Source organism: Sphingobium sp. 3R8, assembly GCF_020166615.1.
Taxonomy (GTDB): domain Bacteria; phylum Pseudomonadota; class Alphaproteobacteria; order Sphingomonadales; family Sphingomonadaceae; genus Sphingobium; species Sphingobium bisphenolicum.
The window spans coordinates 1-56,721 of the sequence record NZ_JAIQXR010000008.1; the positions used below are offsets into that span (position 1 = coordinate 1).

Annotated in this window: 51 protein-coding genes (1 of these 51 only partly in view); 34 read left to right on the top strand and 17 right to left on the bottom strand. The window is 65.5% G+C overall.

All coding sequences use genetic code 11. The annotated features are described in order from the left end of the window. Positions 1-365: 365 nt before the first annotated feature. The 8 genes from K9B33_RS09385 to K9B33_RS09420 form a co-directional block, all read right to left on the bottom strand. The gene (locus K9B33_RS09385; RefSeq protein WP_224548317.1) at positions 366-2,318 is read right to left on the bottom strand and encodes a sulfatase-like hydrolase/transferase; all 1,953 of its coding nucleotides are present in this window, start codon (positions 2,316-2,318) and stop codon (positions 366-368) included. Positions 2,319-2,366: 48 nt separating this feature from the next. After that, the gene (locus K9B33_RS09390; RefSeq protein WP_224548318.1) at positions 2,367-3,623 is read right to left on the bottom strand and encodes an MFS transporter; all 1,257 of its coding nucleotides are present in this window, start codon (positions 3,621-3,623) and stop codon (positions 2,367-2,369) included. A gap of 35 nt (positions 3,624-3,658) precedes the next feature. Further along, positions 3,659-5,302, bottom strand: coding sequence for a sulfatase (locus tag K9B33_RS09395; protein WP_224548319.1), 1,644 nt, complete (start codon positions 5,300-5,302; stop codon positions 3,659-3,661). Then, entirely contained in the window at positions 5,299-6,231 is a 933-nt protein-coding gene (locus K9B33_RS09400; RefSeq protein ID WP_224548522.1) for a formylglycine-generating enzyme family protein, read from the bottom strand. The genes K9B33_RS09395 and K9B33_RS09400 overlap by 4 nt, the downstream gene beginning before the upstream one ends. 8 nt (positions 6,232-6,239) lie before the next feature. After that, entirely contained in the window at positions 6,240-8,168 is a 1,929-nt protein-coding gene (locus tag K9B33_RS09405; protein ID WP_224548320.1) for a glycoside hydrolase family 3 protein, read from the bottom strand. Next, positions 8,162-9,796, bottom strand: a complete 1,635-nt coding sequence (locus tag K9B33_RS09410; RefSeq protein ID WP_224548321.1) for a glycoside hydrolase family 3 protein — start codon at positions 9,794-9,796, stop codon at positions 8,162-8,164. The genes K9B33_RS09405 and K9B33_RS09410 overlap by 7 nt, the downstream gene beginning before the upstream one ends. A 71-nt stretch (positions 9,797-9,867) precedes the next feature. Then, complete coding sequence (locus tag K9B33_RS09415) at positions 9,868-11,583, bottom strand: arylsulfatase (protein ID WP_224548322.1); 1,716 nt, start codon at positions 11,581-11,583, stop codon at positions 9,868-9,870. A gap of 63 nt (positions 11,584-11,646) precedes the next feature. After that, on the bottom strand, positions 11,647-14,022 hold the full coding sequence (locus K9B33_RS09420; RefSeq protein WP_224548323.1) for a TonB-dependent receptor: 2,376 nt from the start codon (positions 14,020-14,022) through the stop codon (positions 11,647-11,649). A 259-nt stretch (positions 14,023-14,281) separates the two neighbouring features. On the opposite strand from K9B33_RS09420, the gene K9B33_RS09425 reads away from it, so the two are divergent. Further along, complete coding sequence (locus K9B33_RS09425) at positions 14,282-15,328, top strand: LacI family DNA-binding transcriptional regulator (RefSeq protein ID WP_224548325.1); 1,047 nt, start codon at positions 14,282-14,284, stop codon at positions 15,326-15,328. On the opposite strand, the gene K9B33_RS09430 is transcribed toward K9B33_RS09425, so the two are convergent. Continuing rightward, complete coding sequence (locus K9B33_RS09430) at positions 15,315-16,283, bottom strand: magnesium and cobalt transport protein CorA (RefSeq protein ID WP_224548327.1); 969 nt, start codon at positions 16,281-16,283, stop codon at positions 15,315-15,317. The genes K9B33_RS09425 and K9B33_RS09430 overlap by 14 nt on opposite strands. Before the next feature lie 213 nt (positions 16,284-16,496). On the opposite strand from K9B33_RS09430, the gene K9B33_RS09435 reads away from it, so the two are divergent. The 9 genes from K9B33_RS09435 (at position 16,497) to epsC (ending at position 25,177) form a co-directional block, all read left to right on the top strand. Continuing rightward, a complete protein-coding gene (locus K9B33_RS09435; RefSeq protein ID WP_224548328.1) occupies positions 16,497-17,027 on the top strand; it encodes a hypothetical protein in 531 nt (176 codons plus the stop codon). A gap of 135 nt (positions 17,028-17,162) precedes the next feature. Then, positions 17,163-17,615, top strand: a complete 453-nt coding sequence (locus tag K9B33_RS09440; RefSeq protein ID WP_224548330.1) for a hypothetical protein — start codon at positions 17,163-17,165, stop codon at positions 17,613-17,615. Beyond that, the gene (locus K9B33_RS09445) at positions 17,612-18,322 is read left to right on the top strand and encodes a response regulator (protein WP_224548331.1); all 711 of its coding nucleotides are present in this window, start codon (positions 17,612-17,614) and stop codon (positions 18,320-18,322) included. Before K9B33_RS09440 ends, K9B33_RS09445 begins: the two co-directional genes overlap by 4 nt. A 179-nt stretch (positions 18,323-18,501) precedes the next feature. After that, positions 18,502-19,200, top strand: a complete 699-nt coding sequence (locus K9B33_RS09450; RefSeq protein WP_224548332.1) for a carbonic anhydrase — start codon at positions 18,502-18,504, stop codon at positions 19,198-19,200. Positions 19,201-19,203: 3 nt separating this feature from the next. Beyond that, the gene (locus K9B33_RS09455) at positions 19,204-20,700 is read left to right on the top strand and encodes a SulP family inorganic anion transporter (protein ID WP_224548333.1); all 1,497 of its coding nucleotides are present in this window, start codon (positions 19,204-19,206) and stop codon (positions 20,698-20,700) included. A gap of 294 nt (positions 20,701-20,994) precedes the next feature. Next, positions 20,995-21,852 (top strand): TorF family putative porin, encoded by an 858-nt coding sequence (locus tag K9B33_RS09460; RefSeq protein ID WP_224548334.1) that lies wholly within the window; start codon positions 20,995-20,997, stop codon positions 21,850-21,852. Positions 21,853-22,041: 189 nt separating this feature from the next. Further along, positions 22,042-22,752 (top strand): response regulator, encoded by a 711-nt coding sequence (locus tag K9B33_RS09465; protein ID WP_224548335.1) that lies wholly within the window; start codon positions 22,042-22,044, stop codon positions 22,750-22,752. Then, positions 22,749-24,080, top strand: coding sequence for an ATP-binding protein (locus tag K9B33_RS09470; protein WP_224548336.1), 1,332 nt, complete (start codon positions 22,749-22,751; stop codon positions 24,078-24,080). Before K9B33_RS09465 ends, K9B33_RS09470 begins: the two co-directional genes overlap by 4 nt. A 92-nt stretch (positions 24,081-24,172) precedes the next feature. After that, a complete protein-coding gene (gene epsC, locus K9B33_RS09475) occupies positions 24,173-25,177 on the top strand; it encodes a serine O-acetyltransferase EpsC (protein ID WP_390902461.1) in 1,005 nt (334 codons plus the stop codon). A 15-nt stretch (positions 25,178-25,192) separates the two neighbouring features. Here the strand turns inward: epsC and K9B33_RS09480 are convergent, their stop codons facing one another. Continuing rightward, the gene (locus tag K9B33_RS09480; protein ID WP_224548338.1) at positions 25,193-26,869 is read right to left on the bottom strand and encodes an alkaline phosphatase family protein; all 1,677 of its coding nucleotides are present in this window, start codon (positions 26,867-26,869) and stop codon (positions 25,193-25,195) included. 77 nt (positions 26,870-26,946) lie between these two features. Between K9B33_RS09480 and K9B33_RS09485 the strand changes: the two genes are divergently transcribed. From K9B33_RS09485 to K9B33_RS09535, 11 genes are all read left to right on the top strand, one after another. Beyond that, positions 26,947-28,989: a protein-disulfide reductase DsbD family protein gene (locus K9B33_RS09485; protein WP_224548339.1), complete on the top strand. Its 2,043-nt coding sequence runs from the start codon at positions 26,947-26,949 to the stop codon at positions 28,987-28,989. Next, the gene (locus tag K9B33_RS09490; RefSeq protein ID WP_224548341.1) at positions 28,989-29,726 is read left to right on the top strand and encodes a TlyA family RNA methyltransferase; all 738 of its coding nucleotides are present in this window, start codon (positions 28,989-28,991) and stop codon (positions 29,724-29,726) included. Before K9B33_RS09485 ends, K9B33_RS09490 begins: the two co-directional genes overlap by 1 nt. A gap of 88 nt (positions 29,727-29,814) precedes the next feature. After that, the gene (locus K9B33_RS09495; protein WP_224548343.1) at positions 29,815-30,864 is read left to right on the top strand and encodes an efflux RND transporter periplasmic adaptor subunit; all 1,050 of its coding nucleotides are present in this window, start codon (positions 29,815-29,817) and stop codon (positions 30,862-30,864) included. Beyond that, complete coding sequence (locus K9B33_RS09500) at positions 30,864-33,968, top strand: efflux RND transporter permease subunit (protein WP_224548344.1); 3,105 nt, start codon at positions 30,864-30,866, stop codon at positions 33,966-33,968. Before K9B33_RS09495 ends, K9B33_RS09500 begins: the two co-directional genes overlap by 1 nt. 25 nt (positions 33,969-33,993) lie before the next feature. Next, positions 33,994-34,542: a TspO/MBR family protein gene (locus K9B33_RS09505; RefSeq protein ID WP_224548346.1), complete on the top strand. Its 549-nt coding sequence runs from the start codon at positions 33,994-33,996 to the stop codon at positions 34,540-34,542. Between the two features lie 42 nt (positions 34,543-34,584). Next, positions 34,585-34,884, top strand: a complete 300-nt coding sequence (locus K9B33_RS09510) for an accessory factor UbiK family protein (protein WP_224548348.1) — start codon at positions 34,585-34,587, stop codon at positions 34,882-34,884. Positions 34,885-34,937: 53 nt separating this feature from the next. After that, on the top strand, positions 34,938-35,444 hold the full coding sequence (locus K9B33_RS09515; protein WP_066604191.1) for a YbjN domain-containing protein: 507 nt from the start codon (positions 34,938-34,940) through the stop codon (positions 35,442-35,444). A gap of 4 nt (positions 35,445-35,448) precedes the next feature. Beyond that, positions 35,449-36,276: a pyrroline-5-carboxylate reductase gene (proC, locus tag K9B33_RS09520; protein ID WP_224548350.1), complete on the top strand. Its 828-nt coding sequence runs from the start codon at positions 35,449-35,451 to the stop codon at positions 36,274-36,276. Between the two features lie 63 nt (positions 36,277-36,339). Continuing rightward, positions 36,340-36,837, top strand: a complete 498-nt coding sequence (locus K9B33_RS09525; protein WP_224548351.1) for an asparaginase domain-containing protein — start codon at positions 36,340-36,342, stop codon at positions 36,835-36,837. Positions 36,838-36,904: 67 nt separating this feature from the next. Continuing rightward, positions 36,905-37,807, top strand: a complete 903-nt coding sequence (locus tag K9B33_RS09530) for an SGNH/GDSL hydrolase family protein (RefSeq protein ID WP_224548352.1) — start codon at positions 36,905-36,907, stop codon at positions 37,805-37,807. Positions 37,808-37,873: 66 nt separating this feature from the next. Continuing rightward, the gene (locus tag K9B33_RS09535; protein WP_224548353.1) at positions 37,874-38,116 is read left to right on the top strand and encodes a hypothetical protein; all 243 of its coding nucleotides are present in this window, start codon (positions 37,874-37,876) and stop codon (positions 38,114-38,116) included. 159 nt (positions 38,117-38,275) lie between these two features. Here the strand turns inward: K9B33_RS09535 and K9B33_RS09540 are convergent, their stop codons facing one another. From K9B33_RS09540 to K9B33_RS09555, 4 genes are all read right to left on the bottom strand, one after another. Next, the gene (locus K9B33_RS09540) at positions 38,276-38,803 is read right to left on the bottom strand and encodes a CarD family transcriptional regulator (protein WP_007709832.1); all 528 of its coding nucleotides are present in this window, start codon (positions 38,801-38,803) and stop codon (positions 38,276-38,278) included. A gap of 244 nt (positions 38,804-39,047) precedes the next feature. After that, complete coding sequence (gene fdxA / locus K9B33_RS09545; protein WP_224548354.1) at positions 39,048-39,386, bottom strand: ferredoxin FdxA; 339 nt, start codon at positions 39,384-39,386, stop codon at positions 39,048-39,050. A gap of 193 nt (positions 39,387-39,579) precedes the next feature. Beyond that, entirely contained in the window at positions 39,580-39,876 is a 297-nt protein-coding gene (locus tag K9B33_RS09550) for an RNA-binding S4 domain-containing protein (RefSeq protein ID WP_224548355.1), read from the bottom strand. After that, entirely contained in the window at positions 39,869-42,703 is a 2,835-nt protein-coding gene (locus K9B33_RS09555) for a helicase-related protein (RefSeq protein ID WP_224548356.1), read from the bottom strand. The genes K9B33_RS09550 and K9B33_RS09555 overlap by 8 nt, the downstream gene beginning before the upstream one ends. Before the next feature lie 272 nt (positions 42,704-42,975). Here K9B33_RS09555 and K9B33_RS09560 point away from each other — a divergent pair, with 272 nt between their 5' ends. Both K9B33_RS09560 and K9B33_RS09565 read left to right on the top strand, forming a co-directional pair. Further along, positions 42,976-44,460, top strand: coding sequence for a M23 family metallopeptidase (locus tag K9B33_RS09560; protein WP_224548357.1), 1,485 nt, complete (start codon positions 42,976-42,978; stop codon positions 44,458-44,460). 100 nt (positions 44,461-44,560) lie between these two features. Continuing rightward, positions 44,561-45,340, top strand: a complete 780-nt coding sequence (locus K9B33_RS09565) for a nucleotidyltransferase family protein (protein ID WP_224548358.1) — start codon at positions 44,561-44,563, stop codon at positions 45,338-45,340. 86 nt (positions 45,341-45,426) lie between these two features. Here the strand turns inward: K9B33_RS09565 and rnhA are convergent, their stop codons facing one another. The 3 genes from rnhA to ispH all read right to left on the bottom strand — a co-directional run bounded on the left by rnhA (position 45,427) and on the right by ispH (position 47,918). Beyond that, the gene (gene rnhA, locus K9B33_RS09570; RefSeq protein ID WP_224548359.1) at positions 45,427-45,873 is read right to left on the bottom strand and encodes a ribonuclease HI; all 447 of its coding nucleotides are present in this window, start codon (positions 45,871-45,873) and stop codon (positions 45,427-45,429) included. Between the two features lie 104 nt (positions 45,874-45,977). Next, on the bottom strand, positions 45,978-46,955 hold the full coding sequence (thrB, locus tag K9B33_RS09575) for a homoserine kinase (RefSeq protein WP_224548361.1): 978 nt from the start codon (positions 46,953-46,955) through the stop codon (positions 45,978-45,980). Between the two features lie 3 nt (positions 46,956-46,958). Continuing rightward, positions 46,959-47,918, bottom strand: coding sequence for a 4-hydroxy-3-methylbut-2-enyl diphosphate reductase (gene ispH, locus K9B33_RS09580; RefSeq protein WP_224548363.1), 960 nt, complete (start codon positions 47,916-47,918; stop codon positions 46,959-46,961). 211 nt (positions 47,919-48,129) lie between these two features. Here ispH and K9B33_RS09585 point away from each other — a divergent pair, with 211 nt between their 5' ends. The 11 genes from K9B33_RS09585 to tatC form a co-directional block, all read left to right on the top strand. Then, on the top strand, positions 48,130-48,738 hold the full coding sequence (locus tag K9B33_RS09585; RefSeq protein ID WP_224548524.1) for a hypothetical protein: 609 nt from the start codon (positions 48,130-48,132) through the stop codon (positions 48,736-48,738). A 134-nt stretch (positions 48,739-48,872) separates the two neighbouring features. Beyond that, positions 48,873-50,600, top strand: coding sequence for an arginine--tRNA ligase (argS, locus tag K9B33_RS09590; protein WP_224548365.1), 1,728 nt, complete (start codon positions 48,873-48,875; stop codon positions 50,598-50,600). A gap of 10 nt (positions 50,601-50,610) precedes the next feature. After that, positions 50,611-51,333, top strand: coding sequence for an SPOR domain-containing protein (locus tag K9B33_RS09595; protein ID WP_224548367.1), 723 nt, complete (start codon positions 50,611-50,613; stop codon positions 51,331-51,333). Positions 51,334-51,403: 70 nt separating this feature from the next. Continuing rightward, positions 51,404-51,964: a TetR family transcriptional regulator gene (locus K9B33_RS09600; RefSeq protein ID WP_224548369.1), complete on the top strand. Its 561-nt coding sequence runs from the start codon at positions 51,404-51,406 to the stop codon at positions 51,962-51,964. A gap of 78 nt (positions 51,965-52,042) precedes the next feature. Further along, positions 52,043-53,104 (top strand): Rieske 2Fe-2S domain-containing protein, encoded by a 1,062-nt coding sequence (locus K9B33_RS09605; RefSeq protein ID WP_224548371.1) that lies wholly within the window; start codon positions 52,043-52,045, stop codon positions 53,102-53,104. Between the two features lie 88 nt (positions 53,105-53,192). After that, positions 53,193-54,206 (top strand): beta-N-acetylhexosaminidase, encoded by a 1,014-nt coding sequence (gene nagZ / locus K9B33_RS09610; RefSeq protein ID WP_224548373.1) that lies wholly within the window; start codon positions 53,193-53,195, stop codon positions 54,204-54,206. Between the two features lie 2 nt (positions 54,207-54,208). Further along, positions 54,209-54,985, top strand: coding sequence for a segregation and condensation protein A (locus K9B33_RS09615; RefSeq protein ID WP_224548374.1), 777 nt, complete (start codon positions 54,209-54,211; stop codon positions 54,983-54,985). Then, positions 54,982-55,575: an SMC-Scp complex subunit ScpB gene (gene scpB / locus K9B33_RS09620; RefSeq protein ID WP_224548376.1), complete on the top strand. Its 594-nt coding sequence runs from the start codon at positions 54,982-54,984 to the stop codon at positions 55,573-55,575. Before K9B33_RS09615 ends, scpB begins: the two co-directional genes overlap by 4 nt. A 27-nt stretch (positions 55,576-55,602) precedes the next feature. Next, entirely contained in the window at positions 55,603-55,854 is a 252-nt protein-coding gene (locus K9B33_RS09625) for a twin-arginine translocase TatA/TatE family subunit (RefSeq protein WP_224548377.1), read from the top strand. Positions 55,855-55,881: 27 nt separating this feature from the next. Continuing rightward, positions 55,882-56,328: a Sec-independent protein translocase protein TatB gene (tatB, locus tag K9B33_RS09630; RefSeq protein ID WP_224548379.1), complete on the top strand. Its 447-nt coding sequence runs from the start codon at positions 55,882-55,884 to the stop codon at positions 56,326-56,328. Beyond that, a protein-coding gene (tatC, locus tag K9B33_RS09635) for a twin-arginine translocase subunit TatC (RefSeq protein ID WP_224548380.1) crosses the window boundary here: on the top strand, positions 56,325-56,721 show its 5' portion. 383 nt of this gene lie beyond the right edge of the window; 397 of the gene's 780 nt are visible here — the first part of the coding sequence; its start codon is at positions 56,325-56,327; the stop codon falls past the right edge of the window. The genes tatB and tatC overlap by 4 nt, the downstream gene beginning before the upstream one ends.

Genomic DNA, 56,721 nt, shown 5'->3' on the forward strand with positions numbered 1-56,721 from the left:
GCGATCCAATTGGATTGGATAAATTTAGCGGGGGGCAAGGGGGCGTGGCGATCGAGCGTCCTATTTGCAGGTTCGCCATCGCTCTTTGAACGCCGCAGAAAACCGTGAGTAGGAGAGGGCGGGTTCGCCTATGTAAGTCTATGAAAACGCAGAACTTAGGAAGCCCCGTCGGGCGCACCATTCTCCTCGGTCAGCGTCCCCTCCAGGGTGGAAAAAACGCCAGATGCGCTGCGCGGGTGACGGCCAACATCGCTAAGGGCCGAATGGCGATCGGCCCTTATACTACAATATAATGTAGACTCATGGGTGGGTTCCCCGGCCTTCGCCGGGGAACAAGCTATAGCTTCCCATCAATGCATCTTGGATTAGGACTCCCATGCCGCGCTGGGGGGTGGTCCCATGAACATGTTGGGGCTTTTGGTGGCGTTTTGGCATGCTTGCGGTGACAAGCCTTCTTGCGTCGGATCGTAGGAACCCTCCAATGTGGCGACCAGATACATCGCCATCCGCTTGGGATATTCGGGGTCGATGAAGCGGCGTAATTGCGCGTTGGCTGCTTTGCGGATGACCGGGAGCGCCGGGATGGCGGCGCGACCGATGTTCGACAGGGCGTCATAGGCCTGAATCCGGATCGGAAGCATATTGTCCTCGTCGGCCAGTCGGGCGAGCAAGGCCACCGCTTCGACCGGCTCTCCCAGTCCGACCAATGCTTCGGCCGCGACGATGCGCACGGGATCGGCGGGGTCGGACGCGACCACCCGCGCCAGCGCGTCTTTGGCGGGACGCGCGTCTTCGCCCAGGATCAGCAGGCCCCGCGCCGCCCATGTCCTGACCGCTACGACCGGGCTGTCGAGCAATGTCGCAAAGCGCTTCAGATTGCGGGGATCGCGCCGCGCCGCCGCCGCCGCGACCAGCATCAGCCTCTTTAACGGATAGATGCTGCGGTCACGGCTTTCGAAATAGCCTTCGCCCTTGGCGCCTTCCGGCAGGAAGCCATTGTCGTTGATGGCCAGCATATGCCGATCGAGCGCGGTGCGCAGGCGCCTGGCGGCGGTCAGGCCGGCAGGGTGATCGATGAGATTATTCACTTCATCCGGGTCGGCCTGCAAGTCGTACAGTTCTTCAAACGCCTTCGGCTGGAAGAAGCGATCCTGCTCGTCCGTCAGCTTGCCGGCGAGGTGCAAGGCGTTCCACTCGCGATAGCCTGCCTGTACGTCCCATTCGAAGCCGACATGCTGGCCCAGCGCGCGATGCGGCATATAGTTGCGAATATAGCGCCAGCGACCGTCGGTGACGGTGCGGACGAGGTCATAGCGCTCGTCCATCCGGTCGCGGAAGCCGAAAGCGTAGGGTTTCGGCGCGCCGATCCTGTGGCCGGCAAGCGCCGTTCCCGTCATTTGTGCGGGCTGCGCGATACCGGCGATGGACAGCAATGTCGCGGGCAGATCGATCAGGGTGACGGGGGCATCGATCACGCTGCCCGGCCGGGCAGGGGCGAGGTGCTGCCATTTGGGCGGTATATAGACGATGAGGGGGACGCGCAGGCCTTCCTCATAGCAATAGCGCTTGGAGCGCGGCAGGACGCCGCCATTATCGCCATAATAGAAGACGATGGTATCTTCATCCAGGCCGTCATTTTTCAGTTGCGAGAGCCAGTTGCCGATCTCTCCGTCCATATTTTCCATGATGTTGTAATATTCGGCATAATCCCGGCGCGTGGTTTCCGTGTCGGGCAGAAATGCCGGTATGCGCACATTCTCGGGCTTTACGCGCCCGGCATCGCGTTGGCAGACATGCTGTTCATGGCTGGTGCCGGTGTTGAAGACGCATAGGAAGGGCTTGTCCTTGGGCGCGTTGCGCCAATGTCCATCGATCCCCTGCACGTCCCAGATGGCCTTCGGGTCGACGTCGCAATTATAGTCGGTCTTGGGGTTGTTGATGCAATAATAGCCCGCCTGCCGCATGAGTTCGGGATAGGTTTTGAACTGGCTGGGCAGTTTGGCGTCGGCGCGCATATGCTGCGCGGGTGAACAGCTTTCCGGGTTGATGCCGGTCAGGATCGCAAAGCGGGACGGCGCGCAAACCGGCGCGTCGGAATAGCTGTTGCGGTACAGAATGCCCTTCTTTGCGAGGCTGTCGATATGCGGGGTATGCGCCACCTTATCGCCATAGGCGCCGATATAGGGATTGTTATCTTCGCTGACGAGCCAGAGGATATTGGGCAGGCGCGCGCTGCCCGGTACGGCGGCGAGCGGCGCAGCGGCGGCGCCGAGGCCGATGGCGCCCAGCTTGATGGCGTCGCGGCGGCTATGGGTCATCCTCTTATCCTTTATAGTGAGACGTCATTCTCATTTTGCTTCTGGCGATCACCTCGATCGCCGCACCGGGCAGATGGCGAACGCGCCCAGCAGAGCGAAGATCATGCCGGTCAGATAGATGGCGGCATAATCCTTTCCGCTGGTGCTGCCGATCACCAGGATGATTGGCGCAATGGCCGGGGCGAGCGACTGGGGCAGGCTGTTGGCGATCTGGAACACGCCCATATCCTTGGCGCTGTCCTCCGGCCGGGGCAGGATGGCGGCGAGCAGGGCGAGGTCGACCGCGAAGTAAAGGCCCTTGCCGATGCCGGCCATGGCGATGCCGACCAGGAATTGCGACACGGACGGAGCGAGGGCGATCGTCAGGAAACCGGCGCCCTCCAGCGCCGCGGCGAGGAAGACGAGCGGTTTGCGGCGGCCCGTCCAGTCGGTGATGAAGCCGCCGATCAGGGATATGCCGATCGTGGCAGTCGCGATGATCGCCATCGACTTCACCATTACCTGCGTCGCGTCGGACTTGGGCAGCGAAAGCTGGTCGGTCAGGAAGAAGAGCTGGTAGGTCAAGAGGAACGACCAGGCCATCATGATGAGGAAGCGGCTGCCGAACGCCCAGCTAAAGTCCCAGTCGCGGAACGGCGCGCCGATCGCGCGCAGCATCGCGATGGGGCCGAGGCGGCGGTCATCGCTACTGGCGGCCGGGCGATCGGGCAGGATCAGGCAGAGAATGGTGATGCTGACGATCGTGATCGCGAAGGGGGCGAGGAACATCAGCAGCGATGACCCCTGCGTATATTGGGTGATCCAGCTGCCTGCGAAAGTGCCCATGGTCGATGTCATGCCCAGCATGCCGGCAACACGCCCCTGCCAGCGGACGGGGATGATGTCGGGCAGGATCGGCAGGCAGCCTGCCTGCATCGCGTTGAAGCCGGCCTGACAGATGATCCAGCCCAGGCCCAGCAACAGCAGATTGGGCGCGAGGCCGAGCAGCAGCAGGCCCGCGCCTGCGACGACAAGGCCGCCCAGCAGCCATGGCCGGCGGCGGCCGAGGCGGCTGCGCGTCCGATCCGACAGAGCGCCGCAGATCGGTGTGGCCACCAGCGCGACGAAGCCGCCGATCGCCAGGATGATGCCCAGCCAGCGGCCCTTTTCCGCCTCGCTCGCAATCTCGCCGACGCGCAGCGCCAGCGTCATCACCACCGGCGTCAGCAACGCGACCCAGATGCCGAACTGCGCCAGCACATAGATGGCGACGAAGCCCAGCGACACGGCGGGGCGGGTGGTTTCCGGCGAAGGGGATGCGGTCATCGACGCGAACTTTCAGAAGGGCCATTGGCCCATAATCAGGGGTGGTAGGTCTTGCCTTCGGCGTCCGCCTTCGCCTTGGCCGGGCTGTCGGCGAACAGGTCGTTCATCTTGGTCGGCAGGTTGGGCTGCACATACCAGTCGGCGGGGAAATCGGCGGCGTGCGGGCCATCGATATTGCGGTTCACGAGACCCGAACTGGTCTTGCGGGTGTAGGGGACGACATGCGCGCCCCTATTGTTGGCCAACTGGTCGAACAACGCCTTGCGCAAAGTGATCTTGGTATCCAGCCATTTGGGGTCCTCGATCAGATTGTGCATCTCGTCAGGATCGCTCTTGAGGTCGTACAGTTCCTCCAGCTCCCAGACGCCATGATATTGGATATATTTCACCCGGTCGCGCTCGATCGCGAAGGTGGTGGGCGTCTGCGGGAAGCTCCATTCCCAATAATATTCATAGACGAAATCGCCGGGGTTCCAGGTCTTTTCGTCAATCTTGCCCTCGGCCACGGGCAGGAAGCTCTTGCCCTCCATCTGCGCGGGTTTCGCCACATGGGCGATGTCGAGGAAGGTGGGTGCGAGGTCGAGATTGCGCACGACGGCGGGGTTGGTCACCCCCTTTGGCACCATGCCGGGCGCCCAGACGATCATCGGCACGCGGACGGAGGGTTCATAGGCGTTGCGCTTGTCGATCAGCCCATGTTCCCCGATCAGGAAGCCGTTGTCGGAATAGAAGACCACCATCGTATTCTTGTCGAGATGGTTCTTCTTGAGGTAAGCCAGGATGCGACCCAGGCTCTCATCCACGGGGGACAGGGTGCGATAATAATCGCGGACCTGCTCCGTCATGGGGTTGTTGGTATGATAGGGGAAATCCGCGCCGTGCCAGCTGTTGCGCTGGTTCCGGACCCAGAGCGGCTTGCCTGCATTATTTTCCAACGTGTCGGCCATGCTGGCGGGCAGGGTGATCTTGAGGTCGCTATATTGCGCCTTGTACCGGTCGGGCGGCAGCGGGTCGCTATGGACCGCCTTGTGGCTCAAATAGAGGAAGAAGGGCTTGGACTTGTCCCGTCCTTTTTCCAGCCAGTTCATCGCATAATCGGTCAGTTCGTCGGTGATATAGCCGGTGCGCTTTACATGGCTGCCATCGACGTTGAGCATCTGTCGATCACCAGCCGCGACCTTTTCGGGGCTGAGCTGTTCGGTCGGGAAATAGGTGCCTTGGCCCTTGAAGCTGACCCATTTGTCGAAGCCGGGGCGGGGGGCGTCGGTGTCGAAGCCCATATGCCATTTGCCGAAGAAGCCGGTCTGATAGCCGGCCTGTTGCAGATATTGGGGGAAGAAGGTCAGCCCTTCCTCCGAACTGTTATTATTGTCCACCACGCCATGGTTGCGCGCGGTCTGGCCGGTCAGGATGGTGGCGCGGCTGGGCGAGCAGAGCGAGGAGGTGACGACGGCATTGGGGAAATAGACGCCGTCCTTCGCCAGCCGGTCGATATTGGGGGTCTGGAGGCCCGGCGTGAGGAAGCCCATCGCGTCGTAACGCAGATCGTCCACCAGCACGAAGATCATGTTGGTGGGCTTGGGCTGCGGCGCGTTCACCGGCTTGGCGAAGGCGCCCGGACCCATCAGGGTGCAGGCGGCGATCGCGGCGGCGCGCAGCGCGCGACGGGCAGTGGTCATGAACGGATTCCCTTCTTGTCCCGGATGATGCAGCGAAAGCCGATATGGCTGGTCGCGCTGTCCACCGCCTGCGCATGGCGGGCAGCGGGGCGGTAGCGCTGGCAATAATTGGGCGCACAGAGATGCGATCCGCCCTTCAATACCTTACGCGGAATGGCGATGCCGGGCGTGGCGGGGTCGAGGCTCTCGCGCTTCGTGCCGCCGCGCGGGTTGGCGGGGACGCAGCAGCTGCCCTTGGCCTTGCGCTCGATCCGGGGCTGGGCGAACCAGTCGGTCGTCCATTCCCAGACATTGCCGATCATGTCGTACAGGCCATGGCCGTTGGCGGGATAGGTGCGCACCGGAGATGTCCGTTCGTAACCGTCCTCCAGCGTGTTGCCATAGGGGAAGGCGCCCTGCCAGTAATTGGCCATCATCTTGCCATCGGGCGCCAGTGCGTCGCCCCAGGCAAATTCCGCACCGTCCAGGCCGCCGCGGGCGGCATATTCCCATTCCGCCTCAGTCGGCAGCGCCTTGCCCGCCCATTTCGCATAGGCTTCCGCATCTTCATAGGCGACATGGACGACGGGGTGATCCTCCAGCCCCTCGATCCGGCTGTCCGGGCCATGGGGATGGCGCCAGTCGGTGCCGAAGCTGAACTGCCACCACTGGCTGTAATCGTCGAGCGACACGGGGCCGCCGGTGCGCTGGAACAGCAAGGAGCCCGCCTGCGCCATGGCCGGGTCCATGCCGGGATAGTCTTTCGGGTCGGGTGCGATCTCGGCCAGCGTGACATGGCCGGTCGCGTCCACGAAGCGCGCGAAGTCGCGATTGGTGACGGGGGTTTCGTCGATCCGGAAGCCGTCCACCTGCACCCGGCGCACGGGCGCTTCCTCCGGGTAGAAACGGTCCGACCCCATCAGGAAGGCGCCGCCGGGCAGGTGGATCATTCCGTCCGTCACTGGGCGGACGCCTTGAGGACGATGCCGGCGCCGCGCGGATAGGCGGGGGCGGGGCCATCATCGGGCAGGTCGGGGTTTTGCGCCTCGACATCGGCCATGGAGCGGGGGAGCGAGAAGGGCATATGTCCCTTCGCCACGGCGCGACCGGTGACCACGTCCAGCACCGCGGCATCGCTGGCGCCGAAGGTGACCAGCATGGCCTTTGCCATCGGCTCGATCGCGGTCAGGATGGCGGGGCGGTCCATCTCCACCGCGACGATGGTGGGGATATGGGCGGCGGCGCGGGCGATCGCCTGCACATCCTTGTCGTCGGCCCGGAAGTCCAGCCGCCCTTCATGCTGGCGCGCGCCGAAGAAATGATGCGGGTGCAGCGTTTCGAACGGGGTGGCTGTGCGGACCAGCGCGATGTCCGCCTGCGCCGGGTCTTCGACCACGGTGAAGCCGGCGGCGCGCGCAGCAGCGGCATCGACATTGTGCAGCCAGATACGTTTGCCCGGCGCAACCGGCAGGGTAGCCTTGTCGTTACGCAGCAGCACCTGACTGGCGCGCTGGACGGCGTCCGCTTCGGCCTGTGCCTGCGGGTTGCCGACGATCCGGGCGGCGCCGGCTTCATCGACATAGGGATTGTCGAACAGGCCCTGTTCGAATTTCAGGCGCAGCACGCGGCGGACGGAGTCGTCGATGCGCTTTTCGCTGACGAGGCTCTTGGCGACAGCGTCCAGGATCGGGGCGGGATCATTCGCGCCGCCGAACTGGTCGATGCCCGCGTTCAGCCCCTTGGCGAAGCGGGTCGTCTTGTCGGCCGTTTCCATGCCCCAGGGGGTGCCGATCGACGCCGGCGTCTGCGGACTGGCGGCGTCGGGCGCCATGCAGGCCTGCGGGCAGTCATTGGTGATCGACCAGTCGGACACGATCAGCCCACGATAGCCTTTCTCGCCGCGCAGCAGGCCAGTCAGCATCTGCTTGTTGAAGCCGGCGGCGACCGGTTCGATCGGCTGGCCGGCGATCTTGGGGCCTTGGACGATGACATAGGTGGGCATGACCCCGGCGCTATGGGCGGCCAGGCTGTCGTCGAAGGCGCGGATATGCTGGGCGAAGGCGGCGTCGGTCAATTTTGCGTTGCGGCCATAATGATTGTGGCCGTCAAAGCCTTCCGGTTCTGCGCCATAGCCGACCCAATGCTTGACCACGGTGGCGACGCCGTCGGGCTGAACCCCAGCCCGGCCATGCTGGAAGCCGTCGACATAGGCACCGGCAAGGCGGGAGACTTCGGCCGGATCGGATCCGAAGGTGGCGGCGAAGCGCGGCCAGCGCGGTTCGGTGGCAAGATCGGCTTGTGGCGAGAGCGCCATATGGATGCCGACGGCGCGATATTCCTGCCGGGCTATGTCGCCGAAGCGGCGGACGGTTTTGGCGTCGCCCAGCGCGGCGAAGCCCAGCGTATCGGGCCAGAGCGAGAAGCCGCCGCCGGTGGTGCTGGCGCCAAGCGTCGCCTGAAAATGGTGGCGCGGGTCAGTGCTGATCGTGGCGGGGATGCCGAGGCGGCTGGCCTCCGCCAGTTTCTGCACGGCGTTATTCTGCGCGGCGAGGTCCGACGGCGCGACGACGAGGCGGGTGATGAAGCTGTTGATATGGCGATCGTTCAGCAGCTTGGCGGTGGCGTCGGCATCATAGGTCTTACCGGCGAAACCGATCGAGGAACCCGGCGTGGGCAGCGTGCCGTGCAACAGCATGCCGGCCTTTTCCGCCAGCGTCATCTGCTTCAGCAGATCATCGACCCGTGTGTCGATGGGCGCGCGAATATCCTCATAGCGGTCGAGCCGGCCATTATGGTTGAGGTCGCGCCATCCCGAAGAGGACGGCGCGCCTGCGCCGCCCAGCGCCACCACCAGCAGCGATGCCGCCATGAACCTGCGCATCACCATGACAATTGTTCCCTCCCGCAAAAGGCGTCGACCGGGCTGTTGCCGGTGAAGGGCGCGTCACCCGTCAGCCGTTCCACCAGCGCCGCCTGAACATGGGGCAGCGAGGCATAGGCGTTGATATAGGTCGCGAAATTCGGTGCGTCATACAGATAATAGGGCTGGCCGAAGGAGACGAGCAGGGTCGGGATTTCGCGGTTGAACTGGATCATACCGTTGCGCGGGCTGGCGTGCAGCTTGGCGAAGTCGAGGAAGATGTGGCTGAGCGAGGGCGTGGCTTCCTGCCCGATCAGATAGAGGATGAGGTCGGTATCCTCGGGCGTCGGCATCGCTTCGGGGTCGAAATGGCGGACAGTGAAACCTCGCTCTTCCAGACCTGCGATCAAAGGTGTGAAATCGCGTTCGGGCGCGCCGGAGAAGAAGCTGGCGCCTTCGTCCGAGATGATGACCACGCGCTTGTGCCGGTCCGACGCGATCGGGAGCAGTCTATCGCGATCCTTGACCAGCGTGATGCTCGCGGCGCAGGCGTGCGCGGCCTGATCCAGATGGGCGGGCTGGCGCAGCAGGGTGCGGGTTTCTTCGACCGGCGCGATCCGCTCGTCAGCGGTCATGCGATGCAGCCCCAGTTTCGCCTTCAGCGACAGGAAGCGGGTGACGGCGTCGTGGAGGCGCTGTTCCGACAGACGGCCGTCGCGCAGGCCCTGTAGCATGAAGCCCATATCGGCGACCGGATCGCGGCTGAAGAGGAAGACGTCGCAGCCGCCTTCGATCACGGCGGGGACGGCTTCGGCGCGGGCCATCCAGCTGGTGAGGCCGCCCATGACGGTCGCGTCGGACACGATCAGGCCGTCAAAGCCCAGTTCGTCACGCAGCAGATCCTGGTTCAGCAGGCGGGATACGGAGGCGGGTTCGAACGCCTGCGCGCCCGCATGCGACATCTTCTCGCGGATATAGGCGGGCAGGGCGATATGCGCCGACATGATCGTCATCACGCCATCATCGACCAAAGTGCCGAAGATGCGGCCGAAGGTCGCGCGCCATTCGTCCATGTCCATGTCGTTGACACTGGTGACGAGATGCTGGTCGCGATCGTCCAGCCCGTCGCCCGGCCAATGCTTGGCGCATGCCGCCACGCCCTGCGCCTGTAGCGCGCGGACATAGGCGCGGGCCTGGGCCAGGATGCGGTCGGGGTCGGAGCCGTAGGAGCGGGTACCGACTACCGCGTTGCGAAAGGCGCGGTTGATGTCGACCACCGGGGTGAAGGACCAGTTATAGCCCAGCGCCCGGCTCTCCTGCCCGACGATGCGGGCAAGATCGGCGCTCAGTTCCAGATCGTCGCAGGCGGCGATGCCCATCTGGTTGGGGATGGCGGTGGTGAAGGGCGCGCTGACCGTGCCCCCCTCGATATCGCCGGACAGGATCAGGGGTACTTCGGACCGCTCGACCGCATGGCGCGTCGCGGCCCAGGCGGCGTCCAGATCATGGGCCGGGAAACGGTGGATGCCACCCGGCGCATGGGCGAGCAGCCCGTTGGTTTCGACGATGCTGTCATGGCGCGCGGACAGGACGAACAGTTGCGCGATCTGCGCCTCGACGCTCATGGCGTCGCGGGTATTTTCCACCCAGGCCATGTCCTCCGGGGAGAGGGCGAGAGGACCGGCACTGGATGAAAGGGGGGAAGACAAAGTAGGGATGACAGGGCTCATTTCGGATCGGTGAAGGCATCGTCGTAGCGGGCGCGCTTGGCGAAGATTTCGGGTGGTTCGGCGAGCGGCGGCGTGCTGTACTTGCGCGCTTCCCGCCACCAGAGCGCCTTCATCTCCGTCAGCTTGGCGGGGTTGCTGGCGGCAAGATCCGTGCTTTCGGAAAAATCTTTCGACAGGTCGAACAATTCCCACCGGTCCTTGGCAAAGTCGGTGCCATATTGATGCATCGCGACCGCGCGCCAATGGCCCGATGTGATGGCGCGCTGGCCGCGCAGTTCGAAATATTGCACCGACCGCGTGGCGGCCGTGGGATTGCGGAAGGTGGCGCGGATCGAGCGGCCGGCGACGGGTATCTGCGCCACGCCATCCACGGTCCGGGCAAAGCCCGTGCCGGCGGCGTCCAGCAAGGTGGGCGCAAGGTCGATCGGGTCGACCATCTGGCTGCGCACGGCGCCCTTGTCCCGGATGACCGCCGGCCAGGAGACGATCAGCGGCGTGCGGACGCCGCCAGCATAGGGCCACACCTTGTACCGACGAAACGGCGTGCCACCGGCCCAGGCCCAGGGGCGGGGATATTCGGGTTGCAGCTTGTCGGTGCCGATATCGTCGATGCGTGCCCGCTGCTCGGCGAAGCTCAGCTTGTTGGGGCGGTACATCTTTTCGAAGCTGCCTTCCTGCCCCGCTTCGGACGCAGCGCCATTGTCGGAGATCAGCAGGATGATGCTGTTGTCATATTGGCCGCTATCCTTGAGCCGCTGGACGACGCGACCGATCTGCGCGTCGGCATGCTCCAGGAAACCGGCATAGGTCGCCATATAGCGGGCGAAGACGGCCTGCTCGTCGGCGCTGAGTTGATCCCAGGCGCGATCGCCAGCGGCGCGGACGGTGTTGACGGCATGGGCGGGAATGATGCCCAGCTTCTGCATCCGGGCGAAGCGTTCGGCACGCAGTGCGTCCCAGCCCTTGGCATATGTCTCGCGATAGCGGTCGATATAGGCGCGGGGGGCCTGCAATGGGGCATGGCCGGCGCCCATGGCGAAATAGAGGAAGAAGGGCTTGCCGGCCGCATCGTCAATATCGGCGATGGCATGGTCGGCCATGTCGGCGGAGAAATGATAGCCCGGCTTGTCGGGCCTGGGCAGTGCCTTGTTCCCGTCGATCAGGTCGGGATGATATTGATCGGTCCAGCCACTGTAGAAGCCGTAGAAACGGTCGAAGCCGCGCTGGAGCGGCCAAGAGGCATTGTTGCCTGGCTTGCCATCCTCATATGTGGGGCCAAGATGCCATTTGCCAACGCCATAGGTGCGATATCCTGCGGCTTTCAGCGCCTGCGGCAGCATCTGGGCATTGGTAGCCACTTCGCCGCGGTCGCGGCTCATATCATCGGTGCGTTTATCCGTCGGCAGGTCCGCCATCCGCACCGTCTGGGGATTGCGGCCGGTCAGCAGCGCCGCGCGGGTCGGCGTGCAGACCGCTTTGCTATCGAACCGGTTGTAGCGCAGTCCGCTGGCGGCCAGCGCATCGATATTGGGGGTGCGGATTTCGGAGCCAAAGGCACCGAGGTCGGAAAAGCCGACATCGTCGAGGACAATCAGGACGATATTGGGCTTGGCAGCGGCGATCGGCTCGACCTGCTTTGACGCAGCGCTCGCCCCTGACAGGCCGATCGCCGCCGTCAGCATGGTTGCCGCCATCAGGATGCGCTTGCCCATTCGTCCTGCTCCGTACCGAGAGAAGAGGAGGCGCGGCGGCAGGAAACCGCCGCGCCCGACCGATCAGAACTTCACGCCGAGCGTGGCGCCGAAATAGCGGTCCGCATCTTTGTTGAAGGTGCCGACCAGATCATAATTGCCGCCCAGGAAGGAGGTATGACCGATGCTGGTCAGATAGTTTTCGTCGAACAGATTCTTGACGAACAGGGTCAGGCTGTAGCGACCGTCAATCTGCTTCACGCCGATGCTGGCGTCGACCAGCGCATAGGCCGGCTGCTCCAGCAGCGGATCCTGCTCGACCGAGAAGTTCATCTTGCTCTGGAAGTTGACGCCCACCTGCGCGAAGCCTGCATAGTCGGTGCCCGGAATCTGCGCTTCATAACGCGGGGCGATGCTGATCTTCCACCTGGGGCTGACCGGCAGGGTGGCGCCGCGCAGATTCTGGATCGGGGTGACGCCGGCCGCCGTGCGGTAGCAGATGTTGGTCGGCGAACCCGACATGATCGGTGCGGTGGCGGCGATCTGCTGCGGGCAGTTCAGGCCATCAATGTCGATCTTCGCATCCGAATAGGTGACGGCGCCGGTCAGGCTGAAATGATCGTCGGGACGCACGGTTGCTTCGATCTCGAAGCCCTTGGTGCGCGACTTGCCGGCGTTGGTGGACACGAACTGGACCACGCCCGACGCGATGTCGGAGCGGTTCGCCTGCACCTGCAAATTGCTGTAGTCGGCCAGGAACAGAGCGGTGCTGACGCTCAGCACGCCATCGGCGGTGCGGCCCTTGAAGCCGATTTCATAAGCGTTGACATGTTCCGGCTCCAGCACGCGCTGGTCGGCGAGGTTGGCGGAGATTTCCATCTCATAACCCAGCCCCTTATAGCCGCGGGTATAGCTGCCATAGAGTTGCGCGTTGCGGCTGAATTCATATTGCAGGCCCGCCTTGCCGGTGACGGCGGTGTCGCTGGCGCTGATCGACCCGCTGGTGGAGGCATTGCCGGGGAAGATCACGTCGCCCGCCACGATCGGGGCGGTGCGGGTGCCGCTGTTGGTGCCGCTTTCATGCTGTACGCGCAGGCCAGCGATCGCCTTCAGGCCGCCAGTGATGCGATAATCGACCTGACCGAAGGCGGCGATGCTGTCCTGTTTCAGGCGGATGTCGCTCTTGGCCGACTGCCACACGATGTTGGCTGGGGCGCAGGGTTGCCCAAAGGTGCCGGCGGTGCAGCGGGCGCGACGGCGATCGAACGGCCGCTCGATATCCGAATGCATGTAGAAGACGCCGGCGACATAATTCAGGTCGCTATTGCCGTTATTGGCGATGCGCAGTTCCTGGCTGAACGCCGACAGGTCGACAATGCCATGGTTCCGGCTGAAATAGGAATAGGTGGCGTTGGCGCCGACGAACAGCGGTACGTCGCTGTTGATGCGCTCGATCGGCTGGTTCGTATCCAGATAATATTTCTGGTAGGCAGTGACCGACGTGATGGTGGCGTTGCCCAGATCCCAGTCCGCCTGGAGCGAATAGGTCTGCTGCTTGCTGTCGGCGTATGAGACGGTTTCGTCGTTGATCGTCCGGTTTTCCCGAGTCGCCTTGACCGGTCCGAGCAGCGCCTGAAGGTTCGGATTGGTAATCGCGATCCAGTTCGAGGCGCAGCAGTCCGCATTGGTCTTGCGATATTCGGCCGCGAACAACAGGTTCAGATTGTCGGTCGCATCCCATTCCAGCTTGCCGCGCACGCCCCAACTCTTCGAACCATTGTTCCAGCCGCCGGTGGCGATGTTGCGGGCGACGCCGCGCACATCATTGTAGAAGCCGGTGACGCGGGCGCGCAGCGTGTCGCTGATCGGGCCGGACACGGTGCCACGGACGCGATATTCGTCATGTTCGGCGATGGTCACCTCGCCCTTGCCCTCGAAATCGCGCGAGGGGCGAGCGGTCGTGACGTTGATCACGCCAGCAGTCGCGTTCTTGCCGAACAGCGTGCCCTGCGGGCCGCGCAGCACTTCGACCCGCTCGATATCGGCGAGGTCAGTGAAGCCCTGGGCTTGGCGCACGGCGACGACGCCGTCGACCACGGTGGATACGGACGATTCGACGCCCTGCCCGAACAGGGCGGTGCCGATGCCGCGAATGCGGAAGCTGCTGTTGGTTGGATTGGCGCCCTGCTGGAAGGTCAGCGAGGGCACGGCCTGCACCAGCGAGCTGCTGTCGTTGATCTGGCGGTTGGCGAGCGTGTCGGCGCCCACGGCCGTCACGGCCAGCGGCACGTCCTGCAGGCGCTCGGCGCGCTTCTGCGCGGTGACGACGATGTCGGTGCCGTCCTGCGGCGCCTGCGGCGCGGCGTCCTGCGCCATCGCGGCAGAGGCGGTCAGGGCAACGCCCAGGCTGAATGCGGACACCGCAGCGCGGCGCATCGTCATGGTCTTGGAAAAGCGCATATATCCTCCCCTTGTCCGGCGCCTGTATCGACGCGCGGTCGTGCAAAATGAAACCCACCAGCGGTTGGCCGCTCGGTTGTAGCGCTAAATCTTCTCCTATGGCGGCGAAGTCAATATCGAAATTTTAGCGCTACATTTTTTGGCGATCATGCGGATTTTGTGTCACAGGGGATCGATCGGGCATTTGCAACCGCCCGGAATATAGCGTTAAATATGGGCGTGGCGCGCCAGTGCCCATCCGTTTGCAAGGAGTTTCCGCATGGCTCGTTCGGGTCGCCGCGCCAGCCAGGCCATCACCATTCAGACCGTGGCGGAGCGGGCCGGCGTGTCGGCAATGACCGTGTCCAACGTGCTCAACAACAGTCCGCGGGTGCGCGACAGCACGCGCGAGGTGGTGATGGCGGCGGTGCGGGAACTCAACTATATTCCCAATATGGCGGCGCGCTCGCTCGCCAGCGCCAGTGCGACCCGGATCGGGCTACTCTATCGCAATATCGAAAATGCCTTTCTCAGTTCCATTCTGGTCGGCGCGCTGGACGCGACCAGTCGGCTGGGCGCGCAACTGTTGCTGCGCCCGCTGGAAAGCGGCGATCCCAAGGAGATCGCACAGCAGATGCAGGGGCTGGTGGAAAATGGCGCCCATGCGATCCTGATCGTCCCGCCCTATTGCGAGGTCGCCAATCGCCACGGCCTGACGCGCGACTTTCCGGTGCCGGTGGTGGCGATGTCGCCCGGCGGCGACCTGCCCGGCGATCATTGCGTGCGGATCGACGATTTCGGCGCGGCACGGGACATGACCGCCTATCTGATCGGCCTGGGGCATCGGGCCATCGGCTTCATCCGCGGCGGCGCCGGCCACCTGATCCACCGCACCCGGTGCGAGGGCTATCAGGCGGCGCTGCGCGATGCGGGGCTGCCCATCCGTCCCGACCTGATCGTCAGCGGCGACATGAGCTTCGAATCGGGACTGGTGGCGGGCGCGATGCTGCTGGATATGCCCGACCGGCCGACCGCTATCTTCGCCAGCAATGACGACATGGCGGCTGCGATCGTCTCGCTGGCGCACCGCCGCGGGCTGGACGTGCCGCGCGACCTGTCGGTGGCGGGATTCGACGATACCCCGATCGCAGTGAAGATCTGGCCATCGCTCACCACCGTCAAGCATCCGGGCAAGCAGATTTCAGCGCAGGCCGCCACCCTGGCCGTTGCGCTGGCGCGGGGCGGGGACGCCGCCGTGCGCGTCAACGATTATCTGGCGCATGAGCTGGTGGTGCGGGAGTCCGCGGCGCCCGTCACAACCATTTGAGTTTCTTGAAACGGTTGTAGAGCAAGGCGCACACCACGCCGATCACGCCCAGAACCACGAAATATCCGTAACGCGTCTTGAGTTCGGGCATATGTTCGAAATTCATGCCGTAAATGCCGGCGATTGCGGTCGGCACCGCCAGGATCGCGGCCCAGGCGGCCAGTTGCCGGGTGATGTCGCCGGTACGCTGCTGTTCCAGCAGATTGCTCGATTCGAAGACGCTGTTCAGAATCTCGCGCAGGTCGTCGACCATGGTCTGTACCCGGCGGACATGGTCGCGCACGTCGCTGAAATAGGGGCGGGCGTCCGGATCGATGCTGGGCAGGTCCATCTTCACGAATTTGGTCGCGACCTCCTGCATCGGCAGCAGGATGCGCTGGAAGCGGATGAGCTGGCGGCGGAGGCTGAAGATGCGGGTGATGTCTTCCCGGCGCAGGAAATGGTCGATCATCTGCTGCTCCATTTCCAGCACCTCCTCCTCAATCCCCTCTATGATCGGCAGATAGCCATCGACGATGAAGTCGAGGATGGCGTGCAGCACATAGTCCACCCCCTGAGCCAGGCGGGAGGGCACCGCCTCCAGTTCCTCGCGCAGCGCCACATGGGCGCGGGCCGATCCGTGGCGGACGGAGATGATATGGCTGGGGCCGACGAACAGCGCGGTTTCGCCATAGCAGATGGCGTCGCCCTCGACATGGGCGGTGCGCGCGACGACGAACAGTTGATCGCCATAAATATCCACCTTGGGCAACTGGTTCGCCTTGATCGCATCCTCCACCGCCAGCGGATGCAGGCCATGCGTGCGGGCCAGCGTCTCCATCTCTTCCACGGTGGGTTCTGCCACGCCGATCCAGATGAATTCCGACTTGTCGGGCGCACACTCGACCCGCTCGTCGATCGCCACCGGGCGGACCCGCTGGCCGTTGCGATAGAGATAGGCGGCGACGACGGTCATGGCGCTATGTTTCCCTTTGGTTTCCGTTCGCTAGCAGACAATGCAGCCTTCGTCGCGCCTTTCGCCGCATCCCTGCTTCAGTCCATATGATTTTTGCTGAAGGGGGTGGCGATTGACTTCGCCATGACATAGTTCAGGCCGAAAGGGGCGCATAGAAGAGCGTGCGGCATAGGCTTGGAGGGGGCAGGCCGCACGAAAATTTGGAGCTGTGCCTTGCACATCACGACTATCGATTTCGAGGCGTCCTGCCTGCCACGCCACGGACGGTCCTTCCCGATCGAAGTGGGCATAGCGGATGGCGATGTCTCGCGCAGCTGGCTGATTCGTCCGCACGACAGTTGGGCGGGCTGGGATTGGACCCCCGAAGCGGAAGCGCTGCATGGCCTGAGCCGCGACCGGATCGAGCGGGAGGGATTGCCCGTAACGGTCGTGCTCGCCGAACTGGTCGCCGCGACGCAGGGCCGACGGGTGGTCGCCGACAGCCTGATCGATCAATATTGGCTCGATACGCTGGCTGCCGCAGCGGGCGCGCCGACGCCCTTCACGATCCAGCATGTCGTGACCCTGTTCGACGAGCAGGGCGCCGACGAGGCGCGGGTGGGCGCCGCCGTGGCCTTTGCCGACGGGCAGGGGGCGACGCGGCATCGCGCGGCCGGCGATGCGCTGTGGCTGTCCGCGCTGATCGCGCATGTTCGCGGCGTGACGATTGCGCCGCGTGCGCCGGTGCTGATGGCTGCGCAGTAAAGCGCCGATAATTGCGCCAGCAATGATTTGTTACGTCCGGCAAATTACGGAGACACTCGCCAGCCCTAATCTTTCTCCCGTCCGCGGCTGCACGGCCAAGATGTTGCAGATCGCCAAGTCGCAAAGGAGAAACCCATGTTCCTTATTCTCGCATCGGGCGTGGCGGCCCTGTCCGCCGCCAGCCCCATCCACAGCGCCGAGATCAGCCACGGCGCCCAGGCCTATACCGCCAGCTATCATGCCCAGCCGGCGATCAGCCTGCGAGAAGTCGAACCGCGCTTCGCCAATCGCGGCGCCGTGCCCGTCTGCCGCTGGCAGGCCGACGTCACCGTCAATCGCGCCGTCGCCGCGCAGGGCCGCGCCGTCCCCGCCTTCGGCAAGGCGATCCATCGCTTCACTCCGCTGTCGGGCAGCTATGCCGGCACCTGCACCGCCGCGCGCAGCCAGATCGATGCGCAGGTCGCCCGCTACGCCCAGGCCCGCACGGCGGAAGCCGTCGCGGTCGCGCAGCAGGATCGCGCCGTGCTGGTCGGCGAACTGGACGGCGTGCGCGCGCTGACCGTGCCGGGCGCCGTTCAGGGGGGATGAGTCCACCGCTGATACTGATCGCCGAAACGCACCAGGATTTGCGGCACAAGGTCCGCGAATATCTGGAGCAGAGCGGGTTCCGCGCTCTGCCGGCGGCGTCGGCGACCGATATTTTCAGCGCCCTCACCAGCACGCCGGTTGGCGCCGTCGTGCTGGACGCGGCGCTGCGCGGGCCGGATGGGCTCGACCTTTGCCGCGACGTGCGCGAACGCAGCGACGTGCCCATCATCCTGGTCGGATCGAACAGTTCGGAGGTCGACCGGGTGGTCGGGCTGGAACTGGGCGCGGACGACTATATGGCCAAGCCCTATTCGGCGCGCGAACTCGCCGCCCGGTTGCGCGCGGTGCTGCGGCGTGGCCGGGGCGAGCGCGCGCTGGGCTTGCGCCGCCAGACGGAAGCCATTTTCGATGGCTGGGTCGTCGACTTCGCCCGGCGCGAAGTCACCGATCCCCAGGGCGGTCTGGTCGAACTGACCGCGGCCGAATTCGCGTTGCTGTCGGTGTTCCTCGACCATAGCCAGACGGTGATTGCGCGCGCGCGCCTGATGGAACTGGCGGGAGTGCGCGATGCGCCGTCGTCGGATCGCAGCATCGACGTGCTGGTCAGCCGGTTGCGCCGCAAGCTGGGCGCGGGCGGACGGCCTGCGCCGATCGTGACGGTTCGTGGCGTGGGCTATATGTTCAGCGCCGTGGTCGACCGGCGCTGACGCGCCGGTTCCTGCGCCGAGCCGCGGATTTTCGCGGTTCGGCGCGGCAATCGCACGGCCCGCTGCGCAGACATAGTTTTTAACAAACCCGCTGCGCCGCAGCAAAACCGTATCCTTATCCTCCTCCTCAAGCCGGTCCGTCCCCTGACCGGCACCATAGTGAGAAGAGGATAGACTCCATGAACGAGCTACTCGGCCGCGTATTCAGTTTCGAAACCAAGGTTTTCCCGAACGAAAGCGCGCTCTATAACCAGCTGGCCAGCCATGGCCAAAGCCCCAAGGCGCTGATGATTTCCTGCGCCGATTCGCGCATCGTCCCCGAACAGATCATGCAGGCTGCGCCCGGCGACCTGTTCGTCTGCCGCAACGCCGGCAATATCGTCCCCCCCCATGCCAGCCAGTTGGGCGGCGTCACCGCAACGGTCGAATATGCGATCATGGTGCTGGGCGTGCGCGACGTCATCGTCTGCGGCCATAGCGATTGCGGCGCGATGAAGGCGCTGGCCACCGATGCCAATCTGGAATCGATGCCCAACGTCGCCGCCTGGCTGCGCCATTCGCATGCCGCGCAGAAAGTGTGCCGCGAAAATTATCCCACCGACCTGAGCGACGCGGACAAGCTGCGCAACATGGCGCTGGAAAATGTCGTCGTGCAGCTCGCGCACCTGCGCACCCATCCGTCGGTCGCCTCTGGCATCGCTCGCGGCGAGATCGCGCTGCATGGCTGGTATGTCGATATTCATGCCGGTCAGGTGCTGGGACTGGATGGTGAAACCGGGCGCTTCTCGCCGCTGCGCGAGGGGCAGCCGCTCCCCGTCGCCCTTCCCCACGCCCGTCGCCTCGCCGGCGATGGCCAATACGCCCAAGCGGCGGAGTAAATCATGTTGAAGGCTCTTTCCGGCGGCAATCTCAGCCGCGATTTTACGGCGTCGATCGTCGTCTTCCTGGTGGCGATGCCGCTTTGCATGGGCATCGCCATCGCATCCGGCGTGCCGCCGGAAAAGGGTCTGATCACCGGCATCATCGGCGGCCTGGTCGTCGGCCTGCTGGCGGGTTCGCCCTTGCAGGTCAGCGGACCGGCTGCCGGTCTGGCCGTCATCGTCTTCGAAATCGTCCGCGAACAAGGGCTGTCCGCCCTTGGTCCCATCCTCATTCTGGCGGGCGCGATCCAGATCGTTGCCGGCCTGCTGCGGGTCGGCGGCTGGTTCCGGGCCATATCGCCTGCGGTCGTGCATGGTATGCTCGCCGGGATCGGGGTGCTGATCGTGGTCGGTCAGTTCCATGTGCTCTTCGACGACAAGCCATTGTCCAGCGGCCTGCATAATTTGATCGCCATGCCGGGTCAGATTCTGGGCCTCACGACGGGCGACACCGTCACGGCGTTCGCCGTAGGCCTCATCACCATCTTCAGTATGCTGGGCTGGGAAAAGTTCCGGCCGGCTTCGATGAAGCTGGTGCCCGGCGCGCTGGTCGGCGTGGTTGCGGCGACGCTGGTCGCCTTCATTCTGGGCCTGCCGGTGGCGCGCGTGACCGTGCCGGAATCGATCGTCGCGGCGATCAGTCTGCCGGAACAGGGGCTGCTGGCGCAATTGATGAACCCCACGGTGATCACCACCGCCATCGCCATCGCCTTCATCGCCAGCGCCGAAACCCTGCTGTCGGCCGCCGCGGTCGACCGGATGCATGACGGCGTGCGCACCAACTACAACCGCGAACTCAGTGCCCAGGGCGTCGGCAACCTGCTGTGCGGCTTTGCCGGCGCGCTGCCGATGACCGGCGTCATCGTCCGCAGTTCGGCCAATGTGCAGGCCGGCGCCAAGACCCGCCTGTCGGCCATCCTGCACGGCATCTGGATCCTGGGCTTCGTCGCGCTGCTGCCCTGGCTGCTACGCGAAATCCCCATGGCCGCGCTGGCCGGCATCCTGGTCATCACCGGTGTTCGCCTGGTGAGCGTCGCGCATGTGAAGCATCTGTTCCACCTCTACGGTCCGCTGCCCGCGATCGTCTGGGCGGCGACGCTGATCTGCGTGGTGGCGACCGACCTGCTGACCGGCGTGCTGGTGGGCATCGGCCTGTCGCTGCTCGAACTGCTGCCCCACGCGACGCGGCTGCGGCTGAACATGGAAGAGGAAAGCCGCGGCGAAGCGCATGAAGTGGCGCTGCGCGGCACGGCCACCTTCCTCAGCCTGCCCAAGCTGTCGGCCAAGCTCGAATCGCTGCCGACCGCCGGTCTGGTCATCCTCAACGTCGAACGCCTCGGCCATATCGATCATACCTGCGCGGAAATGCTGCGCGAATGGGTCGATCGCCGCCGGGGCGGAGGGGCGCCGGTCGAACTGTTCGGCGCCACCGGACGTATGCGTCAACTCGTCGCCTGACCCCCCTCAACACAGGGCGACGTTTTGAGCCGCCGTGCCTCCCCCTAGGGCACGGCGGCATTTCTTTGTCTCGTTGCGGTATGGAAACATGTTGGCAACATATATTGCCATTTTAGCAAAGAACCGTGCCCCGCATATCACAGCATGGTTGATCCTTTCGCAGGTGCGAGAAAAGCGGTTTGCCTGGTCGTCGCCAACGCATAGTCCAAGATCATCCGCCGGTATCGAAGACGATCAACAACAGATCTTTGGGCCAGAGCGGATGCAGGACGGAACATTCCAACGTTAAGGGGAATGTTCATGAAGTATCAAATCGCTTGTGCCGCCCTCGCGCTCCTGTCCAGCGTGCCGGCTTTCGCGCAGGAAGAACCCGCCAGCCCCGTCACCGTCACCGGCAGCGTCGGATTGATCTCCGATTATCGCTTCCGCGGCGTGTCGCAGAGCGACAAGGCCATGGCTGTCCAGGGCGGCATCACCGCTACCCATGAAAGCGGCGCCTATGTCGGCACCTGGGCATCGAACCTGGCAGGCTGGGGCACCTTCGGTGGCGCCGGCATCGAACTGGACCTGTTCGCCGGCTATGCCATCCCGCTCAACGAGACGACGACGCTGGACGTCGGCCTGACCTGGTATATGTATCCGTCGGGTGCGGACGAAACCGATTTCGCCGAACCCTATGTCAAGCTGTCGAGCCAGCTCGGCCCGGTCAAGGGACTGCTCGGCGTCGCCTATGCGCCCAAGCAGCAGGCGCTGGGCAAATGGTATAACGACGCCGCCAGCTATGCGACCGGCATCCCCGACCGCCCCGGCAAGAAGAACGACAATTTCTACATCTGGAGCGACGTCAGCGGCGCGGTTCCCAACACCCCGGTGACGCTGAAGGCGCATCTGGGCTGGTCGAAGGGCAATAGCGGCCTTGGCCCGAACGGCACGTCGGTCGCGCCGACCGGCAAATATCTCGACTGGCTGGTGGGTGCGGACGTCGCCATTCCCGGCACGCCGCTGACGCTGGGCATCGCCTATGTCGACACCGACATTGCCCGGGTCGAGGAAAATTATCTGCGCCCGAACCTGTCGGTCGCCGACGCCGACAATGCCGGCAAGTCGATCGTGCGCAGCCAGGTCCTGTTCTCGATCTCGGCCGCCTTCTGATCCATATCGCCGGGCCTGGTTCGCCAGGCCCGGCACCGGCCCCTGGCTCCGGGCGGGGCCGGGACTTTTCCCTGCTGTGACAAATTGTTGCTGCAGTTGCGTTTCGGCCTTTCCCGCCGCCCGCGCGGTTGACCGCCGATCCGGCGACCCCTATTTCCCGACCATGACATTTTGTGCGCTGACGCCTTCATGACCGCCCCTTCGATCATCCTCGTCGAAGACGATCCGCCGCTGCGCACCCTGACCGCGCGCGCGCTGCAGGAGCATGGCTATCAGGTGCGGCCGGCCTCTTCCGGTCCCGAAATGTGGGTGGCGTTCGACGCTGGCCCGGTCGATCTGGTCGTGCTCGACGTCATGCTGCCCGGCACCAACGGCATCGACCTGTGCCGCCAGATCCGGCGCAAGAGCGACGTCCCCATCATCTTCATCAGCGCCAAGGGCAGCGAAACCGATCGCATCGTCGGGCTGGAACTGGGCGCCGACGATTATCTCCCCAAGCCCTTCGGGACGCGCGAACTGATCGCGCGCATCCGCGCCATCCTGCGCCGCGTCGGCGTGGAGCGCGGCCCGGACGAGCATCGCGAGAGCGAAGCCCATTTCGATGGCTGGAGCGTGAACTTCCCCCGGCGCGAGCTGCGTTCTCCCACCGGCGCGATCGTCGAGCTGACCGGGGCGGAATTCGACCTGCTCGGCTCCTTCCTCAGCCATCCGCAGCGCGTCATCGCGCGCGAGCGGCTGATCGAACTGTCGCGCACCCGCATGGGTGACAGCAGCGATCGCAGCATCGACGTCCTCGTCAGCCGCCTGCGTCGTAAATTGTCCACAGCCGACAAGGGCGCGCCGATCACCACTGTCCGCGGCGTGGGCTATATGTTCAACGCAGAGGTCAGCCGCGCTTGAGACGCCATGTCAGGGGATCGCTGGGGCTGCTCGGCCGCCTTTTCGCGATCCTGCTGTTGACGGTCATGCTGGAATTTGCGGTTGGCACGCTCATCTACGAGCGCACCAGCCAGATGTCGCTTCAGGATGACGAAGCGCGGCGGCTCGCCGAACATCTGGTCATCGCGCGCAAGCTGTTGACCGAGCAGCCGCCTGCGGAACGCCCCGCGCTCGGCCTGCAACTGACGACCGATCGCTACGACGTCCATTGGTCGCCCGCCGCGCCGCCGCCGCCGCCCTTGTCGCCCGAACTGGAACGGATGCGCCAGCAGATCATTGCCTGGGAACCCAGCCTGGAGCGGTCGCGCCTCTGGCTGCGGCTCGCCTCGCCCAGCCGTCATTCGGAAATCAATGGCGGCCTGCAATTGCCGGACGGCAGTTGGCTCTATTTCGGCATGCATCATGGCGGCAGCAAATGGGCCTTTACCCTCGGTCGGCTGGGACTGGCGCTGATCCCGGTGCTGGCGTTGCTGATCGCCGGCTGGCTGCTGATCCGCAGGACGCTCGCCCCGCTGCGCGACCTGACCCATGCGACCCACCGTATCGGTCTGGGCGCCGCGGTGATGGTGCCTGAAGCCGGGACCAGCGACGTGCGCAACCTGATCGCGGCGTTCAACATGATGCAGTCGCGTCTCCACCGTCTCATCAACGAACGAACCGAGACGCTGGCGGCGGTCGGGCACGACCTGCGCACCCCGCTCGCCCGACTGCAGTTGCGGCTGGAGGGGGTGAAGGACGGTGACATCCAGCAGGCGATGGCCGGCGACCTGGAGGAAATGGGGGCGATGCTGGAATCGCTGCTTGCATTCCTGGGTGGCGAGAAAGACCCTGAGCCGCCCGTGCGCACCGATGTCGCGGTCACCATCGCCACCATCGTCGATGCCTTTCAGGACCATGGCGACGATGTGGCCTATGAAGGACCGGATCATCTGGAAATGGCGGTGCGCGCCCTGTCGCTGCGCCGGGCGGTGCGCAATCTGATCGAGAATGCGCTCCACTATGGCGAACGCGCCCGCGTTTCGCTGGAGCGGGTCGGGACCGAGATATTGATCCGAGTCGATGATGACGGTCCCGGCATCCCGCGCGAACGACTGGAGGAGGTGCTGCGGCCTTTCGCCCGGCTCGACGATGCGCGCCAGCGCAATACCCGCGGCCTCGGCCTGGGCCTCGCCATCGTCGAAAAGGCGGTACGGGCCGAAGGTGGACAACTGACGCTTGCCAACCGGCCCGAAGGCGGCCTGCGCGCCGAAATCTGCCTGCACCTGCCCAGGTCATTGGCGCGCAGCTAAAAGAGAATCTGTCCGACCCCAAGCAAAACTCGTTTATCGCTGCGCCCGCGACCACGCTATGCCCGCGGCAACAGGCGCATGAGGCGGATATGATGGCAGACGGACAGGACGATGATCGGATCGTCGAAGGCTATTGGGACATTGCGGCGCTGACGGCGGAACTGGGCGCCGCGCGCAGCCGGTGGCGGCAGGCGCAGCAGCATCATGCCGAATATGGCGCCGAAGGCTTCCCGTCGCGCGATAATCTCACCAGGATCATGCAGTCGCTATGCGGCGCGCTGTTCCCCCTGCGCCTCGGCCCGAGCTTCGTGCGTCTGCATAATGAGGACGCCTATGTGGCCGAAACGCTGCAGACGGTGCTCAGCCGCCTCTACGGCCAGATCCGGCTCGAACTCATCTACGCGCTGAAGGACGAGCCGGCGGAAGCGGTCGATCGCGAAGCAGCGCGCATCATCGCGGCCTTCGCCCAGAGCCTCCCGACGCTGCGCGTGCTGCTCGACACCGATGTCGATGCCGCCTTCCTGGGCGATCCCGCCGCGCGCAGCGTGGACGAGGTGCTGATCTGCTATCCGTCCATGCTGGCGATCATCCATCATCGGCTGGCGCATCGCCTGCATCGACTGGGCGCGCCGCTGGTGGCGCGCATCATGTCGGAAATCGCCCATGGCAAGACCGGGATCGACATCCATCCCGGCGCGACCATCGGCCAGTCCTTCTTCATCGATCACGGCACCGGCGTCGTGATCGGCGAAACCGCGATCGTGGGCGATCGGGTGCGCCTCTATCAGGGCGTGACGCTGGGTGCGCGCAGCTTTCCGGCGGACGGGAAGGGCGCGCTGGAAAAGGCGTTGCCGCGCCATCCGATCATCGAGGATGATGTGGTCGTCTATGCCGGGGCGACGATCCTGGGCCGGATCATCGTCGGCAGCCGTTCCGTCATCGGCGGCAATGTCTGGCTGACCGACAGCGTGCCGGCCGACAGCCATGTGCGCCAGGCCAAGGCGCACTATGAGGTGACCAGCCGGGTCGAAGTCTCCGCCCCGCACCGCGTCCACGCCATGCTGGAAAGCACGGACGGGGTGGGCGAGAATATCTAGCCAACATTCGTTTGCTTATCGCCCCGCGCAGCTATCCCCGTCTCCCGCAATCAGATCCAGGCAACGTCCGTCAATCTCGCTCTTCGCCACCGGCAGATGGATCAGCGCGGCGAGGCTCGGGAGGATATCCACCGTCTCCACCCCCAGCGGCTGTTCGAAATGCTGCATCCCCTTGCGCCAGAACAGGATCGGCACGCGGCGGTCCGTATCCCAGGGCGAACCATGGGTCGCGACCGCGCCCATGGTCGCCTGCTCCGGGATCGACATGACGCGGGGTTTCAGCAGCAGCAGCAGGTCGCCCGACCGCTCCGCATAGAAGCTGGCGCGCGCTTCCTGGATCAGGCTCCAGCTTTCCGGCGGGCCGGACGGGGAAGGAGTGGCTGCAATCTCCGCCTTCGTAAACACCACCTGTACCTGGGGATGGGCGCGCAGCAGCTTGAGCGCTTCGGCCTCGACGCGCGCGCGCTGGGCGGCGGTCAGCCCCTTGTCGAAATAGAGGTCGCCTGACGGGCCGTCGCCCCAGAGCACCTTCTTGCCGGGCAGGCCGGCCTTGTCGGCAATGGCGGCGTTCAGCGCCTTGGGCGTCAGCGCCATGTCGACGCGCTGTTCCATCGGCATGGCGTTGAGGCGGTGACGCTCTGGCAGGTCGTGGCCGCCATGATCGGCGGTCAGCACCACGACATAGTCGATGCCGTCCTTGTCCAGCCGATCGAAGAAGGCGCCCAGTTCATGATCGAGCCGGTCGACCTGGATGCAGCTTTCGGTGCCTTCGGTGCCGTAAGTGTGGCCGACATAGTCGGTCGCCGACAGGCCGATCGAGATGATGTCGGTCTGCGCCTGCTTGCCCAGCGCCATAGTCTCGATCGCCGCCGCGGCGAAGGCCAGCGTCATCGCATCCTGCTCCGGCGAAATGCGGAAGCTCTTATAATCGCCAGCCGCGCGCGCGAAGCGGCCGGTGCCGACGGTCCTGTCGCCCGCCTGCACCGGGAAATCCTTCGACACGCACTGGGGCGGCAGTTCGAAGCCCGGATTGGGCTGGGCCAGCCGCTGCGCCATCGCCGCGTTGACCTTGGCCACCAGCGGCGGGGTGGCGATCCCCTTATAGCTGACATAGCCCTGCGCGCCGCCCAGCCACCACACCTGGTCGGCGGTCGCGCCGCCCATCATGATCGCCGCGCGATCCTTCCCCGCGACCGACACGACGCGGGTGGCGGGGTTGGCGATCTTCATCCGGCCGCCCAGCGTCGGCACCTTCAGATGCAGGGGGGAGGCTTCATATTTGTCGCTGCTGCTGCCGGGCTGCGTCTCGTCCTCGGCGCAATAGACATTTTTGTCCTCGCGCTGGGTGCTGAGGTCGAACCAGTTATTGGCGATGACGCCGGTGCGCGACGGGCGGCTGCCGGTCAGGATGGTGGAGTGGCCGGGGCAGGTTTCGGTCGCGGCATGGCTCTGATAGCCGCGCGGGAAGACCGCCCCTTCGCTCGTCAACCGCTTGAGGCCGCCGCTATAATATTGGCGATATTCGCTGAACAGGTCGGCGGAAAATTGGTCCACGCTGATCGCGACGATCAGCTTTGGAGGGATCGTGGGCATGGTTGCTGCGGCGGCCGGAGCAGGGCTTTGCGCCACGACCGGCGCGACGGGGGCCAGGGCGGTGGCGAGCAACAGGGCGGCAGCGACTCGTTTCAACATATTCTCTGACCTTCTCATGCCTTGACGGCGGATAGGGAGCGACCTAGCCCCCTTGCATCCACCCGACCAGAGGCCCGATGCGCATTTTTCAAGTCATATTCATGACGTTTGCCCTGCTGGCAGGCCTGTCCGTCGCGCAGGTGCCCGCGGCACAGGCGCAAGGCGCGTTCGGCGGCGGGCCGGCGCATATCGCCGCCACGCTGGCGGCGGAAAGCGCTGCGCCCAAGGCCGGCGAGGGCACAACCATCGCCTTCGCCATGACGCCGGAAAAGGGCTGGCACGGCTATTGGGAAAATCCCGGCGATGCGGGTCTGGGCATGACCGTCGACTGGACCCTGCCCGCCGGCGTCACCGTCGGCACGCTGCGCTATCCGGTGCCGGAAACGCTGCTGATCTCCGGCCTGATGAACCATGTCTATGAAGGCCCCTATGGCGTGCTGGCGACGCTGAAGGTCGCAGCGGGCCTTGCGCCCGGCACCCGCCTGCCGGTGCGGGCGAAGGCGCAATGGCTAGCTTGCACCGACAAGGTCTGCGTGCCCGAAAGCGGCGATCTGACGCTGGATCTGGTCGTAGGCGACGGCACCGTGTCGGCGGCCGATCGGACCCGCTTCGATGGATGGCGGACCCATCTGCCCCGGCCGCTGGGTTCGGAAGCAAGCTATGCGGTACAGGACGGCAAGCTGCGCCTGTCGGTGCCGTTTCCGGCCAGCGCGCAGGCCAGCGACATCCACCTCTTTCCGCTGGCCGAGGGGCTGGCCCGCTACGCCGCGTCGCAAACGGTAACGCGGGAGGGCGACAGGCTGCTGATCGAGACGGACGCGGCCGAGGGTGGCAAGGGCGGCACGGTTCAGGCGGTATTGCGGACCGGCGACCATGTCGGTTTCCTGCTGACGGCGAAACCCGGACAGGTCGCCGGTGCATCCGACGGCGGGCAAGGACGCGCGATCCTCGCCGCGCTGGGGGGCGCGCTGCTGGGCGGGCTGCTGCTCAACATCATGCCATGCGTCTTCCCGATCCTGGGCCTTAAGGCGATGAAGCTGGCGAAAGCGGGTGGTGACGAGCGCACCGTCCGGCGCGAGGCTCTGGCTTATACGCTGGGGGTCATCCTGACCTGTCTGGCGCTGGGCGGCGCGCTGCTGCTGTTGCGCGCAGCGGGCGGGGCGGTCGGCTGGGCGTTCCAGTTGCAAGACCCGCGCATCATATTGGCGCTGCTGCTGCTGGTGACCGGTATTGCCTTCAATCTCGCGGGGCTCTTCGATCTTAGTGCCTATGGCGGCGGCGAGGCACTGGCGGGCAAGGGCGGTGTTGTCGGCTCCTTCTGGACCGGGGCGCTGGTCGCCTTCGTCGCGACACCTTGCACCGGACCGTTCATGGCGGCGGCGATGGGCGCGGCGCTGCTGCTGCCCCTGGCGGCTGCGCTGGCGATATTCGCCGGGCTGGGGCTGGGGCTGGCGCTGCCCTTTCTGCTGCTCGCTTATATTCCAGCGCTTCGCAAAGGATTGCCGAAGCCCGGCGGCTGGATGGGCCGTTTCCAGAAGATCCTCGCCATCCCGATGTTCCTGACCGCGCTCGGCCTCGCCTGGCTGCTCGGCCAGCAGCGCGGCGTGTCGGGCATGACGATCGGCCTGGCCGCGGCGCTGCTGCTGGCGCTGCTGCTCTGGTGGCTGGGCGGTCGCCAGCGGGTGAGCAAGGGTGGCGGCCGGGTCGCCGCGCTCGCCGGGTTGGCGCTGCTCGCAGGCGCCGCTTACGCGCTCCCGACCAGCGCGCCGACGGCTGTGGAAAAAGGCGATTCAACTGTCCATTTCGATGTCGCAAAACTCGCCGAACTGCGCGCCGCGAACAAGCCGGTCTTCCTCTATTTTACCGCCGACTGGTGCCTGACCTGCAAGGCGAATGAGGCCGCCGCCATCGACCGCGCCGAAACCCGCGCCGCCTTCGACAGGGCCGGCGTCACCGTCATGGTCGGCGACTGGACCAATGCCGATCCCGCCATCACCCGCTTCCTCGAAGCGCAGGGCCGGTCGGGCGTCCCGCTCTATCTCTTCTACGCGCCGGGCAAGGAAGCGCAGACCCTGCCGCAACTCCTCACCCCCGCCACCCTTGCCGGACTGGTGCGCTGATGGCCAAGGTGCGTGCCGACCAGTTGCTCGTCGACAGCGGCCTTGCCGAAAGTCGCGCGCGCGCGCAGGCGCTGATCCTCGCCGGCCTCGTCTTCCTGGGCGACCGCAAGGTCGATAAGGCCGGGCAGCAGGTGCCCGAAGGCACGGAACTGGACGTACGCGGTCGCGACCATCCTTGGGTGTCGCGCGGCGGCATCAAGCTGGCTCACGCCCTGGAGGAGTTTGCCATCGACGTCACCGGCTTCGTCGCCATCGACGTCGGCTCCTCGACCGGCGGCTTTACCGACGTATTGCTGACCAAGGGGGCGGCGAAGGTCTATGCGGTCGACAGCGGCACCAACCAGCTCGCCTGGAAGATCCGCGCCGACGATCGCGTCGTCGTTCACGAACAGACCAGCGCCCGCATCCTGACCGACGCGCATATCCCCGAACCGGTGGACATCATCGTCTGCGATGCCAGCTTCATCAGCCTGGCCAAGGTGCTGGAAAAGCCGATCGGCTTTGCGAAACCCGGCGCGCAGATGGTCGCCCTCATCAAGCCGCAGTTCGAAGCGCGGCGGGAGGAAGTGGGCAAGAATGGCGTGATCCGCGATCCCGCCGTCCACGATCGGGTCTGCGCCGAAGTGCAGGACTGGGCCGTGTCGCAGGGCTGGACTGTCGCGGGGCTGACGCAAAGCCCGATTACCGGGCCGCAGGGCAATGTCGAATTTCTTCTCTACGCCCGGCTTGGTGGATAATGGACGTATGTTCGTTCCCAACTCTACCGTCATAAGGTGCGGACCAAGTCCAATTGTGCCGTCAGCAAAGGCTAGTTACCCTTCCATCATGCGTCCTATTCTCCCGGTCCTTCTGCTTGCCCTGTCCCTTGCCGCCTGTGGCGGAGAAAAGGAAAAGAAGCCGCGCGCCGTCCCGCTGGTGGAGGTGCAGTCCATCGCGCCCACCGCCTTCACCGACAATCTGGAGGCGGTCGGCACCGCGCTCGCCAATGAACAGGTGGTGCTGTCCGCACCGGTGACCGAGCGGATCGAGGCGATCAACTTCTCTGATGGCGGCTATGTGGCCAAGGGTCAGGTGATCGCCCGGCTGGCGGTAGGGCAGGAACGGGCGGAACTTGCGTCGGCCGAGGCGACTGCGCTGCAAGCGAGTCAGCAACTCCAGCGCATCCAGGCGCTCAAAGCGCGCGGCTTCGCCACCGGCGCGACGCTGGAGCAGCAGGTTGCGCTATCCAATGCCGCCCGCGCCAATGCACAGCTGGCCCGCGCCTCGATCGGCGACCGGGTGATCCGTGCGCCCTTCTCCGGCTGGGTGTCCCTGCGCACCGTATCGCCCGGCGCGATCGTGACGGCCGGGACCGCCATTGCCACCGTCAGCGACATCAGCCGCATCAAGCTGGATTTCACCATTCCCGAAACCCGGTTGGCGATGATCCGCGAAGGCATGACGATCAAGGCGGTGTCCGCGGCTTGGCCCGACCGGCCGTTCAACGGCGCCATCGCCACCATCGATCCCGTCATCGACCCTGCCACTCGCGCGGTGAAGGTGCGGGCGATCCTGCCCAATCCCGACAAGGCGCTGAAGCCCGGCATGTTGCTGACCGTGAGCGTGCTCGCGCGCCAGCGCCAGTCGCTGTCGGTGCCTGAACTGTCGGTGGTGGGCGACGGCGACGAGCGTTTCGTCTTCGTGATCGAGGACCGCACCGCCAAGCGGACCAAAGTCAGCACCGGCATTCGTCAGGATGGTCGGGTCGAGATACTGGACGGCTTGAAGCCGGGTCAGACGATCGTGACCGAAGGCGTGGTCAAGCTGACCGACGGCGTCACCGTGCGCCTGCCCGGCGATAAGTCCAAGGATGGTCCCGGCAAGGGCGCCCGCTGATGCAGCTATCCGATCTTTCGGTCCGCCGCCCGGTCTTTGCCGCGGTCGTCGCGGTGCTGCTGTGCATCATCGGCATCGTCGGCTATCTCAGCCTGTCGGTGCGCGAATATCCCGATACCGACCCGCCGATCGTATCGGTCGAAACTACCTATACCGGCGCCGCCGCGTCGGTAGTGGAAACCCGTATCACCCAGCTGATCGAAGATGGCGTGGCGGGGGTGCAGGGCATCCAGACCATCACGTCGACGTCGCAGGACGGTCGGTCGGACATCAATATCGAATTCGATCCGTCGCGCGATATCGACAGCGCCGCCAATGACGTGCGCGACCGGGTGGGGTCGGTGGTGGAGGATTTGCCGGAAGATGCGCTGGCGCCTGAAATCCGCAAGGTCGATTCCGACGCCCGCTCCATCCTGTTCCTCGCCTTTTCCCGTCCCGGTTGGTCGTCGATCCAGATCAGCGACTATCTCGATCGCAACGTTGCCGACCGCTTTTCCGCCATCGATGGCGTCGCGCGCGTCACCATCGGCGGCGAGGCGAGGCCCTCGACCCGCATCTGGTTCAACGCCGAAAAGCTGGCGGCCTTCGGCCTGACTCCGGCCGATGTCGAAGCCGCGCTGCGCAGCCAGAATGTCGAGCTGCCCGCCGGCAGGTTCGAATCGCAGGACCAGAACCAGACCCTGCGCGTCGAACGCCCCTTCGCCACGCCGGACCAGTTCGCGCAGCTCGTCGTCGGCCGCGGCACGGACGGCTATCAGGTTAAGCTGGGCGACGTCGCCCGGATCGAGGAAGGCGCGGAAAACCCCTATAGCAGTTTCCGTTCCAATCAGGGGACCGCGATCGGCCTTGGCATCATCCGCCAGTCCGGCGCGAACACGCTGGAGGTCGCGCAAAAGGCCAAGGCGCTGATCAAGGAATTGCAGCCTACCCTGCCGCAGGGGATGCGTGTCGCCATCGGCACCGACGAATCCCTGTTCATCGAGCGCGCCATCGCCAATGTCTATGACACGCTGATCGAGGCGGCCTTGCTGGTCATCCTCGTCATCTTCCTGTTCCTGGGGTCGGTGCGTGCGACGATCGTGCCCGCCGTTACCGTGCCGATCTGCCTGCTCGCGACCTGCGCGGTAATGTGGCTGCTGGGCCTGTCGATCAACCTGCTGACCCTGCTCGCCTTCGTGCTCGCCATCGGCCTGGTGGTCGACGACGCCATCGTCGTGCTGGAAAATGTCTATCACCGCATCGAACAGGGGGAAGATCCGCTGGTCGCCGCCTATCTCGGCACGCGGCAGGTCGGCTTCGCCATCATCTCGACCACGCTCGTCGTGTGCGCGGTTTTCGTGCCCGTCATGTTTCTGGCCGGCCAGACCGGCCTGCTGTTCCGCGAACTCGCTATTGCGATGATCGCGGCGATCGCCTTTTCCGGGTTCATCTCCCTGAGCCTCGCGCCGATGCTCTGCTCCAAGCTGCTCAAGACCGCCGAGCGCGGTCGAATGGCGCGCTGGATCGACGATCGTTTCCAGCGACTGGAACATGGCTATGCCCGCTGGCTGGACGGCGCGATCAGGAAGCCGCTGTTGCCGCTGCTGGGCGTGCTGCTGTTCCTGGGCGTCGCCGGCTTCTTCTTCACCCGCCTGCCGAGCGAACTGGCCCCTGCCGAAGACACAGGCGTGGTCGAAGCGCAGATCAGCGCGCCCGAAGGCACCGGCTTTGCCCGGATGATGGCCTATATGAAGAAGATCGAGGACGACCTCGCCTTCCTGCGCAAGGATGGAACGCTCCAGAATCTGGTGATCCGCACACCGGCCGGTTTCGGTTCGACAGACGATTTCAACGGCGGCAACGTCATCGCCTTCCTGCGGCCATGGGAAGATCGCACCATCACCACGGCCGAAGTCGCGACCATCGTCAACAGGGTGATCGCCGATCAGCCCGGCGTGCGCGGCAATGCGGCGCCGCGATCGGGACTGGGGCGCGGTCGCGGCCTCCCGGTCAATATCGTGCTGGCGGGTTCCACCTATGAAGGGCTGGTCGCCGCGCGCGACCGGATCATGGCGGCAGCCGCCGACTATCCCGGTCTCATCAACGTCGACAGCGATTATAAGGAAACCAAGCCGCAGATGCGGATCGAGGCCAATCTGGCCCGTGCGGGCGATCTGGGCGTATCGGTCAACGACGTCAGCCAGGCGTTGCAGAGCCTGCTCGGTTCGCGCCGCGTCGGCACCTATGTCGATCGCGGCGAGGAATATCGCGTACTCGTGCAGGCGGAGGAGGATGGCCGCCGGACTGTGGCGGATCTGGAGCGGATCAATGTCCGTTCGCGCACCGGCGCGCTGGTGCCATTGTCCGCGCTGGTCACCGTGCGGGAAGTCGCCGGGCCGCGCCAGCTCAATCGCTACAACAAGCTGCGCGCCATCACCCTGACCGCCGCGCTGGCGCCGGGCACGTCGCTGGGTCAGGGCCTTGCCTTTCTGGAGGATCAGGCGCGCCAGTCGCCCGAAGTGCTGGCCATCGGCTATCGCGGCGAGAGCCAGTCGCTGCGCGAAACCGGCGGGTCGATCTGGCTGGTCTTCGGTCTCACCATCCTGATCGTCTATCTGCTGCTCGCCGCCCAGTTCGAAAGCTTCATCCATCCCGGCGTCATCATCGCCACCGTGCCGCTGGCGGTGGCGGGCGGCGCGCTGGGGCTGGCGATCACTGGCGGGTCGATCAACCTCTACAGCCAGATCGGCATCGTCATGCTGGTGGGTCTGGCGGCCAAGAACGGCATCCTGATCGTCGAGTTCGCCAACCAGTTGCGCGACGAAGGGCTGGAGATAGCCGAGGCGATCCGCGAAGCCGCCAAGCGCCGCCTGCGGCCGATCCTGATGACCTCCATCGCGACCGTGATCGGGGCGGTGCCGCTGGTCATTCGCGGCGGGGCGGGGGCGGCGGCACGCCATTCGATCGGCACGGTCGTGGTGTTCGGCGTCAGCCTGGCGACGCTTATCACGCTGTTCCTGATCCCGATCTTCTATTCCCGCGTTGCCAAGCGGACAGTTTCTCCGCAAACCGTTGGCCGCAAGCTGGATTCGGTGCTCAAGGATTCGCCCGATCCCGCCGAATGACAGGCTTTCTGGAGCTGCGTTGCCGATGAACGAGATTGCGTCCCCCGGTCAGTTGCGTCTTGCCTATCTACGCTGGGCGCTGGTCACGGTGCCTGCGATCGTTTTTCTGGGGTTCCTGTCGGGGCGTCTCGCCAATAGCGGCTATGGCAATCGCTGGTTCGATGCGCTGGAAAAGCCCGCGCTGATGCCGCCGGGCTGGGCGTTCGGCGTCGCCTGGACCATCCTCTACGTCATGATGGCGCTGGCTTTCGCGATCGTGCTGCACGCCCGCGGCGCGAAGGGGCGGGGCGGGGCGATCGCCCTGTTCCTGGCCCAGTTGCTGCTCAACCTCTGCTGGTCGCCACTTTTCTTTCGCGCGCATCAGGTCGGCAGCGCGCTGGCGCTGATCCTCATCATTTTCGTGCTGGTCGCCGTAACTACCGCGCTTTTCTGGCGTATTCGCCGTTTCGCCGGGGTGCTGTTGCTGCCCTATCTGGCGTGGCTGGCCTTCGCCTCCTTCCTCAACTATGAGATCGGCCGCCTGAACCCCGATGCGGCGACCCTTGTCGCCCCGGCGCTCAGAACCCAGATATGATTTACGGGCGCGCCGATCGCGCGCCGCACAGAGGATAAGGCAATGCAGAGCGAAAACCGCTTTTTCGACGATCTCGCCAAGCTGGTGAACGGCGCCGCCGGCACCGTGGCGGGCATGGGGCGCGAATTCGAAACCAACGCGCGCGAACGGGCGAAGGAATGGATCGGCGGCATGGAATTCGTGTCGCGCGAGGAATTCGACGCGGTCAAGGCGATGGCCGCCGCCGCGCGCGAGGAAGTCGAACTGCTCAAGGCGCGGCTCGACGCGCTGGAAGGCAAGGCCGGCGAACCGGTCACCAAGACCGTCAAGGCGGCCAAGCCCAAGCCGAAGGGTGCGGACTGATCTACTCTACCCTTTGTCTGTCCTTTCGCGGTATGCGGTGATAAGGCGCGCCGATGATGGATAGCGACGAATTTGAACATGGCGGCGGGGAAGCCGCGCCGATCGATATGCTGGCGGCCTATTTCGAAGCGCATGGCTGGACGTTCGAGCAGGTCGGCGAAGATGAGATCGTCGCGAACACCCAGGGGTCATGGGCGCAATATGAGCTGCGCGGCATCTGGCGCGACGAGGATCAGGTGCTCCAACTGCTGGCGCTGCCTGACATTCGCGTGACCGAGGAGAAGCGCGGCACCATCTACGAGACGCTGGGCCTCATCAACGAACAGCTCTGGCTGGGCCATTTCGAGCTTTGGTCGTCGAGCGGCATCATCCTGTTCCGCCATGGCGCGCTGCTCGGCGCAGGCGGCACCTTGACGCTCGATCAGGCGCAGTTGCTGGTCGAAACCGCGATCGATGAATGCGAGCGTTTCTATCCGGTGTTCCAGTTCGTGCTCTGGGGCGGCAAGTCGCCGTCGGAGGCGATTTCCGCCAGCCTGATCGAAACCCGCGGCGAGGCCTGATCCGATGACGCAGACCTGGCCTGATCATCTTTTCCCCGATCATCTCTTTCTGGTCGGCTGCGGGAACATGGCCGGGCAGATGCTGTCCCGCTGGCTTGACTGCGGCCTCGACCCCGCGCGCGTCACTGTGCTGCGCCCCAGCGGCCAGCCCGTGGCCGATGGCGTCGCGGTCGTGACGGACTATCCCGCTGCGCTGCCCGCAGGGACCACCGTCCTGCTGGGCATGAAGCCCTATCAGATCGCCGACGTCGCCGTTACGCTCGCGCCGCTATGCGCCGCCGACACGCGCATCGTCTCGATCCTCGCCGGCACGACGTTCGCCGATCTGCGCGCCCGTTTCCCCGTTGCCCGCGATATCGTGCGCGCCATGCCCAACCTGCCGGTCGGGCTGGGCGAGGGGGTAACGGCGCTGTTCACCGACGACGCAACCTCGGCGCGGGCCAAGGCGGACGTCGCCGCACTGATCCAGCCGCTTGGCCTGGTCGAGTGGATTGCCGACGAAGCCCTGTTCAATCAGGTCACGGCGCTGTCGGGCTGTGGCCCTGCCTTTCTGTTCCGCTTCGTCGATGCGCTGGCGCGGGCAGGCGAGGCGATCGGCATTCCCGCCGATCAGGCCGCGCGCATGGCGATGGCGACGGTGCAGGGATCGGCCAATATGGCCGCCCGCGCCAATGATGGTCCGGGCGTGCTGGCCGATCGCGTCGCCAGCCCCGGCGGTATGACGCGCGAGGGGCTGAACGTCCTCGATGCCGATGACCGGCTGCTGGCGCTGCTGACCGATACGCTGGCCGCCGCCCGCGACCGCGGCGAAGCGATGGCGCGCGGCGCATAAGGGCGGTTCCGGGGGGAAGGCTTTTGCGCTAAGGCGCGCGCTTATCGATCCCCGGAGTCCGCCATGTTGTCCCCCGATACACCGATCCTGCTGCTCACCACCGGCGGCACGATCGACAAAATCTATTTCGACGCGTTGTCCGACTATCAGGTCGGCGAAACCGTGATGGCCAAGCTGCTGGAGGTCGCGCGGGTCAAGCGGCCCTTCCGTATCGAGGAAGTGACGCGCAAGGATAGTCTGGAACTCGACGAGACGGATCGTGCGCTGATCTACGCCCGCGTCGCCGCGGCGGTCGAAAATCACATCGTCATCACCCATGGCACCGATACCATGACCGACACGGCCAGGCAGCTTGCCGGGATCGAGGGCAAGACCATCGTGCTGGTCGGCGCGCTCGCCCCTGCGCGCTTCGGCGAGAGCGACGCCAGCTTCAACCTCGGCATGGCCTTCGCCACGGCGCAAGTGGCGGAGCCGGGCGTCTACATCACCATGAGCGGATCGGTGTTCCGCGCCGACAAGGTGATCAAGGACCGGGCAAAGGGCGCCTTCGTCCCGCTCTAAAGGCACGGGTCGTTTAACGGCGACTGCGGGCGAAGCCGCCCGTGGATGGCTATGCGGGAGATGACGGGTGAATAGCAAATATCGATCGACCATGCTGGCGGCTCTCCTGCCCATCCTGTTGGTGGCGGGCTGCGCCACCGCGCCGGGCCAGTCTACCGCGCCGACCGTGCCATCCGCCCGCTATGTCGCCTTGGGCAGCTCCTTTGCCGCCGGACCGGGGGTGACGGTATCGGCGGACAATCCCGCCACGCGCTGCACCCGGTCGAAGGATAATTATGCGCATCAACTGGCGCGCCTGCGCCAGCTTGATCTGGTCGACGTCAGTTGCGGCGGCGCCACCACCGCGCATCTGCTGGGGCCGTGGAAGGAACTGGCGCCGCAGTTGGACGCACTGACGCCCGATACGGCGCTGGTGACGATCACCATCGGCGGCAATGATGTCAGCTATGTCGGCTATTTGTTCGTCGAATCCTGCAAGGGTGCGGAGGATCGTCCCGCCCTCGCGAAAGCTTTCGCCATGTGCAAGGCTATGACGGCGCGGCAGCCATCCTTCCCGGCACCCGCCGTCCCGACAGACGCGGACTGGTCGAAACTGGCCGCCGATCTCGATCGGATCGCGGCGGAGGCTCGCCGTCGTGCACCGCAGGCCCGGATCGTTTTTGTCGATTATGTCACCTTGCTGCCATCGGGCGCGCCATGTCCGCAAGTGCCTTTGTCGGGGCAGGCGCTTGCCACGGCGCAGGCGACGGCCGATCGATTGGCGCGCCTGACCGCCAGCGTGGCGAAGCACAATGGCGCCGACGTGCTGCGTGCCTCGACATTGTCGCGCGGGCATGATGCCTGCGCGGCGCAGCCTTGGTCGAACGGCTTCGTCGCGCGTCCCGGCGTCGATCCGTTCACGCCCTATCATCCCAATCTGGCGGGCATGACCGCCATCGCGACGGCGCTCGACCGCATGCTGGGGCGATAGAGCGAGGGGAACCGCCGCATCCCTCCAAGCATTGTGAAACCCAGAAACACTATGGAGGATCATCTCATGGCGGATTATCAGGAGCGTCCCGCGACGACCACGACAACGGTCATAGAGAAGCGTGGCGGCGGTGGCACGACCTTCGCCATCCTGTTGCTGGTTGTGGTGGTCGCCGTCGCGGCCTTCTTCCTGGTCACCAGCCAAACCAGCAAGAATCAAGCGGTGGAAGGCGCGGCGGATCAGGTCGGTCAGGCGGCCAGCGATGTCGGTTCCGCGGCCAAGGATGCCGTGGGCGACAAGGGCCAGTAAAGGGTATTCGCCGAGGGCGATGCATTGGATAGCGCAGGCCGCTTTGCAAAAAGGCGGCTCTCCTTTTTCCGCACGACACTGTCGCAGAAGGCCAATAAAAAGGGACGCTCCGATGATCGGAGCGTCCCTTTTCCTTTTTCAGCCTGAGCGGCCGGCTTGTCAGCCTTCGACCTTGGCATATTTGGGTGCGGCTTCGTTCAAGATGCGCAGGATCTTCTTGAGCGCGGTCGGCTCATCCGTTTCTTCCATCGCGGCGAGTTCGCGGGCGAGGCGGCTGGACGCGGCTTCGAAAATCTGGCGTTCGGAATAGCTCTGCTCGGGCTGGTCGTCGGCCCGGAACAGGTCGCGGGTCACTTCGGCGATCGACACCAGGTCGCCCGAATTGATCTTCGCTTCATATTCCTGCGCACGGCGCGACCACATGGTCCGCTTGACCTTGGGCTTGCCCTTGAGGGTTTCCATCGATTCCTCAAGCGTCTTGTTGGAGGACAGCTTGCGCATGCCCACGCCTTCGGCTTTATTGGTCGGAACGCGCAGCGTCATGCGCTCTTTTTCGAAACGGAGCACATATAGCTCCAGCTCCATGCCCGCGATCTGCTCCTTTTGCAGTTCGATCACACGGCCAACGCCGTGCTTGGGGTAAACGACATAATCACCAACGTCAAAGGACAGCGCCTTGGCAGCCATTTGATACCTTTCCAATTCAACCGGGGAACGGGCCGTCGCGGGGCAGATGTGCAAGAGACATATGCCGGGAGGTCCACGGCGCCACCGTCAAGACATGAAGCGTATTCTCCAGGGTCGGGCAGGGGGATGTCCGACCGTTGGAGCGCTATTTAGCAGATTCGTAACAAAATTACCACCCCCGGACATGAAGGCCGGGAGTGTGGCGCAAAACGGGACGCAGGATGGGCGGCGCGGGCCGCCCGGATCAGTTGCCGGCGCCGGGCTCGGGCGAGAAGAATTTCTCCAGCTTGTTCTCGACGCCGCTCATTGCGTCCGCATCTGCAGGGGCGTCGCCCTTGACCGTGATATTGGGCCATTCGGCCGAGAATTTCGTGTTCAGCTCCAGCCATTTTTCAAGGCCATTCTCGGTATCGGGCAGGATCGCCTCGGCCGGGCATTCCGGCTCGCACACGCCGCAGTCGATGCACTCGCTGGGATTGATGACCAGCATGTTTTCGCCCTCGTAGAAACAGTCCACGGGACAGACCTCGACGCAATCCATATATTTGCAGCGGATGCAGTTGTCGGTCACGACATAGGTCATTGTCAGGGCACTCTTGGCTTGGAAAAACGCGGTCCTGCTATGCCCGGCGCGCGCGAAGGTCAATGAGGATATTGTTGCCCGGTGTTTAGGACCGGTTTGGCCGGGCGGACGGCCGAAGTTCACACCGTTGCAGGGCGCCGTTCTTCGCGTATTTCAAAGGATGCGATGACGCTATCCCTGATGGCGCGAGCGTTCACGCGCCGACCGTCAGTTCCTCGTAGCAGGCTTGCGCTTCGGGGGCGGGGCCGCGGCGGGTGGGGAGCTGGATCACGCGCACCACGCGCACGGCGTCGCCATGGGGGAAGGTGATGAGGTCGCCCGCGCGCACCGGCGCGTGGGCGCGCTCGATGCGGCGGCCGTTGAGGCGGATATGGCCGTCCTCGGCCAGTTTCTGAGCCGCCGAACGGCTTTTGGACAGCCGGGCGAACCAGAGCAATTTATCGATGCGCAGCGTCGGCCCATGGCCGATGCCGGTCACCGGGTCAGCCATTACGGCCGAGCAGGTCGGCGAGTCCCGCAAAGGCGTTGTTGACCGGGGCCGGGCTGCTGCGATGCGCCGGGGCGCCCGCACGATCGCGCTGTTGGCGCTCTGCGCCGGACTTGCCGCCACCGCGCTTGCCATCGCTGGATGGGCCGTCGCCCTGCTTGTCGGCGCGGCGCGGGCCGCGCGATTGCTGCGCCCGTTCGGGGCGCGGCTTCTGCCGACCCTTGAACACCCAGTTCGCCGCATTGACGGTCGGGGCCTCGACGGGCTCGGCGGGCTCTGCGCCTTCGGCCGGTTCTCGGCCTTCGCTCGCTTCCACGGGCGCGACCGTTTCTGCGGCCGGTTTCGGCGTTGGCGCTTCGACCGGGCGGAAGCCGGCGAGGCGCATCAGTTGCAGGAACGAGGGTTCGGACAGGCCCAGCGACACGATCTGCGGGCTGACATGGGTGAAGGCTTCGTTCCTGGCGATGGTTTCATGCGCGGTGCGCGCCATGCGTTCGGCCATGTCGATGCGCAGCATCTGGTCGCCAAAGCCGCGGAAGCCGGCGATGCGCGCGCCCATCTGTTCGAACTTCTCGCCCGCGGGAATCAACGTCAGGCCGGCAGCGGGCAGCGGCAGGCAGGGCTTGCCGATGCGCGCGGCCAGCAGGGCGGAGCGCCAGCGCGCCGCGCCCGGCTTCAACAAGCCGGGATGATAGATGTCGAGCACGCCGATATCGATGCCCGCCTTGCGCAGGAGGTGGCGCTGGTCCTTGTCGAGATGGCCGAGCGCCGAATCGAGGTCGATCCGCGCGATAACGCCGCCCGCATCGCCCAGTTGCGCGAACACGGCGCGGACCACGGCGGGCACTTCGGGGTCGAGCGCACTGTCGTTCATCTTGACCAGCGGCAGGAGATGCTTCTGCTTCTGCGCGTCGAACCAGGCGGCCAGGCGGGCGGCGACCTGTTTCTGGACGTCCTGATCCAGATCGAGAATCGCGCGATCCAGCCGAATTTCGGGCGCGAGCAGGGCTGGCCCCGCCAGCAGCGTCGCCACCGGCGTTTCGCCCCAGGCGATGCGTGGGGCCTGTCCCGCTTCGTCCATGAGCGCGAAATCCGTATCTGCCGCGCCCACCAGTTCGTCTGCCTTCACTCGCAATACCTTTCCAAGGCGCCGTTCCGCGGCCGCCAGCAACATCTTTCGATCCTGATGTCGCGTAGCGGGATCGACCGAGAATCGGAAGCCGTCAAGTTTTCCGATCGTCTCGCCATCGACACAGACGCGCCCATCCGGGTCCACCGTCACCGGCAGGTTGCTTGCATTCTGCCCGATATCGCGCAGCAGGACCGAGGTGCGCCGGTCCACGAAACGCTGCGTCAGCGCGGCGTGCAACGCATCGGACAGTTTTTCCTCCAGCGCGCGGGTGCGCTCCGCCATCTCGGCGGGATATTCCAGCCAGTCCGGGCGGTGGGCGATATAGGACCATGTCCGCGCCGCTGCGATCCGGCCCGACAGCGTGTCGATGTCGCCCTGCACCGAATCGAGTCGCGCCAGATTCTGCGCGAACCAGTCGCGGGGAATGTAACCGTTCCCCTCCGACAGGAAGCGCCAGATGCGGCTGACGGCGCGGGCATGGTGGTCCGCGCCCAGTTTCTGGAAATCGGGCAGGCTGCTGGCGGCCCAGAGCCGTTCGACCTGGCGTTTGGTCCGCACCCGCTCGATCACCAACGGGTCTTCGGCGAGCCGCTTAAGCACGGCCAGGTCCACCGCCTGCGGCGCGGCGCGCAGTTCGGGGCGGTCGGGCCGTTCCTCCAGATCGGCGATCAGCAGGTCGAGCCGGTCGGTGCGGGGCGTGCCGTCGCGCCAGAAGAGTTGCTCGATTGGCGGGAAGCGATGCGCCTCGATCGCTTCGATCTCCTCAGGCGTGAAGGCGGCGTCGCTATCTTCGCCGCCCAGGCTACCGAAGGTGCCGTCCTTGTGATGGCGGCCCGCGCGTCCGGCGATCTGCGCCATTTCGCTGACGGTCAGGCGGCGGGTGCGGCGACCGTCGAACTTGCGCAGCGAGGCGAAGGCGACATGGGCGACGTCGAGGTTGAGGCCCATGCCGATCGCGTCGGTCGCGACCAGATAATCGACGTCGCCATTGAGGAACATCTGCACCTGCGCATTGCGGGTGCGGGGGCTGAGCGCGCCCATCACCACCGCCGCGCCGCCGCGAAAACGCCGCAGCATTTCGGCGACGGCATAGACTTCCTCGGCGGAGAAGGCGACGATGGCGGAGCGTTTGGGCAGGCGGGAGAGCTTCTTTGCCCCGGCATAGGAGAGGGTGGAGAAGCGCGGGCGGCCGATAATCTCGATATCGGGGACCAGCGATTTGACGACCCGACTGATGCTGGCGGAACCGAGGATCATCGTTTCCTCCCGCCCGCGCGCGCGCAGCAGCCGGTCGGTGAAGATATGGCCGCGTTCCGGGTCGGCGCCCAGTTGCGCTTCGTCGAGGGCGACGAAGGCATAATCCTTCAAATCATTAGGCGCGCCTCCGGCCTGCCGGCCTGCGGTATTCGTTTGTGCGCCTCCTGCCTGCCGGCCTGCGTCGATGGGCATCGATTCGGCCGTGCACAGGAAATAGCGGGCCTGGGGCGGGACGATCTTTTCCTCGCCGGTAATGAGCGCGACCTGCGCCGGCCCCTTGATCGCGACCACCCGGTCATAGACTTCGCGCGCCAGCAGACGGAGAGGGAAGCCCATCATGCCGCTGCTGTGGCCGCACATCCGTTCGACGGCGAGGTGGGTCTTGCCGGTATTGGTGGGGCCCAGAACGGCGGTGATGGGAGAACGGGCGAACTGGACCATGGTCAGCCCTCTGTCGGGGAGGACGGCGCAGGGAGCAAGGGGATTCGCCGGTTCCATTGATCGGCGCGCGCCCGTCCGGCGATAGACACGCTTCGTCGCAGGGGGCGATGTCATCGCAACGTCTTTATTTGACTTTAACCCTGTGCGTTCACAACAGTCCCGCCCACGCATGGCGCGGGGGACGTTGCCGGCGCAGCAATGATAACAATGCCTTTGGGGTCGCGGGTTTGTTTCAGGAAAGCCAGTTCGGGTCGCAGCAGGGCGGCGCATCCATGTCGCTGTGGATGGCCGATGCGCTGGGCCGTGCGCCCATGGCGGCGCCGAAGGATTGGCGGGCACGGTTGCGCGACTGGGCCGATGAGGTCGAGCTGGTCCCGGACCTCGCCGAGCGGGTGGGCAGCCTCACCTGGTTTCGTGGTCTTTTCACCTGTTTCGGCCTGTGCGCCACCGCCCTCTATCTCTCACCCGGTTTCCAGCCGATTCCCGGCCTGCCCGGCGCGCGCCTGGACGACGCGCATTATGACGAAGTGCGCAGCCAGATGATGACGCCGCTCGCTCTGGGTGCGGACAGCGGCCGGCATATGGGCGCAACCGATGCGGTGCAGCCATTGCGTGAAACGCCCGAACGGCCCCAGATCGAACTGAGCGCCCAGATCGGCAGCAGCGACACGCTGGGCCGCGCGCTGTCGCGCGCCGGGGTCAGCAGCGGCGACGTGGCGACCATCGCCGCCATGGTCGGCGGCGACATCAGCGACGGTGTGAAGCCTGGCACCGCGCTCGACATCATCCTGGGCCGCCGCGTGAGCCGCGACCGGCCCCGGCCGCTCGACAAGCTGGCGTTTCGCGCACGGCTCGACCTGGCGCTGGAACTGACGCGGGCGGGCGGCGTGCTGTCGGTCAAGCGCATCCCGATCCGCGTCGACAATACGCCGCTGCGCATCCAGGGCGTGGTCGGCGACAGCATCTATCGCTCCGCCCGCGCATCCGGCGCGCCGCCCAAGGCGGTGCAGGCCTTCCTGCGCGTGATCGCGGGGCAGGTCGATCTGGGCGGCATCGGCGCGGGCGACCGTTACGATATCGTAACGGAATATCGCCGCGCGGAAACCGGGGACGTCGAGGTGGGCGACCTGCTCTATGCCGGGCTGAAGCGCGCGCGGGGCAAGTCGGTCGATATGCTCAAATGGACCAGGGACGGCCGCACCGAATGGTTCGAGGCGTCGGGCGTGGGCGAGCGGCGCGGCGTGCTGTCCGCCCCGGTCGCCGGGCGCATGTCGTCGGGCTATGGCCAGCGCCGCCATCCGATCCTGGGCTATACGCGGATGCACGCGGGCATCGACTTCGCGGCCCGCTATGGCTCCCCCATCTATGCCGTCACCGACGGCGTGGTCGCCTTTGCCGGGCGGCATGGCGGCCATGGCAATTATGTCCGCATCCAGCATGGCGGCGGCCTCGCCACCGGCTATGCGCATATGAGCCGCATCGCCGCGGCGCCGGGCCAGCGGGTGCGACGCGGCCAGGTGATCGGCTATGTCGGCTCCACCGGCCTGTCGACCGGGCCGCATCTCCATTATGAACTGTATCGCAACGGCGCGACGGTCAATCCGCTGTCGGTGAAGTTCACCACCACCGCGCAACTGGCGGGGGCGGAGCTGGCGGCGTTCCGGGCGCGGCTGGCGCAATATCAGGGGCTGCGCGTGGGAATCCACGAGGCGTTCGCGCAAAAGGCCGCGGCGAATCCGGCGGCGGCGGGCAAATAAGCGGCTTTTCGCACGCCGCCCGCTCCGCTTTTCCTGTTTTTCCGCATTCTGCGAGTCGTCGTCTGTTCCAGCCGACTTGAGAATGTTCTAGGGCGCGGCGATGACTGGTTCCATCACCGCCATCCTGCTCGCGGGCGCACGCCCCATCGCCGATCCGCTGGCCACCGCCGCCGGGGTGCCGGTCAAGCCGCTGGTTCCGGTCGGGGGCGAACCGATGATCAACCGCCCCGCCCGCGCGCTGCTCGACCATCCGGCGATCGGGCAGGTGATCGTGCTGACGCAGCGGCCCGACGTCTTTGCCGCCGATCCGGCTACCGCCTGGCTGGCCGACCATCCGCGCGTGCGGTTCGAGACGGGCGGGCAGGGGATCGCCTCGTCGCTGCTGGCGTTGCTGGAGCGGGGCGACCTGCCGTTTCCGATCCTGCTGACCACGGCGGACCATGTGCTGCTCGACCGGACGATGCTCGACCAGTTCGTGGCGGAAGCCGGCGGTGCGGACATCGCCGTCGCCATGGTGGAACGGGCGACATTGCTGGCGCGCTATCCCGATTCGCGGCGGACCTGGCTCAAATTCCGCGATGGCTGGTGGTCGGGCGCGAACATTTTCTGGTTCGGCAGCAAGAAGGCCCGCCCGGTGATCGCGCTGTGGCAGGAGGTGGAACAGGACCGCAAAAAGGGGTGGAAGATATTGGCCGCGTTCGGGCCTTTCGCCCTGCTGGGCGCCCTGTTGCGGGTGTTGACGCTGCGCGGCGGCATGGCGCGGATCGGACGTAAATTCGGCCTGACCGCGCGGCTGGTGGCAATGGACAGCCCGGAAGCGTGCATCGATGCCGACAAGCCGGCGGACGTGACGCTGATCGAGGCGATTCTGCGGGGGTAAGTGAAAAGGCCATGTGTTCCCGCCTTCTCGGGAACACATGGCGCTTTTCTATTTCTCGACTGCGCTCGATACGAACGGTAGGCCTATCACCGTCGAAAGCTCTCCGCCGCGGCGCAGGCGAGCGCATCGGCGCGCTCATTTTCCGGGTGGCCGGCATGGCCCTTGACCCATTGCCAGGTCACCTGATGGGGGGCGATCGCCTTCACCAGCAATTGCCAGATTTCGACATTCTTGACCGGCTTGTTGTCGGCGGTGCGCCAGCCGCGCTTCTGCCAGCCGAAAATCCATTTGGTGATGCCGTCCAGCACATATTTGCTGTCGGTGTAGAGCGTGACCTTGCACGGTTTCTTGAGCAGGTTGAGGGCCTCGACCGCCGCCATCATCTCCATGCGGTTGTTGGTCGTCTGCGCCTCGCCGCCGGAAATCTCCTTTTCGGTATCGCCAAAGCGCAGCACCGCGCCCCAGCCGCCCGGACCGGGATTGCCCTTGCAGGCGCCGTCGGTGAAAATGTCTACGGTGGGGAGGTCGGTCATGGAAACGAAAACCTATATTTCCGCTGGCCCTGAGCTTATCGAAGCGCTTTCCTTTCTTCTGAGAAGAATAGGGCTTCGACAGGCTCAGCCCGAACGGCTTGCAATTATTGACCCAGCAGCGCCGACGGGTCGGCGCTGGCGTAGAAATCCAGCCGGCGCAGATAGGCGAGCGGATCCTTGCGCGTCACCAGCGCGTCGGCCGGGGTGTTGATCCAGTCATAGGCGCGGGTCAGCAGGAAGCGCAAAGCCGCGCCGCGGCACAGGATCGGGAAGGCGGCGCGTTCGGCTTCGCTCAGCCCATGGGCCTCCGCATAACCCGCACCGATCGCCGCGCCGCGCGCGCCATACCAGGTCGCGCCGTCATTGCTGAAGCACCAGGCGCTGTGGGTGACGGCCAGGTCGTAGGCGCGGATATCGGTGCAACTGAAATAAAAGTCGATGAGGCCGGTCACCTCTTCGCCCAGCATCAGCACATTGTCGGGGAAAAGGTCGGCATGGATCACCGACCGGGGCAGGTCGGCGGGCCAATGGGCGTCGAGAAATGCCAGTTCCTCGCCCACGCGCGCGGCAAGGCCGGGCTGGATCCGGTCGAAATCCCCCCCGCATTTCGCCGCCAGCGCGTGCCAGCCGGCGATGTCGAGGGCGTTGCGTCGTTCGCCCGCAAATCCCTGCGCCGCCTTGTGCAATTCGCCCAGCGCCACGCCGGCGGCGCGCGCCTGTCCGGGGGTGGGTTCGGTGACGCTGATCCCGGTCAGAAATTCGATCAGGCAGGCGGGGCGGCCGGAAAGCTGCTGGAGTCGGCGGCCTTCGCGATCGGCGATGAAGCGGGGCACGAGGCAACCGCGCGCGCCCAGATGATCGAGCAGGTCCATGAAGAAGGGCAGGTCCGCCTCATCCACCCGCTTTTCGTAGAGCGTCAGGATGTAGCGATGGCCGCTTCCGTCCGCCCCGGTGGTTTCCAGCAAGTAATTGCTGTTCTCCACCCCTTCGGCGATGCCCTTGGCCGATACCAGCCGGCCGGCGTCGTAGCGGGTGAGGAAGGCGTCGATCTCTTCGGCGGGAACATGGGTGTAGACGGCCATGGTTCAGGCGGCCTCCAGTCCGCGGGGCAGCTTGAAGGCGATCGTCTCGCGCGCGGTTTCCACCTGCTCTTCCTCGACGGTGAAGCGTTCCGCCAGCCGGTCGACCACTTCGCGCACCAATATCTCCGGCGCGGAGGCGCCCGCGGTCAGGCCCAGCGTGGTCACGCCGTCCAGCCAGGCGAAGTCGATCTCGCTGGCGCGCTGGATCAGACGGGCGGGGGTGCCTTCGCGTTCCGCCACTTCCACCAGCCGAAGAGAGTTGGAGCTGTTGGGCGCGCCGATGACGTAGAGCGCCTGGCAGCGGGCGGCGATCGCCTTCACCGCGGTCTGGCGATTGGACGTCGCGTAGCAGATATCCTCGCCCTTGGGTGCGGCGATGGTGGGGAAGCGGCGTTCCAGCGTGGCGACGATTGCGGCGGTATCGTCCACCGACAGCGTCGTCTGGGTCAGGAAGGCGAGATTGTCGGGGTCGGCGGGCGTGAAGGCTTCGGCGTCCTCGACCGTTTCGATCAGGGTCATCGTGCCGTCGGGCACCTGGCCGAAGGTGCCGATCACCTCCGGGTGCCCCTTATGCCCGATGAACAATATGTGGCGGCCCGCCGCGACCTGCCTTTCGGCCTGGCGATGGACCTTGCTGACCAGCGGGCAGGTAGCGTCGAGATAGGACAGGCCACGCGCTTCGGCCTTGGCCGGGACCGCCTTGGGCACGCCATGGGCGGAAAAGACGACCGGCACGCCGTCGGGCACCTGGTCAAGGCTTTCGACGAAGATCGCGCCCTTCGCCTTCAGCCCGTCGACGACGAACTTGTTGTGGACGATTTCGTGGCGGACATAGACCGGCGCGCCATAGGCCTCGATCGCCCTTTCGACGATGATGATCGCGCGATCGACCCCGGCGCAAAAGCCGCGCGGCGCGGCGATCAGGAGCTTCATCGGCGGGCGGGCGGAGGGCGCGTGCGTCATGCCCTGCCGCTTAGGCGAATGTGCGGCCGGAAGAAAGAGCGAACCAGCCAGATGGAAGGCGCGGATCGGAAAGCCGCGTCTTTATGTGTTGAAGGGATGGGCGGTTGCGTGGCGGGCGGCGGATGGATAAGGAAAGCGCGGAGCTTCTGGCCCGTCGGCCCGTGCGAAGGAATATCTGCCTGTGAAAGTGTCTCATATCGCCGTGACTGCCATGCTGGCCCTCGCTCTGGCCGGCTGTTCGCGCCGGGGCGAGATCGACGCGACCGGCGGCATCGTCGCGGTGCGTTCGGCCTGCCCGACAGCGGCGATCCCGGCGCAGACTGGCGACATCACGCTCTTTAGCGCTCCAGGCCGCACCGACGCGGCGGCGATCGACGTGGTGGCGGAAATCACCAATCTGCGCTCGACCTGCGCGGAGAGCGATCAATTCTATACCGAAGCGACCTTCACCGTGAATGCGCGGCGTAGCGACGCCAGCGCGGCGCGGCAGGTGACCTTGCCCTATTTCTCCGCCGTGGTGCAGGCCGGCACCAATGTCGTCGCCAAGCGCGTGGGCCAGGTGACGCTGAACTTTGCGGCGGGCGATTATCGCGCCAGCGCGCAGGCCAAGGCCGGTTCCTATGTGAACAAGGCGGCGGCCACGCTGCCCGCCGAGATCCAGACCAAGATCACGCAGAAGCGCAAGGCCGGCGACGCCGACGCCGCGATCGATCCCTTCGCCCAGCCCGACGTCAAGGCGGCGCTGCAGCGAACCAGCTTCGAGCTGCTCGTGGGTTTCAACCTGACCCAGGATCAGCTCCGATATAACGCGACCCGTTAAGCCCGCTAAATTATCTCCGTTCGGGCTGAGATGAAGTCGAAGCCCGGCACTGAGCGGAGCGAAGTGGCTTCGCCTTCGGCTTTGCCAGGCCCTTCGACTTCGCTCGGGGCGAACGGACGTTGAAGGAAATGCCCGTGTCCCTTTACACCCGTTTCATCGCCCATCTCGACGCTGTGCTGGACGCGCTGGAGGCCGAGGGCGTGCTGCCCGCCGGCCTCAACCGCAAGCCGGTGACGGTCGAGCCGCCGCGCGACCCCAGCCATGGCGACCTGGCCACCAACGCCGCGATGGTGCTGGCCAAGCCTGCGGGCACCAATCCGCGCGCGCTGGCCGATGCGATCGTGACGAAGTTGCAGGCGCTGGACGAGGTTGAGAGCGCGGCGATCGCCGGTCCCGGCTTCATCAACCTGACGCTCACCGATCCGACCTGGCGCGCGGAGCTGGCCGCGATCCATGCCGATGCCGCCGATTATGGCCGGTCCGATATCGGGCAGGGCGTGACCGTCAATGTCGAATATGTGTCGGCCAATCCGACCGGGCCGATGCATATGGGTCATTGCCGCGGCGCGGTGGTGGGCGATGCGCTCGCCACGCTGCTGGAATATGCCGGGCATAAGGTGACGCGCGAATATTATATCAACGATGCGGGCGGGCAGGTGGACGTGCTCGCCCGGTCGGCGCATCTGCGCTACGCGCAAGCGCTGGGCGAAGATGTCGGCGCGATCCCCGAAGGCCTGTATCCCGGCGATTATCTGGTGCCGGTGGGACAGGCGCTGGCCGCCGAATATGGCGACCGGTTCGTCGGCGCCCCTGAAGCCGACTGGCTCGTGACCTTCCGTACCTTCGCGGTGGCGAAGATGATGGACATGATCCGCGACGATCTGGCGCTGCTGGGCATCCATCACGACATCTTCTCGTCCGAAGCCGAGTTGCAGGCGGCGGGGAAGCCGGACGAGGCCGAAGCCTGGCTGCGCGCGCATGACCTGGTCTATGACGGCGTGCTGGAAGCGCCCAAGGGCGAACTGCCCGACGACTGGGAGCCGGTGGAACTGCCGCTGTTCCGCTCGACGAAGTTCGGCGACGATCAGGATCGGCCGATCAAGAAGTCGAACGGGTCATGGACCTATTTCGGCGCCGACATGGCCTATCATTACCAGAAGGCGCAGTCCGCCGACCAGTTGATCGACATCTGGGGCGCGGACCATGCGGGTACGGTCAAGCGCATCCAGGCCGCCGTCGCCGCGCTGACCGAGGGCAAGGCGCGCTTCGACGTCAAGCTCATTCAGATGGTCCGCCTGCTGCGCGACGGCGAGCCGGTGAAGATGTCCAAGCGGGCTGGCAATTTCGTGACGCTGGCCGATGTCGTGCAGGAAGTGGGCAAGGATGTGGTCCGCTTCACCATGCTGACGCGCAAGGCCGATGCGCAGATGGATTTCGACTTCGCCAAGGTGGTGGAGGCGTCGAAGGACAATCCGGTCTTCTATGTCCAGTACGCCCATGCGCGGATTTCCTCGCTCGGCCGGCGGGCGGAAGAGGCCGGGATCGTCCTGCCGGCGCCCGACCTGTCCCTTCTTGGGACGGCGGAATTGGCGATCGTCAAGCTGGCGGCGCAGTTCCCGCGGGTGGTGGAAGGGTCGGCGCTGGCCCGCGAACCGCATCGCGTTGCCTTCTATCTCAATGACTTGGCCTCCGCCTTCCATGGCTGGTGGAATATGGGCAACGACGATCCGCGCGCGCGCGTCATAGTGGCCGACGATCCGGCGCTGACCGCCACGCGGCTTTTCCTCGCCCAAGGAATAGGGCAGATTATCCGCAACGGCTTGGCGCTCATGGGCGTTGCGGCCCTGACGGAAATGCAGTGAGGCGCGGGAAATGAGCGATTATGCGCGTGGGCGACTGGATCTGGACGATGAGGATCGTCTGCCCTGGCTGGAGCCGGCTATCGACGACGACGGTGACGAACCGATCTCGCCGCTGCGGCTGCTGGGCCTGATCCTGCTTGGCCTTGCGCTGATCGGCGCGGTGGTGGCGGGCGTCTGGTGGATGCAGAACCGCAATGGCGGCGGTGGCGCTGGCGAGGGGCGGTTGATCGCCGCGCCGACGCAGGATTACAAGATCGCCGCCAACGAGGCCGACGCCAAGAAGTTCGATGGCGAAGGCGATGCCAGCTTCGCCGCCAGCGAAGGTGTGCAGCGCGATGGCCGCATCGACCCGAGCCGGGTGCCCGAAGCGCCGATCGCCAAGACAGCGCCTGCGCCCGCCGGTCCTGCGCCAGCCGCTCCGAACAAGCCGGCCGCCAGCGTGACCGCGCGCGTGACCGACGAAACCGGCGTCCGCCCGGCGCAAGCGCCCAAGGCGGCTGCCGGTGGCGCGATGATCCAGCTCGGCGCCTATGGCAGCGCGTCAGGCGCCAAGGATGCCTGGACCAAGCTGTCCAAGCGCTTCGCCTATCTCGCCCCGCTCGCCATGACGGTGGAGCCGGCCCAGGTCGGCGGCGGCACCGTCTATCGCTTGCGCGCGAGCGCCGGTGGCCAGGCGAGCATGATCTGTGGCAAGCTCAAGGTCGCCGGCGAAAGCTGCATGGTGGTCAATTAACGGCGTGTCGGCGGGGTAGGCGGGATGGCGATCGGGTGGACAATAGCACCGGCCTGATCGACAAGCCGTCATGGCCGACAAGAAACTGACCCGTGATAGCATCGCCGCCGCCGCGCTGGACCTTCTCAATGAGCAGGGGCTGGACCAGCTCAGCCTGCGCAAATTGGCTGCCCGGCTGGATGTGAAAGCGCCCTCGCTCTATTGGCACGTCGCGGACAAGAATGCGTTGCTGGCGTTGCTGGCGGAAAGCGTGTTCGTTGATTGCCTGGCGCGTATTCCGGCGGGCGCGCATTGGCGCGACTGGCTGCGCGCTTTTGGCGAGGCGCTGTGGCAGGCGCAGAAGCACACGCGCGACGCCGGACGGTTGATCCTGATGACGGCGCAGGACGAGGCGGTTCTGGTGCGGATGGAGCACGCCGTCCTCGCGCCCTTGACCGCACTGGGTTTGAGCGCGCCACAGGCTTTGTCGATGCAGGCGTCGGTTCAGGCGTTCGTCACCGGCTGGACCAGCTTTGCCCAAGGCCCGAATGCGGCCTATTTACAAGCCCATATGTCGATCGATACGGCCTTTGCGCAGGGGCTGGACGCCTTGCTGCGCGGGTTCGATCACACCATTGACCCTGAAAACTAACAGTGTTAGTCTAACATCGTTAGTTTGATCGGGGCCAGCGCCAAAATCGCGCGGCCCGTGATACAGGGAGAGGCGCATATGTATCCATTTCGGGAAGGCAGCTTCGCGGTTCGCAACGGCTGGTATGTCGCGGCCTTCCGCAACGAATTGGGGCGCGACCTGATCGCGCGCACGATTCTCAACCAGCCGGTCGTCCTCTATCGCAAGGAAGATGGCGAAGCGGTCGCGGTAGGCGGGCGATGCCCGCACCGGCATTTTCCGCTCGGCAAAAGCTGCCTGACCGGCGACACGATCGTCTGCGGCTATCATGGCATCGCCTTCGGGGCCGATGGCCAGTGCGTCGATATCCCCAGCCAGAATGTCGTGCCGCGCGCCTATCGCATACCCAGCTATCCCCTGGTCGAACATGGGCTGTGGGCGTGGATCTGGATGGGGGATGCGGACAAGGCGGATATATCGCTGCTGCCCGATCTGGACGAGATCGGCGTCACCGCGCCCGGCATGGTCGCGCGGCCTTTCTATGTGCAGGAGGTGCTGGGGCGCTATCAATTGCTCAACGACAATCTGCTGGACCTATCGCACCTGGCTTATCTCCATGCCAGCAGCATCGGCACGGCCGAAAATGCGTCGGCCCCCGAAGTGCTGACCAAGAGACCGGGTTTCCTGAGTTGCCGCCGCACGATGCGTAATGCGGATGCGCCGGCGGTGATGGCGGCCGCGGGGCGCTATGCCGGCAAGATCGACCGGGTGACGGGAATGGACTTCTACCTGCCCGGCTTCCATGCCGGCATCGGCGATATGGCCTATCCCCAGGATCATGCCGAGCATCCGGGCGAAACTATCGTAACCAGCCGGGTCTTTCATGCTGTGACGCCTGCGACGCACGGAAGTTGCATCTATTTCTTCGCCATGGCCTCCGAGGATGAGGCGGGGATGGATTTCATGTTCGACTATCTGCGCCCGGTGCTGGAGGAGGACAAGTTCGCCACCGAGGAGATTGAGAAGATGCTGGCGGTGATCGGCGAAAATCCCGACGAGCTGCTGATCAAGACCGATCGCAACGCAGTGGAGGGTCGGCGGATGCTACAGGCGATGATGGACGCCGAACGCGCCGTGGCTGCCGAGCCGCTACCGGCCTGACAAAGGCCACGCCACGGCTGCCGTCGATTATGGCGGCCATGGCGATTCTGCTTCGACAGCGCGCGTTAGGGGCGCTAGTCTGCCGCCCATGAAACCCGTCATCTTCGGTCTGTCCGGCGAAACCCTGACCGGCGACGAGCGCGCCTTCTTTGCGGAGGCGCAGCCCGCCGGTTACATCCTGTTCAAGCGCAATATCGCCGATCGGGCGCAGTTGCGCGCGCTGACCGAAGAGCTGCGCGGCCTGCATGGGCGCGACAACCTGCTGATCATGATCGATCAGGAAGGTGGCCGGGTGGCGCGGATGCAGGCGCCGGTCTGGCCGAGCTTCCCGGCGGGCGCGCAGTTCGACCGGCTCTACGATCTTGCCCCGTCCAGTGCGATCGCGGCGGCGCGCGCCAATGCCCGCGCCATCGCGCTGACTCTGGCGGAAGCGGGCATCACCGTCGATGCGCTGCCGCTGTTGGACGTGCGGCAGGAGGGCGCGAGCGACATCATGGGCGACCGCACGCTGGGTGCCGACCCGATGCGCGTCGCGGCGCTGGGCCGCGCCACGCTGGAGGGGCTGGCTGAAGGCGGCGTGGTCGGCATCGTCAAGCATATGCCGGGCCATGGCCGGGCGATGGTCGACAGCCATCTCGACCTGCCGGTGGTGACCGCCAATCTCAACGCGCTGGAAACCGACCTGGCGCCGTTCCGCACGCTCAACCAGGCGCCGATCGGGATGACCGCCCATGTCGTCTATACCGAATGGGATGCGCAGCGCCCCGCCAGCCTGTCGCCGACGATTATCGGCGAGATCATCCGGCAGCGGATCGGCTTCAACGGGCTGCTCATGTCCGACGATCTGGACATGAAGGCGCTGAAGGGCAGCATACCCGACCTTGCCGCTGGCGTGGTCGCGGCGGGATGCGATCTGGCGCTCAACTGCTGGGGCCGGATGGATGATATGGTCGGGATCGCGGCGCTGTTGCCGGAGATTACGGACAAGGCGCGCGCGCGGCTCGACCGGGCGATGGCGTCGGTCGCGCGGGGGGCGGACCAGCCACCGATCGAGGATTTGCTGGCGACGCGGGATTCACTGCTGGGACTTGTGGCGGCCTGACAGTGGACGATCTCTTCATCGCGCCTGCCATCCCCAGCCCGGAAACGCTGACCGTCAGCTTCGACGCCTGGGAAGGGCCGCTCGACCTGCTGCTCAGCCTGGCGCGGACGCAGAAGGTCGATCTGCGCGAGATTTCCATCCTCGCGCTGACCGAACAATATCTCGATTTCATCGACGGCGCGCGGGAATTGCGGCTGGAACTGGCGGCGGATTATCTGGTGATGGCGGCCTGGCTCGCCTATCTCAAATCCTCGCTGCTGCTGCCGCGGCAGGAACAGGCCGATCCCAGCCCCGAAGACCTGGCGCTGCGGCTGCAACTGCGGCTCCAGCGGCTCCACGCCATGCGCGATGCGTCCGCCCGGCTGATGGCGCGCGACCGGGTCGGCCGCGATGTCTTCGCCCGGCGCAAGCCCGAAGGGCTGCGGCTGGTCAAGAAGGCGCTGTGGCGGGCCAGCCTCTACGACCTGATCCAGTCCTATGGCCAGATTCGCGCCCGCACCCAACCGGCGGTCCACACCATCGCGGTGCGGCCGGTGATGACATTGGACGAGGCGATCCAGCGAGTGGGCGCGCTGGTGGGCTCGGCGCTCGACTGGACCCGGCTCGAATCCTTCCTGCCGCCCGATCTGGACGCGCCCAAGGCGAAGTCGGCGCTTGCCAGCAGTTTCGTCGCGGCGCTGGAACTGGCGCGGCAGGGGCGACTGGAGATGCAGCAGGACGGCATTTTCGCGCCGCTCTATTTGCGCGCCGCCGCGCCGAATCAGGATGCTTTGGCATGACCGCGGAGCCAGACGACTTCCTGCGCGCGGTGGAGGCCGCGCTGTTCGTGGCGGAAACGCCGCTGACGCCGGCCGAGATCAAGCTGCATGTGGGGGAGGGCGGCGACCTCGACGCCGCGCTTGGCGCGCTGGCCGACCATTATGCCGGACGGGGCGTCAATCTGGTCGAGCGGGGCGGCCGATGGCATTTCCAGACCGCGAGCGACCTGGCCCATATCCTGCGTCGCGAAAAGGACGAGCCGCGCAAATTGTCGCGCGCGGCGATGGAGACGCTGGCGATCATCGCCTATCACGAGCCGGTGAGCCGCGCGGAAATCGAGGCGATCCGCGGGGTGCAGGTAGCCAAGGGCACGCTCGACGTGCTGATGGAAGCGGGCTGGGTGCGCCCCGCCGGACGGCGCGAAGTGCCGGGGCGGCCGCTCATCTATGCGACGACCGTAGATTTTCTGTCACATTTCGGGCTTAGCAGCCGGCGCGACCTTCCGGGCATGGACGATCTGCGCGCCGCCGGCCTGCTCGACCCGGTCGATTTGGCGCTGGAGGGTCTGGGCGGCCAATCCGTTGTGGAAAATGACGAGGAAGACGCCTAGATAGGCCTTCTGCTAGGAGTATAAAAAATGGGTTCCTTTTCGCTGATGCACTGGGTCATCGTGCTCCTGGTCGTCATGCTGCTGTTCGGCGGCGGTCGTATTTCCGGCCTGATGGGCGATGTGGCCAAGGGCATCAAGAGCTTCAAGAAGGGCATGGCCGACGACAGCGACGACGATGTGACGTCGGCCAAGCCCGCGACGCGCCTGGAAGGCCATCGCGTGCCCGAGCAGGACGCGCCGGGTGCGACGACGGCGTCCGAAGAAAAGACCAAGGCCTGATCCTCTAGCGCAGGCCGGTAGTCCCGCATGTTTGGTATCGATTCGTCCGAATTTCTGGTGATCGTGATCATCGCCGTGATCGTGATCGGGCCGAAGGATCTGCCGCGCGCCTTGTACAAGGTGGGGCAGATCGTCGGCAAGGCGCAGGGCATGGCCCGCCATTTCCGCACCGGCATCGACGCCATGGTGCGCGAAGTGGAGCTGGAAGAGCTGGAAAAGAAGTGGGCGGCGCAGAACAAGCGGATCATGGACGAGCATCCGCCCGAAGTCGCCCCGCCCGAAGCGCTGCCGGCGCCGGACGAAGCGGATGCTGGCGACAAGCCTCCCTATGTGGCGGAAACGCCGGCCGAAAAGCCGCCTTTCGTCGCCGAGTCGGCCCCCGTGACGCCCGCGGCGGCGGACGGTCCGCCCTATGTAGCGGAGGCGTCGGCGGAGCTTGGTACCCCGCCGCACAAGGGTGACGCAGCGGCATGATCGGGGATATCGACGACAGCAAGGCGCCCTTGCTCGACCATCTGATCGAGCTGCGCGGCCGTTTGCTCAAATGCGTCTATGCGCTGGTGGCGACCGGGGCGATCTGCTTCTATTTTTCCGAACAGCTGTTTGCGATCCTGGTCCATCCGCTCAAGGAAGCGTTCGGCGACGGCGGCGGCAAGCTGGTCTACACCAAGCTCTACGAAGCCTTTTTCGTGCAGGTGAAGATCGCGTTCTTCGGCGCCTTCTGCCTGTCCTTTCCGATCATCGCCAACCAGCTCTGGGCCTTCGTCGCGCCGGGTCTCTATGCCAAGGAAAAGAAGGCGCTGCTGCCTTTCATCCTGGCGACGCCCTTCCTGTTCGCGATGGGCGCGAGCCTCGCCTATTTCGTGG

What these genes read in the sequence shown, in the direction of transcription:
- K9B33_RS09385 (WP_224548317.1), bottom strand. Translation starts at nt 2,318, where the DNA reads ATGACCCATAGCCGCCGCGACGCCATCAAGCTGGGCGCCATCGGCCTC.
- K9B33_RS09390 (WP_224548318.1), bottom strand. Translation starts at nt 3,623, where the DNA reads ATGACCGCATCCCCTTCGCCGGAAACCACCCGCCCCGCCGTGTCGCTG.
- K9B33_RS09395 (WP_224548319.1), bottom strand. Translation starts at nt 5,302, where the DNA reads ATGACCACTGCCCGTCGCGCGCTGCGCGCCGCCGCGATCGCCGCCTGC.
- K9B33_RS09400 (WP_224548522.1), bottom strand. Translation starts at nt 6,231, where the DNA reads ATGATCCACCTGCCCGGCGGCGCCTTCCTGATGGGGTCGGACCGTTTC.
- K9B33_RS09405 (WP_224548320.1), bottom strand. Translation starts at nt 8,168, where the DNA reads ATGGTGATGCGCAGGTTCATGGCGGCATCGCTGCTGGTGGTGGCGCTG.
- K9B33_RS09410 (WP_224548321.1), bottom strand. Translation starts at nt 9,796, where the DNA reads ATGGCCTGGGTGGAAAATACCCGCGACGCCATGAGCGTCGAGGCGCAG.
- K9B33_RS09415 (WP_224548322.1), bottom strand. Translation starts at nt 11,583, where the DNA reads ATGGGCAAGCGCATCCTGATGGCGGCAACCATGCTGACGGCGGCGATC.
- K9B33_RS09420 (WP_224548323.1), bottom strand. Translation starts at nt 14,022, where the DNA reads ATGCGCTTTTCCAAGACCATGACGATGCGCCGCGCTGCGGTGTCCGCA.
- K9B33_RS09425 (WP_224548325.1), top strand. Translation starts at nt 14,282, where the DNA reads ATGGCTCGTTCGGGTCGCCGCGCCAGCCAGGCCATCACCATTCAGACC.
- K9B33_RS09430 (WP_224548327.1), bottom strand. Translation starts at nt 16,283, where the DNA reads ATGACCGTCGTCGCCGCCTATCTCTATCGCAACGGCCAGCGGGTCCGC.
- K9B33_RS09440 (WP_224548330.1), top strand. Translation starts at nt 17,163, where the DNA reads ATGTTCCTTATTCTCGCATCGGGCGTGGCGGCCCTGTCCGCCGCCAGC.
- K9B33_RS09445 (WP_224548331.1), top strand. Translation starts at nt 17,612, where the DNA reads ATGAGTCCACCGCTGATACTGATCGCCGAAACGCACCAGGATTTGCGG.
- K9B33_RS09450 (WP_224548332.1), top strand. Translation starts at nt 18,502, where the DNA reads ATGAACGAGCTACTCGGCCGCGTATTCAGTTTCGAAACCAAGGTTTTC.
- K9B33_RS09455 (WP_224548333.1), top strand. Translation starts at nt 19,204, where the DNA reads ATGTTGAAGGCTCTTTCCGGCGGCAATCTCAGCCGCGATTTTACGGCG.
- K9B33_RS09460 (WP_224548334.1), top strand. Translation starts at nt 20,995, where the DNA reads ATGTTCATGAAGTATCAAATCGCTTGTGCCGCCCTCGCGCTCCTGTCC.
- K9B33_RS09465 (WP_224548335.1), top strand. Translation starts at nt 22,042, where the DNA reads ATGACCGCCCCTTCGATCATCCTCGTCGAAGACGATCCGCCGCTGCGC.
- epsC (WP_390902461.1), top strand. Translation starts at nt 24,173, where the DNA reads ATGGCAGACGGACAGGACGATGATCGGATCGTCGAAGGCTATTGGGAC.
- K9B33_RS09480 (WP_224548338.1), bottom strand. Translation starts at nt 26,869, where the DNA reads ATGTTGAAACGAGTCGCTGCCGCCCTGTTGCTCGCCACCGCCCTGGCC.
- K9B33_RS09485 (WP_224548339.1), top strand. Translation starts at nt 26,947, where the DNA reads ATGCGCATTTTTCAAGTCATATTCATGACGTTTGCCCTGCTGGCAGGC.
- K9B33_RS09490 (WP_224548341.1), top strand. Translation starts at nt 28,989, where the DNA reads ATGGCCAAGGTGCGTGCCGACCAGTTGCTCGTCGACAGCGGCCTTGCC.
- K9B33_RS09495 (WP_224548343.1), top strand. Translation starts at nt 29,815, where the DNA reads ATGCGTCCTATTCTCCCGGTCCTTCTGCTTGCCCTGTCCCTTGCCGCC.
- K9B33_RS09500 (WP_224548344.1), top strand. Translation starts at nt 30,864, where the DNA reads ATGCAGCTATCCGATCTTTCGGTCCGCCGCCCGGTCTTTGCCGCGGTC.
- K9B33_RS09505 (WP_224548346.1), top strand. Translation starts at nt 33,994, where the DNA reads ATGAACGAGATTGCGTCCCCCGGTCAGTTGCGTCTTGCCTATCTACGC.
- K9B33_RS09510 (WP_224548348.1), top strand. Translation starts at nt 34,585, where the DNA reads ATGCAGAGCGAAAACCGCTTTTTCGACGATCTCGCCAAGCTGGTGAAC.
- K9B33_RS09515 (WP_066604191.1), top strand. Translation starts at nt 34,938, where the DNA reads ATGATGGATAGCGACGAATTTGAACATGGCGGCGGGGAAGCCGCGCCG.
- proC (WP_224548350.1), top strand. Translation starts at nt 35,449, where the DNA reads ATGACGCAGACCTGGCCTGATCATCTTTTCCCCGATCATCTCTTTCTG.
- K9B33_RS09525 (WP_224548351.1), top strand. Translation starts at nt 36,340, where the DNA reads ATGTTGTCCCCCGATACACCGATCCTGCTGCTCACCACCGGCGGCACG.
- K9B33_RS09535 (WP_224548353.1), top strand. Translation starts at nt 37,874, where the DNA reads ATGGCGGATTATCAGGAGCGTCCCGCGACGACCACGACAACGGTCATA.
- K9B33_RS09540 (WP_007709832.1), bottom strand. Translation starts at nt 38,803, where the DNA reads ATGGCTGCCAAGGCGCTGTCCTTTGACGTTGGTGATTATGTCGTTTAC.
- fdxA (WP_224548354.1), bottom strand. Translation starts at nt 39,386, where the DNA reads ATGACCTATGTCGTGACCGACAACTGCATCCGCTGCAAATATATGGAT.
- K9B33_RS09550 (WP_224548355.1), bottom strand. Translation starts at nt 39,876, where the DNA reads ATGGCTGACCCGGTGACCGGCATCGGCCATGGGCCGACGCTGCGCATC.
- K9B33_RS09555 (WP_224548356.1), bottom strand. Translation starts at nt 42,703, where the DNA reads ATGGTCCAGTTCGCCCGTTCTCCCATCACCGCCGTTCTGGGCCCCACC.
- K9B33_RS09560 (WP_224548357.1), top strand. Translation starts at nt 42,976, where the DNA reads ATGTCGCTGTGGATGGCCGATGCGCTGGGCCGTGCGCCCATGGCGGCG.
- K9B33_RS09565 (WP_224548358.1), top strand. Translation starts at nt 44,561, where the DNA reads ATGACTGGTTCCATCACCGCCATCCTGCTCGCGGGCGCACGCCCCATC.
- rnhA (WP_224548359.1), bottom strand. Translation starts at nt 45,873, where the DNA reads ATGACCGACCTCCCCACCGTAGACATTTTCACCGACGGCGCCTGCAAG.
- thrB (WP_224548361.1), bottom strand. Translation starts at nt 46,955, where the DNA reads ATGGCCGTCTACACCCATGTTCCCGCCGAAGAGATCGACGCCTTCCTC.
- ispH (WP_224548363.1), bottom strand. Translation starts at nt 47,918, where the DNA reads ATGACGCACGCGCCCTCCGCCCGCCCGCCGATGAAGCTCCTGATCGCC.
- K9B33_RS09585 (WP_224548524.1), top strand. Translation starts at nt 48,130, where the DNA reads ATGCTGGCCCTCGCTCTGGCCGGCTGTTCGCGCCGGGGCGAGATCGAC.
- K9B33_RS09595 (WP_224548367.1), top strand. Translation starts at nt 50,611, where the DNA reads ATGAGCGATTATGCGCGTGGGCGACTGGATCTGGACGATGAGGATCGT.
- K9B33_RS09600 (WP_224548369.1), top strand. Translation starts at nt 51,404, where the DNA reads ATGGCCGACAAGAAACTGACCCGTGATAGCATCGCCGCCGCCGCGCTG.
- K9B33_RS09605 (WP_224548371.1), top strand. Translation starts at nt 52,043, where the DNA reads ATGTATCCATTTCGGGAAGGCAGCTTCGCGGTTCGCAACGGCTGGTAT.
- nagZ (WP_224548373.1), top strand. Translation starts at nt 53,193, where the DNA reads ATGAAACCCGTCATCTTCGGTCTGTCCGGCGAAACCCTGACCGGCGAC.
- scpB (WP_224548376.1), top strand. Translation starts at nt 54,982, where the DNA reads ATGACCGCGGAGCCAGACGACTTCCTGCGCGCGGTGGAGGCCGCGCTG.
- K9B33_RS09625 (WP_224548377.1), top strand. Translation starts at nt 55,603, where the DNA reads ATGGGTTCCTTTTCGCTGATGCACTGGGTCATCGTGCTCCTGGTCGTC.
- tatB (WP_224548379.1), top strand. Translation starts at nt 55,882, where the DNA reads ATGTTTGGTATCGATTCGTCCGAATTTCTGGTGATCGTGATCATCGCC.